A 49,827-nucleotide genomic window follows, 5' to 3' on the forward strand; every position below is an offset into this window, starting at 1 on the left:
GCCACCTTGGGATGCCGCTCGCACAGGGCCTGTTCCAGGCTCTTGAAGTGCAGGTGTCTGCCGAAGGCGGCGACCATGTCACCGGGCGGGAAAGGCAAGGGACCTACTCCTGTCGAATAGTGGCGTGGGTGGGAACGCCGTGATTTGTTGACGGAGCGTAGGTCGACCGGACGCCGTCGCTCAAAGCCTTTGACCGTCCTCAACGGCATCGGCCACCGGATTGGCGGGATACCACCGCCTCCGGTCGCTTGCCGTGCTGGTCGATCTCGGCCCAGATCGTCTTGCCGCTCGGGGGGTAGGGGTCCGTGCCCCAGCGGTCGGCGAGGGCGGTTACGAGGAGAAGGCCGCGGCCCGACTCGTCGTCCACCGACGTCTCGAAGCCCGAGCGCAGCAGCGGTAGTTGGTCGCCGCGTACGTCGGTGACCGAGACGCGTACGGTGCCGGTTGCCTCGTCCAGCGTGAGGGCGACCTGGAAGTCGCGGCCCTCGACGCGGCCGTGCAGCGCGGCGTTCGCGGCAAGTTCAGCCACGACGTGTTCGACGCGTTCCGTGACGGCGAGTGAGACCTGCCAGGCCTGGAGTCGTTCGACAGCGAGCAGCCGGGCGAGGCGGGCGCCGCGGCGGGTGGAGGACAGCCGCTGGGCGAAAGTGCGTACGGCGGCGGTGGCTTGGGGTGTGGGGGCGCTCATGGGGTCACCGTGAGGGGCGCGCGGGGGTGTGTTCCAGAGGTACGGCCCGTACGGTGCGTCAGCGTACGGGGACGTTCTGTAGACGGTACGCCGATCTTGCCGTCACTCTGGGTGAGTCGATCGCGGGGAACAGCGCACGTACGCACCTGGAGGTGGCCGCGGATGGCCGACGGCACGGAGAGCATGGACAGCGCGGACAGCGATGACCTGACGGCCTGTGAGGCGGAGCGGGAGCCCGACCCCTCGGACAGTCTGCGGACCTTCGGGGCGGTCGTCCAGGCCCTGCGCGAGAACGCCGGGTTCAGCCGGGCCGACTTCGGTGACCTCGTCCGGTTCTCCAAACACACCGTGGAGTCAGTGGAGTTGGGGCGCCGGATGCCGGACGAGTCGTTCGTGGAGCGGGCGGAGGAGGCGCTGGGGAACACGGGTGCGCTGAGGAGGTCGGCGAGATTTCTTACGCGAGGGGAGGCGGGGCTGGCGGCTTGGTTTCGGCGGTGGGCTCGGCTGGAGCGGGTTGCGGTGAGTTTGTGTACGTATGAGTGTCGGTTGGTGCCGGGGTTGTTGCAGTCGGAGGAGTATGCGCGGGCGGTGTTCGAGGGCACGATTCCAGTGGTCACGGACGGGCAGTTGGAGACGCTGCTGGCTGTGCGGTTGGAGCGGCAGAGGATGCTGCACGAGCGGCCGACGGTTCCGTTCAGCTTCATCGTCGAGGAGCATGTCTTCCGGCGTCGGTTCGGGGACGCGGAGCAGATGCGGGGCATGCTCGATCATGTGCTGGAGCACAGCGCGCCGCGCAACGTGACGCTTCAAATCATGCCGCTGGAGGGCGGGTTGCATGCGTGTCTGGATGGTCCCGTGCAGCTTCTGGAGACGCCGGAGCGTCGGCGGCTCGCGTACTCGGAAGGACAGCAGAACGGCCGTCTGATCAGCGACGCGAAAGAGGTGAGCCTCCTCTATCAGCGCTATGACACACTGCGCTCGCAGGCCCTGAACCCCAAAGAATCGCGGGGCCTGTTGGAGCGACTCCGAGGAGAGCTATGAGCACGACGGAACTCGCCTGGTTCAAGTCCAGCTACAGCGGTAGCCAGGGAGACAGCTGCGTGGAGGTCGCTGTCACCGAACAGGCCATCTGCGTACGGGACTCCAAGGACGTGACTCGCCCGCATTTCGCCGTCGGGCGTGAGGAGTGGTCGCGGTTCGTGGGGTTCGCGGCGGGGGCCTGAGCCGTGTTCGTCCCGGCGGTCGTGTGATGACGTTCACCGCCGGGGCACTGGTTCAGCGGAGGTCGGGTCCGCCCGCCCCGGCTATCTCGTCGAGCAAGCTGATCGCCTCGTCGGCGTCGTCCGGGACGTCTGGGCCGGTGTCGGGAAGCGATCCGGATGCCTCCTCGTTAGCGAGATGCGGGTACTTCTCCAGGAGGAACCGCCGCCGGTACGCCATCTCGGCGGCGTCGACGATCCCCTCCAGAGTGGCCCAGTTGAGGGTGCTTCCAACGACGATCCCGACTGCGGGTACGGCCTTGCCGAGTCCCTTCTTGGTGAGGCGAAAACTGAATGCCTTCGCGAATTGCGAGGAGACCTTGGCGACAACCGTCTCGTTGAGGACCTCCCACGTCTTGCCACGGAAGAGTGCCTGAGTGAGCCGCGAGATGTCGGCCATCGCGGCGTTCTTGGCGGTGGCCGAACTCGCCGTCCCGGCATTGACGACCGACATCACGAAGAGTTTTTCGGCAGGCCTTTCGGGGTCGTAGCCGTAGAACAGCGAGACCTGGCCGACGGCGCGGGACGCGAGTCCGAGGACGAATGCGGTATCGGCGACGAAGGCACCTGTGATCACACCTCCCGAAGGCGCCGCCGCGGCGCCGGCGGAGGCGGCGATGACGAGCTGTCCTCCGGAGATCACAAGTCCCGCACTCGCGCCCGAGAGCGCCGCGGCGGCCGGGAAGTACCAGCTCGCCGCCCGTCCGCGGACCGCGTCTACCTGTTCGAGGTCGAGGCGGTGTAGGTCGGAGAGCGATGCGACGTCGTGCCCGCGTTTCTTGTGGAGCGCCACCACCCGCTTGGAGGAGAGTCCCACTCGCGAGACCCGTCCCAACGTCCGCTGTATGGACTGAACGGCAGTGCCGCTCCAGTCCGGCAGGGCGTCGGTGGCGCCGCGAGCCCCGGTGCCGACCTTGTGAGCGCCCTTGGCAACGAATTCCTGTCCACGGGAAACGGCCGATTTGGCCCGTGGGTGCTTCTCCAGTTGCTTCGTGGCACGCTTGCCAACTTCCGCGACGCCATTGGCCACTTGTTCGCCGACGTTTCTCATCGCTCGAGACAGTGGACGGCTCTTGAACTGCTGGATGGCACGCCATTCCTTGAGCTCGTAGTCCGAGGGAAGCCGATCGGGCTGCTGCGGGTACTGCGGGTCACTCATGGTTCGTGGCGCTCCTGTCTCCGGGGCGAGCTGTCAGGCGGGGTGGCGGGGGCCCTGGCCCGGGGGTGGGGTGAGGGTGGAGGTGTAGTTCGCGCCGTCCGTCAGTGGGGTCTCTAGGTTGAGTCCGGCCTTTGCCATGCGGTCGTATTCGGTGAGGACCAGGCGCTTGGTGCGGTACTCGCCGTACTTGGCGATCTCGTTGTTCTTGAGGCCGCCGTTCTCCGTCTGGAAGGACTCCAGGATGTAGTCGGTGTCGTCGCGGGAAACGCCGTAGAGGTGGAAGAAGTAGGCGTCCAGTTCGGCTCGGAGTTGGGCGCGGCGGTCTTCGTTCCAGGTGAAGGGAGTACCGGTGTCGCCGAGGTCCTCGGCCAAGGGCTCCATCTCCCACGAGGTGCAGACGAGTTCGAGGGTGCGGGGGGTCAGGAAGGGCGTGTGAAGGGCCAGGTCATCGGGGTGGGGGACCGGGAGCTGCTTCCAGGTCCTCAGGCCAGCGTCGATGCCAGCGACCTTTTGGCGTGCCACGTAGTCGAAGACCAGAGAGCTCTGAGTAGCCACGAGGGCCGTGCTTAGCCCGGCAGACACACCGGGGAACATCAATGGGAACGTGTTGCCCACCCCTACCCGTGGCAGGAAGGCCGGGATTGCGGTGCGCTCATCCGTGACTCGCGCTACTCGGCGCCAGCCGATCAACCAGTCATGGTTCCACTCCAGGTCTTTCAGGCGCTCGGCGACGCCTGCAATTTGAGCCTCCTTGCCGTTGCGTGTGGTCGGAATGAGCCCGGCGTCCTGAATCCACTGGCGTGGCTGCGCCACGCCGTAGGGATCTTGCTTCCCTTCCACCGGGACACGTTCGTAATCGTCGTTGCCGAGGCCGTAGTAGCTGTTCCAACGGTGGTCGAAGAGGTGGGCCATCTTGGCGTCGTACAGCGGCAACATGCGCTCGCTGTCCTTAACGAAGACGTTCCCTTGGAGCTCCCAGCCCTCTGATTCCAGCTGAGATTGATCACGGAACAGGTCGGAGTCGTCCGTCAGGTTGATAAATTGCCTGAATGTGAGGCGCCACGGGTTACCTTCCGCCTCATTTTCGTTCACCAGCACGGGCACGCGACTTTGAATGGCTGTCGTGAGATCGCCGTCCCGTCGGGTGCGGAACACTGGGAGGGTGCCAGTGTTCGGATTGATGATGACAATCTCCTCGGGGGAGAGCGCGAAAACCGCCGTGCCGTCGGCGAGTTCGTCAGGGTGGCCGAGGAAGAAAGCGAAACGAGCAGCGGGTTCGGTCAGTCCGCGCCCCGTGAGGGAGACGAGTGCGAACTGGTAGCTGGCGTGTACAGCAGGGAACAGTCTCTCCCGCCTGCCGTTCTCGAAGTCGTACAAGTGTGTCACCGCGCTTCGCCGAGTCAGGTCCTGGAATAGGAACTGAGCACCTGCACCTGTGGCGATCTGAGTGGGGACGACTGTGCCGCAGCGGCCCTGCGGGGCAGTAATGGAGACGAACCGTTCCGTGAACAGTTGGTCTGTCTGGAGCGAGTTCACGCCCTTAGCCGAGAGTCCCCTACGCATCTGCGGGAAGGCCCCAGATGCTCCAAGGAAATGGAACGACGACTTCACCCTACGGCGTGCTGCATGGTAACGATCGGCCTCAGCTGGATTCTCAGACGCCCATTTAACGATCTCTGCACGGCGCTTCTGGCCCGACAGCTTAGCCAGCGACGGCTCAACAACGCTGAAGTACTCCTGATCCTTGAAATCGACCTTGTCCCACGGCGGATTCCCCAACACGCAGTCGAAGCCTCCCGCCCACCCCGTAACCGGATCAACCCCCGCCGCAGACAGATCCCCCGGCACGTTGAAGACATCCGGAAACTCCAAGTGCCAGTGGAAGAACCGGTACTCCCCACTCAGCCGCTCGACCTCCCGATGCGTCTCCTCCAGCGCGCCCACCCCCTCGGCCGACTGGAGCGACAGAAAGACCCGCTGAGTCACCGGCGGCGGCGCATCCTCCGTCTTCTCCCACATGAACGCGGCGCACCAGGCATCGGCGATCTTCAGGGCATCCGTATACGCACGGGACTTCTCCCACGCGTGATACCGCTTGGCGAGCTTCCGAACCTGCCCGAGTTTCGCAGTCGGCGACTTCTCCACAAGGTTGCGCAACTCGGAGCCGAACGTCGTGTTCGTGACGCTCACCGACTCCTCCATCTCGGCATCCAGCGTGACGATCCCCTGGCGTTCCTCCTTGTTCCGCTTGAGCCATGCATTCGTGACCGACTTGTCGTCACCCTCGACGACCTTGAACGCCGCCTCCGGGATCCCACCCCGCAGCAGCGCCGGCGTGGCGCCAATCAGCCCGTTGCCGAGCTTCACATGCGCGTCGAGGAAGCCCAGCGCCTTTCCTGGCTCCAACGCCTCCATCCACAGCGAGACCTTGGCCAGCTCCACGGCCATCGGATTGAGATCGACGCCGTACACACACCGCGCGATGACCTCGTGCAGCGCGCTCCGGACGCTCTCCGGCGTCGGCTCCGGCGTCTGGTCGCTCACAGCCGCCACCCGCTTGGCGATGCGGCGCGCGGCAGCGACGAGGAAGTGGCCGGAGCCGCAGGCGGGGTCGCAGACGGTCAGGGAGAGCAGCTCGGCGACGATGGTCTCCCGCGTGTCCGCATCCGACTGCTTGGCCTCCGCCGCCTTCTTCTCACCGCGTTCCTGCGCCGCCTGGATGACCGGGTCGAGAGTGGAGTCCAGCAATACCTCGACCAGCGAACTCGGCGTGTAGTACGAACCGGTCTTCTTGCGCTCGTTGCCCGCTCGGGGCACCAGCTCGAAGGTGCGGTCCGCGCCGGCCTGGGGGACCAAGTCCAACAATGATTCGTAGATCGCGCCCAGTTCCTCGGCGTCGAGTGTGCGGTAGTCGACCGTCCGCCAGCGCTGAGCCTCCGTGTCATGGACGACGGCTAGGTGCTTCACGGCCGCCAGTAGGTGCTGGTTGGAGAGGGAGAGACCTTCCAGCGGGGCGTCCGTCGGGGTCGGGTCGAAGAGACCGCCGAGGCCGGGCAGGCCCAGCTCCGGACGGCCCGCCTCTTTGCCCAGCGCCGCCAGCACTAGACGCAGGGCCTCCCACCGGTCCGAATGCGACGTACCCCGCCGCCGACGGGACTGCTCCCGCAGCCGCGCCGTTGCGAAGTAGTCGGCGTACCGCTTGCGCGCCTGAGGGTCAGCCTCCGGGGGGTGCAGCGCATCCCGGTCCTCGGCGACGAACAGGAACAGCATGCGGTAGGCAAGTCGAAGCAGTGCCTTGTGGTACGTGTCGCGGTCGAAGTTCTCGCGCAGGACACCGTTGGCCGGGTGCTTCAAGAAGCCGGTGCCGAGTTCTTTGATAGCCAGCCGTACGCCTACGCTTATGTCGTCGAGGAACCGCGCGCCAAGACGAATCGCCGTGTCCCGCCACACCTCCAGCCAGCATGTCCACTGGGAGCCGCCCTGCGGGCTCTCGAATCGGGACGCGTGCAGCAACCGGTAGAGGATGACGAACTCACTGAACAACTCGCCGTCGAAGATCGCCTCCAGGTCGAACTCGACGTACGACGTGGTGGCGAGGGCGTTCGAGTCGCGCAGCAGACGCAGTTGGCGGCCGTTGGTCAACAGAGCCCAAAGGTGGGCGTCGGTGCGGTTCAGTGCCTCCTGCAACAACGACTGCGGAGCCGGAGAACCCGTGCCCTGGCGCTTGTCCAGGGCGGCATTCCAAGTCGTCACGTGGACCAGCGTGTTGTCCCGCCGGTGGCTAACCGGAAACGTCTTCGTGTCATCGTCGGCCGTGATGCCCCCGTCGCCGACCGGGGCGAGGTGGCCGAAGCCGAGCGAGTCGAACAGCGGCTCCACCCAGTTGGCGCGGGCGTAGCCGGTGCTGTCGGGGCGGACCGACGACTCCGGCTCCGGGGGCAGTTTCTCGCGCAGCTCACGCCACAGCGACTTCAGGTTCTCCCACTGCCGCTCCGCCTCGTCGCGGACGGAACGGGAGCCCGGGATGCGGTAGTCCGCGGGGGCAAGGCCCTTGAGGTCCTTGGTGATCTTGCCCTCGGAGATCCGTACCAACATGTCGGCCGGCAGCAGCCCCCCGACCGTGTGGACCGCGGTGAACACCTGGTGGCGGGTGGTGGCGGACATCAGGCGGACACTCCCGGAGCAGTCGCGGCGGTGGCAGCGGTGGTGGGCAGGTAGACGTACACGCCGAGGATGTCGGCGTGCTTCTGGGCCGTGACGGACAGACCGCGGACGATCTCACCGGACGCCGCCCGAACCCGCCGGTGCGAGGCGTCGAGGTCGGCGGCCAGTTCCTCGCCGTACGCCGCCAAGTGGTCCTTCACACCGGGGAGGAGTTGATCGAGCGTGCGCGTCATCGTGCGCGTGCCGAAGTGCGGCGGCGTGCTCATGGACGCCGTTGCGTCGAGCAGTTCGGCAGCCCGCTCCGAGGTCAGCCACACGGCCTTCTTCGGGGAGCCCTCGAAAGCCACCAACCGGGCGTCCTCCGCCACGAGCTGCTTGTCGCCGCTGCGTGAGGGCAACGTGAGGTGGAAGCGGTAGCGGACCAGGAGCAGGGTCGTCATCGTGCCCACCGCGTCCGTCGTGACCACGCCGCAGCGGCGGGCAGGACGGGCGCCGGGCGCGTCCTTGTCCAGCGCGGCGTTCAGGACGTGGGACGCGAGCGCGCCGACGACCGGGTCCGTGCGGACCAGGGCCGCCTCGCCGCGCGCCACCGCCGGATCCGTACGGAACGGAATCGGGCGGTCCTTGTCGATCACCTCCGCACCTATGGCTGGCGCGAGGGCGTCCTGCAAGCCGATGGGGGTGCCACCCACCTGCGCGGTGAAGTCCTCGTCGCCGCCGCGCAGCACCGCGCCCAGAGCCTCCAGTGACTCCCGTACGAACGTCGTGATCTCGCCCGCGCCGCCCAGTGCCTCCCGGATCGAGGCGACCTCGCGGGCCACCTCCTGCGGGTGGATCGAGCGCTGCGCGAACCGCGAACGCGATGCCTTCTCGCGCTCGGCCGCCGAGTTCCAGTCGGTCTCCACCTTGCCCGCCGCCGTGTCGAGGGCCTCGGAGCCGAACAGGGTGTCCTGCTGGCCCTCGCGACCGCGCATGAGCAGCCATTCGACGATCGCGTCCGTGACGCCTGTTGACAGTTCGTCAGGGATGGAGACGGAGATGCCTAGGTCCTTCTTGATCTGGCGGTGCTTCTTGATCAGGACTTCGAGGACCTTGCCGTCGATACCGTTGTCGTCGCCGTAGACCGTGATGACGCGGACCTGGTCGCGGCGCTGCCCGTACCGGTCCACGCGGCCCTCGCGCTGGTCGTGGCGGGTCGGGTTCCATGCCAGGTCGTAGTGGACGACGGCGTCGAAATGGTGCTGGAGGTTGACGCCCTCGGACAGGCAGTCCGTGGCGATGAGGACGCGGCGCGCGGCGGCGTCCTCGCCCGCCTCGACGGCGAGCGCCTCGATCCGCTCGATGCGCTGCTGCGGGGAGATCGTGCCGGTGACCGCCTTGACGACGGTCTTGGCGCCGAGCGGGCCGCGCTTGCCGCTGTCCTTGTCGTTCTCCAGCTGCTCGGCGAGGTACTCGGCGGTCGGGATGTAGCGGCAGAACACGATCGGGTTGTGGCCGTCCGCCAGCAGGCCCTTGAGGTGCTTGATGAGCGCCTTGAGCTTGAGGTCCTTGGCCGGGCCCTCCAACTCCTCGGCTCGGTCGGCGAGTTCACCCAGACGGGAGCGAGGGTCGTCGTCCTCGTTGATCTCCGCGCCCGGAGCGACGTCCATGCCCTCCATGGAGTCACTGTCGGCCGCGTCGCTGGTGAGCGGGGCGCCCAGCTTGTCGGCCTCCTCCGCCGACGCGGCGATCGCCGCCGCCGAGCGCGTCCGCAGGGTCTTCGCGGCGGCCCGCGGCGACGACACCAGCGAGCGGAGCAGCGCGATCGCCGACCACCACGCGATCCGCGCCTCGCGCCTGCCCTGACCGCCCGCCTCCTCGACCCGCTCGCTCGCGTACGCGATCGCGTCGTCCAGCAGCGCCCGGTACTCCGGGGACAGCTTGTACGTCTCGTCCTTGAAGTAGCGGTCCGAGGGGAACGCGGTGCGCTCGGCCAGCGAGTCGTCGCTGAGGCCGTCCTCCTTGGTGAGGTACTGGCGTACGTCCGCCCGCTTGCGCGCCACGAAGTGCTGGGCCAGCAGCTTCCTTCCGGCCTCCGACTCCAGGCTCACCGAAGCCAGTTCGGGCTTGACCAGCCCCAGCAGATTGCGGAACGCGGACTCCTTGCCGCTGTGCGGGGTCGCTGTCACGAGGAGCAGATGTCGAGTGTCGTCGTCGGCGACGCGGCGCAGCAACTCGTAACGGAGCTGGTTCTGCGTACTCGTCGACGTGTCGTCGGCGACCACACACGTGTGTGCCTCGTCCACGATCACCAGGTCGGGGCAGTGGCGTACGAAGTCGTCGCGGTGGCGCGGAGACTTGATGAAGTCCGTCGACACGATCACGTGCGGATACTTGTCGAAGAGGGACTGGCCGAGGTCCAGGCGGCGTTCGAGACGCGAGACGGTCGACGACAGGACCAGTTCGGCGTCGATGCCGAACTTGCTCCGCAGCTCCTGCTGCCATTGTTCGGCGAGCGCGGGTGAACAGAGCACCGCCAGGCCCGTCGCCTCGCCCTGCGCAAGGAGTTCGCTGGCGACCAGGCCCGCCTCGATCGTCTTGCCGATGCCGACGTCGTCGGAGATCAGCATCCGGACCGTCTTCTGGCGCAGGGCCATGAGGAGAGGCACGAGCTGGTAGGCGCGCGGCTCCACCGCGATCCCGGCCAGTGAGCGGAACGGGCCCGCGCCGGAACGGAAGCCGACCCGCAGGGCCGTGCGCAGCAGGCCCGCCGCACGCTGGTTGCCGAGGTCGCCGGGCTCCGGCGGCGCGAACCTGGCCTCGTCCACCGTCTCGAACGCTGGGAACACGGCGGCGATGTCGTCGTCCGAGCCGCCCAGCGGGCGCAGCACGAGCAGATCGGGCTTGCTCTCCGGGAGCACCACCCACTCGCGGCCTCGGGTCTTCACCAGGGAACCGGTGGCGTAAGTCTGGGACATGTCGGTCGTCAAATCCTCTGGTCCTCTGGGCCTTTGATGCTCGGGGCAGGTTCTCTGGGAAGGCGGTCAGTCGGTGGCCGGGGAGCCGAAGTAGTGGACGTTGGCGGTGGCGATGGCGTCCCAGTCGGCGCCCTCCGGGAAGCGGACGACGTCCCAGCGGGCGTTGAACAGGCGTTCCTCGGCGTCCTCGTCGCGGAAGGCGTCCTGCTCCTTTGCCTGCGAGTCCACGAAGACGGCGACGTTCACGCCGGGCAGTCGGTAGACGTAGTCGGGCGTCGCGTTCGCCTCGGTGAGGAACGCTCCCGGCTCGTCCGGCAGCCGTAGTCCGCGCGCCTTCGCCCAGCCGAGGAAGTCGCCCTGCGCGGCGAGTTCGGCGGCCGACGCCTCGACGGGTGTCGGTTCGGCCGGGGAGTCGGCGAGGAGTCGCCGGTACTGCTCCGAGCGCGACTCGCCCCGGGAGGCCCGCCGCGCTGTCGCCGACGCGAGCCGCACCAGCAGACCGGCCACCGTGTGCCGGTTGATGAGCTTGTGGTTGAGCTGGTTGCCGTACGTCAGCAGACAGTCGTAGCAGCCGAGCGCGCAGGCCCGGCCGGGGCGGTGCTTCTCGCCGCCCTCGTCCTCGCCTGCCGGCCCGAAGTGGCAGATCTCCAGGGCCCGCGCGGCAGCCTTCGCCAAGGCGTCGTCCTCCGCCTGGAGGCGGCGCAGCACGCCCGCGCCGCCCTCGGCCGCCTCCGTGAACAGGATGCGGCCACGCGGTCCGTCGTCCGGCGGCAGCAGTTCGCTGGACAGCTCGGCGTCCTCCAGCTCGAACGCGGCCTCGATGCCCCGCTCCAGCGCGTACATCAGGGACAGTGCGATCGGCTCCGGCAGCGGCTCGTCGAGGGTGAGGACGAGGATGTTGCGCCGGTCCTCCACGTACGGGATGACCCGCTTCTTGCGCCGCCGCTCGGTGCCGTCCGGGTCGATCACCGGCAGCTCACTGGAGTCGCCGGACGCCTCGGAGGCGTCCTTGTCGTTCATCCAGCGGCCGTCCGCCAGGTCCAGCCAGTAGCCCGCGGGCTCGTCGTGCTTGGCGCGCACCCGGCCGGTGTTGGTGATCCGGACGGTCGCCGAGTCGCCGTACGCCACCTCGGCGAGCCGGTCACCGGAGGCGTCGTGGATCGATGCCTCCAGGCGGCCCTTGTCGGTGGCATCGCGCGTGTGGAAGCGGTACGACGTCTCCAGCCGGAAGCCGGCGCGGCGCCGCTCCTCCTCGTCGGAGGAGATCCGCTCACGGCGGGTGGTGTACACGGTGTGCAGCTGCAACAGGCCGTACGTCGCCGATCCCAGCGGCTCCTTGCAGAAGCCGCAGCGGTCCTCACGGGTCTCCGGGGGGTGATGGTAGCCGCAGTGCGCGCAGCGGCGGGCCTCGCCGGTCGTCAGCTCGCCCGAGGAATCCGGCGGCAGCTGGATGCGCGTCACCTGGTAGCGGGCGCCCTCGTGGTAGATCAGCGCACCCGGACCGAACTCGCGGATCGCGAGGAAACGGGGCCGCTGGAGGTAGTCCCCGTCACCGCGGCGGCGGCCGATCGTCGGGATGTATGCGGCGAGCGGCAGGCGCGGGAAACTGTAGCCGGGCAGGAAGCCTTCGGAGGCCAGGTAGCGGTACGGGTTGAAATCGGAGAGCACGGACTTGTTGTCGACGCTCTCGTTCATCAGCAGGTTCAGCTGCGTCCACGCCTCGCGCTGACGGGTGTTGGCCCGTCGGCGGTCCCCGTCCGCGAGGCCGTAGTCGATACGGCGCTCACTCTGGGTGTAGTAGTCCTTGAGCGCGGCGCGGAACAGGCTGCGCCAGCGTCCGAACGCACGGTTGAACCGTTCTGGCACCGATCGGACCTTGTCCTGGATCCAGTCGTCGTGCCACCAGGTCGTGTCGGCGAATTCTTTGAGCAGCAGTGGACCGAACACGCGCAGCGAGGCGTCGATGGTGCGGCGCTGTGCGCTCTCGTCGAGGGAGGCAGCCAAGACGTCGGGGAGCAGGTCCAGGGCCGGTGTCACGTGGGCTCCGCTGTCCGGCGCCGGTACGTCGAGAACGTCGGACATGGCTCGGCCCAGCTTGAGACCCGCCTCCGCGATCCAGATGCCCTGGAGGTGGGAGAGGACCAGGTCCTCGTTGGCCAGATCCAGCCGAGGTGGGGCCACCGCGCCCGCAACCATGCGCTCCGAGCGGCGGAAGTAGTACTGGTCGTGGCTGTTGCCCGTCGCGCAGTACGTGGTGACCAGCGCCGGCTGGCCACTGCGGCCCGCGCGGCCCGAACGTTGCGCGTAGTTTGCGGGTGTGGGCGGCACATTGCGCATCATCACCGCGTTCAACTGCGAGATGTCGACGCCCAGCTCCATCGTGGGGGAGCAGTACAGCAGCTTCAACTCCGCCTTGCGGAACGCCTCTTCACGCTCCTGCCGGTCCTCGGGGGAGACCTGTGCGGTGTGTTCACGGGCGAAGAGGCCGGACAGCGCACCCGCTGCCTCCCGGTAGAGATCGCGGAAGAACGTGTTCACACGCGGGCCGTCACCGCTCTGGTATGTGCGGGTCAGCGGGTCGTGTGTTCCGGTCTCGCCCTTGCCCGCGCGCCATACGAGCGACTGTGCGGCCACTCGGTAGCCCGTCGCCGTCGGACCGGTGGGCCTGCGGTAACGGCCCGCGCGCTGCGGAGCGACCTCTACTTCCTTCACCAGGCCTGCCTTGGCCAACACCTTCAGCAGCTCCTCGATGACCAGCTGGAGATCGGCCAGGTCGAAGTCGGGACCCACCTTGAACGAGGAGTCCGCGCGCCCAAGGTACTTGCCGAACTTGCCGCGCGCCGACAGGAACAGGCTTGAGCGATCCATGCCCGGGCGGGAGGGATGCGGATAGGCGGTGCCGATCCGCGGTTTGTCGGCGGCCGACAGCACCCACGGGTCCACCAGCCGCTCCTCGCTCGCCCGCTGCAAGGAGTCGAAGACGTCGTCGCGGAAGTACGACACGTCGATGGCCAGCGACCGGCGCATCTCATTGAGCAGCGCCTTCATGATCTCGGCCCGCAGTGCCGGATCCGCGTCGCGCAACGCCTGATGTGTGTTCTCCCACCGGTCCTGCCTGCCCGCCACCCATTCCAGGTCCAAGTAGTCGATCTCCAGCAGGCCCGTCTGCTCCAGGTTGGGCATCGTGATGCGCCAGCCCCGCTCCAGGTCGAGATAGAGCTGGAAGGCGATCACATCGCGGAGCGTCCGCGCCGCGTTGCGGGCGAGCGACGGCGGCAGATCGGCCTCGCCGGTGCAGTCCGCCAGGTCGATGGCGAGCGCGTTCGTCACCGTGGAGGCCAGCTCCTCGTGGTGCAGGCCGTCGTCGCCCGAGTCCACGGCCGCCCGGTACAGCGCCCCGCGCAACTGCGTGATCTGCACGAAGTCATTGAAGTGGCCCGCCTGGAGGGAGGCGTCCTGGCGGTTGTCGACGAACGTGAGGAGCTTGCGCGCCTCCTTGTGCAGCGCCTCCTCCGGCACCGACTTGAGCTGCCGCACCACGGACGCCGAGATCAGCGAGGTCGCGGAGGAACGGCCCTCCTGGTCCAGCGTCGCCAGCTTCGCGAAGTCCCGGCCACGCGTCTGCTCGTACGCCACCCCGCAGTGCAGACAGAACAGGAAGGGAGACGGGATGAACGCGGCCTTCAGCTCGCCGCGCCCCTCGTAGCCGAGCGGGTCGACAGTGACGGCACGAGGCACCCGGTCGCGATAGGACTTCTTCACGACCTCCTGGCCCTTCTCGTCCAACTCCAGCCAGGACTCAGGCAGTCGGCGGTCGTCGACCGCGTACTGGAGGCTCGACGGCCACTCCCGCTCGTGGTCGACATACAGATAACCGTCGCCCTGCCGCCCGCCTGTCGCGGAGGTGTCCCGGCGTGCCTCGTACCGGACTTCGCCGTCCTTCTCGGTCCGCCACACCGTCAGGTACTCCTGGCCGCACTCCCGGCAGAACGCCAGAGGCATCAGCAACTTGCCGCTCTTGTCCGGCTTTTCGAGCTGGTAGGAGCGGGTGAGATAGCGGGAGAGCTTGTCCTCCAAGGTGACGTACACCGTGTCGCCCTTGGAGAGGAACTGATGCAGCCGGAATGCGAACAGCGGCCGTTCGGTCACCGGGTGGAGGGCCTGCGAACCGGCCTTCAGCGTGTCTCGGATGGCTTTGTCGCACAGCTCTTCATCGACCCCGGACAGCTCGTGCAGTTCCTGCGCCGCGTCCTCGATCCGCGCCGGCTTCCGGCGTACGAGCTGCCCCGTCGTCTTGTCCGTGTCGAGGCCGAAGCGGGTCTCGATCCAGCGGGCCAGCGGATCGCGGACCAGGTCGTTATACGCGCGAGGAGCGGCAGGTGAGGTGAGACGCTCGGCGGGCACGGTGTCGGGCGTCTCGTGGGTCGCGCGGACAAGGGTCTCACCGATGACGTGCTCGGGCAGGACCGTCGTGCCGAAGAGGGTGCTCGCCACGCCGGCGACGACGTTCTTCTGGTCCTCCACCGTGCCCTCGGTGGACATGGTGGCGGACGTGCCGATGCACTGCAGCTGCTGAGCCTGGCAGGCCTCGCGGACCCGGCGGATCAGCAGGGCGACGTCGGCGCCCTGGCGGCCGCGGTAGGTGTGCAGCTCGTCGAAGACCAGGAACTCCAGACCCCGCGCCATGCTGATGAGGCTTGCCCGGTCGGCCGGGCGGGTCAGCATCAGCTCCAGCATCACGTAGTTGGTGAGCAGGATGTCCGGCGGGTTGTCGCGGATCTCCTTGCGCTTCTCGTCGTCCTCCTGGCCCGTGTAGCGGGCAAAGGTGACCGGCTCGCGCCCGGCTCCGTATCCGTCGCGCAGATACTTCTCCAGCTCTTTGAGCTGGCTGTTGGCGAGCGCGTTCATCGGATACACGATGATCGCCCGAACGCGCTTGTGGGCCTTCGGCCCTTCGGCGTCCCGCTCGTGCAGCACCTTGTTGACGATGGGGACGATGTAGGCGAGCGACTTGCCGGAGCCCGTGCCGGTCGTCAGCACGTACGACGCACCGGACGCGGCGGCGTCGAGAGCATCCCGCTGGTGCTGATGGAGCGTCAGCGGGCGCCCGTCAGGGACTGTGCCGCCCTCCGTCTTCTTCGCCTGGAAGATGCGGGCGCACTCGGGGTGGATCACCTTCTGCCCGGCCAGCTCCGCCACCGTGCCGCCGTCCTGGAAGAAGGGATTGAGCGACAACCAGGGGTTCGGCCACTGCGACTTCTTGTCGAGATCCTCCTCGACGAACCCCTCGATACGGCCGTCGCGGATAACGGTGCCGCCCTCGGTGAAGGACCGGTAGTCCTTGATGAGCTCCTTGTGGACGCCGAAGACATCCATGCCGGCGCCGGAGGCGGTGGCCGACGCGGGCTTCGGGGCGGCTGCCTGGCGTTGGGGCACCTGGGCGGCCGTGGAAGAGACCAAGGGGAGGGTGGGGTCCATGGCACCCCAATGCGGCAGCAGTGAGGCATCGCCGTCCGTCGAGTCTGCCGAGACAAGGGGCAGCAACGCCTCACGGACCGCCACTGCGTCCGCGGGGCGGTCCGCCGGGTTCTTGGCAAGCAAACGGTGCACGAGACGAGCCAACTCGACGGGGATCTCGCTACGGATCCCGGCGACGGGCGTCGGGTCCTCGCCGGTGTGCTTGCGGGCGAGTTCGTACGGAGATTCGCTGGTGAACGGCGGTACACCGACCAGCATTTCGTACAGTACGCAGCCCAGCGCGTAGAGATCTGCGGCCTGCGTCACCTGCTTGGCCTCGAACTGCTCAGGGGCCATGTAGCGGGCGGTGCCGACGCTGACACCCGTGCTGGTCAGCCGGGCTTCGTCCGGGTCGTCGACGATACGGCCCATGCCGAAGTCGAGGATCTTGACCGTGCCGCCGTGGGTGAGCATGACGTTGGCGGGCTTCAGGTCGCGGTGCACGATGCCCGCGGTGTGCGCGGCGGTAAGCCCGTCGGCGATCTGGGCACCGATCGCTGCGGCCCAGGTGAGGGGGAGCTGAGGTTCCTCCCCGATCAGGTCGCGCAGCGTCTCTCCGTCCAACAGCTCCATGGCGAGATAGGGCAGATCACCGCTGTCCGCGGCGACGCCGCCCGCGATGAGTTTGGTGACGTTCCGATGGCGCAGTCGGCGCATGATGCGCACCTCGCGGCCGAAGCGCTGCACGGCCTTGGGGTCGCCGCCGGTGTCGATCTGGACGCCGGTGCGGCGGCGCAGGATGGTCTTGACGGCGACCTTGCGCTCCGGGGATCCCTCGGCGGCCTGGAGATCCTCAGCCCGGTGGACCTCCCCCATGTTGCCCCTGCCGATGACCTGCCCCAGACGGAACCTGCCATCGACCAGCTCGTGGCTCACTGCCGCTCCTCTGTCCTCTGCCCGCGGTCCCGCATCAGAACGCGACCCCCTGACCTGCTGCCGCTCCGCCCATCGTCGCAGGGGAAGGGGACAGCAGTGTCACAGTACACGATGAGTCTTATTTTCGACACGTAGTCAGTCTGTTGACATCGTCAACGTGTAATCTTTAATGTCTTCCGTGTCATGAGGTGGGGGTGGGTGAATGAGACCTCAATCCGTCGGTGGGGCGGGTGTGCCCGGAATGAAGGCCGCTATGGCCGAGTTGCTGATCCGGCTCCGGCAAGCAGCGGTGGACGGGGCGGTTCCGGAACATGTCTTCGCGGAGGGCGCACGCGTGCTGGCGCTCGGCGACAGCGAGCGGGATCGGCTGCGGGGCGAGCTGGCCCGACTGGGGCTGCCCGTGCAGGGGAGGCGCGTGCACACAGACCCCGACGGCGGGGGTGTGGAAAAGGTTGCATGAATTCGTGAAGAAAGTGTGTTCCCTCGCGTCGAGGCGGTAAAGGCGCTGCTGTCGCGTTACGCCGATGCCGAGGGATGCGTGACGCCGCGGGTCGTGGATGGCCTGGTCCGGCTGGCCGGGTTGAATGCCCGGGAAGCAGCGTTGCGGAACCGGGTCCGGGTGCGGGAGGCCGCAGACGAGGCCGACGAACTGGCTGTCGGAGCAGTGGAGGACCCGTCGCCCGAGGGGACTGATCCGTCGAATCCGGCAGGTCCGGAGCTCCGGCCGAAATTGGCAGCGGGCGACTTTGCCGCCGCTGTGGCGGTGGCGCTGGCCGTGCTGGAGGGGGACCGCTTCCAACTCCGCCCGGAGAACCGTCTCCTGAACGCCGAGGCGGAGGTGGGACTCGGCGTTCTCGTGCGAGGCGGCGCGAACATGGTCGCGCGTGAGCCGGCGAAGGAAGAGCTGGGCGGACTGCCGCCCGGCGACATCGGAATCCGGGCGCGCAACTGCCTGGTCCTGCACAATCAGCGGCTCGTCCACTCGATGCTGTGGGGCTACCTGGAAGCTGTGCGGGACTTCGAGCGGGACGGGCGCGCCGAGGTCGTGTTCACCTGGTCCCCTGACGGCGAACGCGGAGGCAGCACGGGACCGTCACGGTGGTGGGTGCTCGAAGGCGGCAGCGACAAGGTCGCGGCCTTCACGGACGCGAAGTTCTTCGGCTGAGGCGACAGCTGTTCCGGCACCGCCTCCGTTACGCCGCCAGTTGTGGTCGGGACCCGTTGGGCCAACTCGTGCACGATGGCTGTCGTACTTCCGTCGGGTCGGGCACGGCCACCGTCCCCTGCCCCAGCCCCAGCCCCAGCAGTGGTCGTGTGGTCTGGCCGCCGCGGCAGGCGAAGACGTAGAGGCGCAGGATGATGAAGCGGGCTGTGCCGGCGAGGGCGGAGGCGCTGAGGTAGGCGATCTGTTCTGTCAGTGTGCCGGGGGAGGGTTGGGCCACATGCAGGACGTAGATGGCGGCGCTGGTCGCCAGGTAGGCGGCGGTCGCCGAGCTCGCGGACTGCCAGTGCTCGCGCCATCCGGCGCCGCGTCCCTTGGCGAAGGTGAAGCGGGCGTGGAGTTCTGTGCACAGCAGGGTGGAGGCGATGGTGATGATCGCGTTCGAGGCCGCCCAGGGCATGGTCATGGCCAACAGTGGAACCGCGAAGCTGCACAGGACTCCGATGCCGCCACCGAAGACCACGAACCGTATGAAGGAGGCGACCGTGCCGGGGTTGGCCGAAGTCGCCGCTTCGGACTTCTCTGAAAGCAGCGACTTCATGGCGGCGTCCCGTCCTTCCGATGGGTTGGGTGCTGTTGCGGGGTTGGGTGGGTTTACAGGCTGCGGGCGGTGATGTCGCCGTAGGCGGTGGTCGCGTGGATGGTCAGGTCGGCGGCGGCGCCGGCGGTGTTCTTGAGCGCGTTGTCGATCCGGCCGTACGTGGTGCCGGCGTCCAGGGAGGCGGAGACTCCGCGGGCGGCGCCGACCGAGATCTCTCCGGCCTCGGTGCGCAGCACGACCGTGCCGCGCACGGCCTCGGTGATCCGGATGTCGCCCTTTTGGGTGCTGATCTCCGCGGTGCCGCCCAGGCGGCCGACCGAGACGCCACCGGCCTGGAGGGTGAGGCGGGCGCTCGCGGTCTCGTCGAGCTTGACCGTGCCCCGCGCGCCCTCGAAGACGACGTCGCCGAGCCGTCCGACGCCCCGGAACTCGGCGTCGGCCGCCTTCGCCTCGACGCGGGAGCCGACGGGCAGTTGGACGGTTACCTCGATGGATCCGGAAGCGCCGAGGATCCGGTTCTTCGCCGCCGGGGTCTCGATCCGTAGGATGCCGTCGCCGTACTCGACCGTGGTCTGCTCCGACGCCTTCACATCGCGGCCGTTCGAGACATCCGCGGGCAGGACCTCGACCGTGGTGTCGGCCCGGTCGGCGGCGATGAACCGGATGTGTCCCGCGGGGATGTCGAGGGTGGCGGAGATCGGGGCGGGGGTGTCGAACTTCTGCTTCGTGCCCTCGTTCTTCTGCATCGTGCGCTCCTCCGGCTCGTTGTTTCTGATGCCGGAAACGCTACGTTGCGTTTATAGATGAGGCAACGAAGTAGTTGCGCATTATTGCCATTGCAGCAGGTGGGGCGAGGTAAATCGTTGCAATGGATTCAAAGGTAACGCAACGGGTTTTGCGTTGATCGTTGCAATGAGTGAAAGGTGAACGCTATTTGGTCTCGCGTTCGCCCTGCGGGGCGGGCGGCGGGGCTGTGGTTCCCCGGGGGATCAGGTGCGTGGGCAGGACGATGTGCCGGCCGCGGTCCGCCTCGGCGTCGCTGATGAGTTCCAGGGCCAGTTCGGCGGCGATGCGGCCCATGTCGGAGGGGGACTGGGCCACGGTGGACAGGTCGAGCCAGTCGGCCATCAGCTGGTCGTCGAAGCCGAGGACGGAGATCCGTTCGGGCACCTCGATCTGGACCGTGCGCAGGGTCGAGATGACGGCGGCGGCCAGCTCGTCCTGCTCGGCGAAGATCGCCGTGGGTGGTTCGCGCAGGCTCAACAGGTTGCCGACCGCCTGCGTGGTGCCGCGTTTGTCGCGGGGCGGGGTGGTGACGACCAGGTTGTCGTCCAGAGGTATGCCCGCCTCGGTCAGTGCCTGTTGGTAGCCGAGGAGCCGGTCGCGTGAACTGAAGCTGAAGCCGCGGGCGTTGACGGTGTGCGCGAAGGCGATCCGGCGGTGCCCGAGGTTGATCAGGTGGCGGGTGGCCCTGCAGGCGGCGGCGATGTCGTCGACGTAGACGCTGGGGCGGCCCTCGACGTGCTGACTGATGTAGATGACCGGCATGCTCAGCTCGTCGAGGCGGGCGGTCTCCTCCTTGCTGAGGTCGAAGCAGAACACCAGCAGCGCGTCCGCGTTTCGCCGGGCCGGCAGGCGCTCGAAGAACTCGGCCCGCTCGGCCAGATCCGGCACCACGTAGACGGTCATCTCCATGCCCGCGCCGCGCAGCAGCGGACCCAGGCTGGACAGCGCCGCTCCCATGAACCACGAGTCCAGCGTGGGCACCAGCACCGCCATGACGCCGGTCCTGCCGGTGACCAGGCTCGACGCCTGCCGCGAGATCGCGAAGTTCAGCTCACCGGCGGCCTTCTCGACCCGGGCACGGACCTGCGGTGAGACCGATGTCAGACCGCGCAGGGTGCGCGAGACGGTGGACGGGGAGACCCCCGCCCGTTCGGCTACGTCGGCCAACGTGGGGTGCCGCTGAGCTGGTGACATGAGCGGAAGCTAGCACAGATTCACCCTCTCGCGGGAGCTCTCGTGACAGCGCTGTCATAGGGTTGTGTTCGGCTGCGTCCGGCCGTACTTGTGGGCGAAAAGTTCGCTAAGTCCCCATGTGGTGAGGCTCTCGCTAGGCATTCGATCTCCTAACGCATTCGTGCTACTGCGAAGTTACGCATTGACTTCCGCTGAGTGCACTCCTACGGTGCAAGCGTTGTCTCAGCGGAGTCGAAGCCGTCACTGTGAAGCCATCCTTCATGGCTTTGACCTGCTCTTCTGATCTACAAAACGCGATGACAGCACAGTCTCGTATCAGAGCCATTCAGTTCCTCCGCACGTCCAGGAGAGACAGTGAACGCCAGAACGAATGCCAGAACGAACGCCAGAACCACCAGAGTCCTTCAGGGCTCGGCCCTGCTCGTCGCCGCCGGGCTCGTCCTCACCGCCTGCGGTTCCTCCGGCGGCAGCGGCTCGTCGGAGAAGTCCCCGTCGTTCTCGGGCCGCGGCCCCATCACGTATGCGGCCGCCAAGGACAGCTCCGGCGTCGTCCAGAAGGTGATCGACGGCTGGAACAAGCAGCACCCGAAGGAGAAGGTCACCTTCGTCCAGCTGCCGTCGGACGTGAACCAGCAGCGCCAGCAGATGATTCAGAACGCCGAGACGAAGTCCGACTCCTACACGGTGCTCTCCCTGGACGCGGTGTGGACCTCGGAGTTCGCCGCCCACCGGTGGATCGACCAGCTGCCGGCCGCGCAGTTCCCGCTGGACAAGATGCTCAAGCCCGTGGTGGAGACGACCAAGTACCGCGACAACCTGTACGCGGTCCCGCAGTCCTCCGACGGCGGCATGCTGTACTACCGCTCCGACCTGCTGAAGAAGGCCGGCGTCAGCGCCGCGCCGACCACCTGGGCGCAGCTGCGGGCCGCCTGCGCCAAGGTCCAGAAGCTGCCCGAGGCCAAGGGCATGAACTGCTACGCCGGTCAGTTCCAGAAGTACGAGGGCCTCACCGTCAACTTCTCCGAGGCCGTGAACTCCGCCGGCGGGGTCGTCACCGACGCCGACGGCAAGCCGGACGTCGACACGCCCGAGGCGAAGAAGGGCCTGGACTTCCTCGTCGACTCCTTCAAGGACGGCACCATCCCCAAGGAGGCCATCACCTACCAGGAGGAGGAAGGCCGCCAGGCGTTCCAGTCCGGCAAGCTGATCTTCCTGCGCAACTGGCCGTACGTGTACTCGCTGGCCGAGAAGAGCAAGGTCAAGGGCAAGTTCGCGGTCGCGCCACTGCCCGGCCTGGACGGGGCCGGCTCCTCCACCCTGGGCGGCCACAACGTGGCCCTGTCCTCCTTCGCCGAGAACAAGGCCACGGCGCTGGACTTCATCAAGTTCTTCACCAACCACGACAGCGCGACCACGTTCCTCAAGGAGGGCTCGGCCGCCCCGCCGTACGCGGACCTGTACGCCGACCAGGCACTGGCCGAGCAGTACCCGTACCTGCCGGTGCTGAACAAGTCGATCCTCAACGCCGTGCCGCGACCGAGGGTGGTCCAGTACGGCGACGCGTCCGCCGCGATCCAGCAGGAGGCGTACGCCGCCCTGAACGGTGACAAGTCCAGCGCGCAGGCCCTGAAGGACCTGCAGGCAGCCCTGCGGAAGCTCGCGACGCCGTGAGCGATGCCGTGAGTGACGCAGCGAGGAGGAAGGCCGTGGTGGACGCCGAGACCCCACCCGACGCGGCCGCGGTAGGGCCGTCCGACACAGCCGCGGCACGGTCGTCCGGCGCGGCGGCCCGCCGTGCCGGACGGCCCGCCGCGCCGGTGAGAGGCCGGGGCGGGCAGAAGCGGGCGACGGCGGGTTCCGGCCGGATGGCGGCCCTGCTGGTCTCCCCGACCCTGCTGGTACTGACCGTCGTCGTGCTCTACCCGACGATCATGGCGCTGCGGGAGTCGCTGTACGGGGTCAAGGGGCTGGACCCGGCGACCGGCTTCATCAGCGACACCGAGCCGTTCGTCGGGCTGCGGAACTACGCCGACATCTTCGGCGAGGCCGGCGACCGGTTCTGGAACGCCTTCTGGAACACCACCTTCTTCACCGTCGTCACCGTGGGCCTGGAGACGGTGATCGGTGTCGCCATGGCGCTGATCATGCACAAGGCGTTCAAGGGCCGCGCACTGGTGCGGGCCGGCATCCTCATCCCCTGGGCGGTCCCCACGGCCATCTCCGGCCTGCTGTGGAGGTGGATCTTCAACAGCGACGGCGTCGCCAACGCGCTCATCGGCCACCAGGTCCTGTGGACCACCGAGGGCTTCCACGCCAAGGTCGCGGTCATCATCGCCGAGGTGTGGAAGACCGCCCCGTTCATCGGGCTGCTGGTCCTGGCCGGCCTGCAGGTGATCGGCAAGGAGGTCTACGAGGCGGCCCGCATGGACGGGGCGAGCCCCGCGCGCCAGTTCTGGCACATCACCCTGCCGCTGGTGAAGCCCGCGCTGCTGGTGGCGGTCCTCTTCCGCTGCCTGGACGCGCTGCGGATGTTCGACCTGCCCTACCTCCTCGTCGGCGCCCAGAAGAACTCGGTGGAAACCCTGTCCATGCTCGCGCAGAACGAGGCGTCCAACGTCCGCTTCGGACCGGCCGCCGCCTACGCCGTACTCCTCTTCCTCTACGTCTTCCTCATCGCGCTGGGCTTCGTCCGGCTGCTGGGCGCGGACGTCGTCGGAGACGGCGGCGGCACGGCACGCAAGTCCAAGCGCAAGTCCAAGGGCGGGAGCAAGGGCAAGGGCAAGGGCGGGTTCCGGCGTGCCGCGGCGCCCGGTGGTGCGGAGGTGCCGGCATGACCACTACGGCGAACACGACCACGACGGCTGACGCGACGACCGGTACGGCAAAGTGGCGAACCTGGCTGGTGTACGCGGGAGTTGCCGCGGTGGTGGCTTACTGTCTGGCCCCCTTCTACTGGATGGTGGTCTCGAGCCTGCGCCGCACCTCGGACATCTTCGACACCACGCTGCTGCCCTCCCCGGTGTCGTTCGAGAACTACCGGGCGGTGTTCGACCCCTCCCAGGGCTTCGGCCGCGCCCTGCTCAACAGCCTGATCGTCTCCGGCATCACGACCGTCCTGGCGCTGCTGCTGGCCACGTTCACCGCCTACGCCATGGCCCGCCTTGAGTTCCGTTTCAAGCGGCTGATCCTCACGCTGATCATCGCCACCTCGATGTTCCCGGTGGTGTCGATCGTGGTCCCGCTGCTGAAGCTGTTCACCGACATCGGCTGGATCAACACCTACCAGGCGATGATCGTGCCGAGCATGTCCTTCGCCCTGCCGCTGGCGGTGTGGAACCTGACCACGTTCTTCCGGCAGATGCCCGACGAGCTGGAACAGGCCGCCATGATCGACGGCTGCACCCGCGGCCAGGCATTCCGCAAGATCATCATTCCGCTCGCGGCGCCGGGCATCTTCACCACCGCGATCATCACCTTCATCGCCGCCTGGAACGAGTTCCTCATCGCCCTGTCGATGACCAACAAGCCCGACATCCAGACCGCACCGGTCGCCATCTCCAAGTTCACCGGCGCCAGTCAGTTCGACGTCCCCTTCGGCAGCCAGATGGCGGCGGGCGTCCTGGTCACCATCCCCCTGGTGATCATGGTGCTCCTCTTCCAGCGCCGCATCGTCGCCGGACTCACCGCGGGCGCGGCCAAGTAACTCCCGGCTGCCGCACCACACATTCCCCCACTGTCGAAACTATCGAAGGACCCGTCAGCACCATGTCCTCCACGTCCTCCACCACGCCCTCGCCCTGGTGGCGCTCCGCCGTCATCTACCAGGTCTACATCCGCAGCTTCGCCGACGGGAACGGCGACGGTGTCGGCGACATCGCCGGCCTGCGCTCGCGCCTGCCCTACCTCAAGTCGCTCGGTGTGGACGCCCTGTGGATCACCCCCTGGTACAAGTCCCCGATGGCGGACGGCGGTTACGACGTGGCCGACTTCCGCGCCATCGACCCGCTGTTCGGCACGGTCGCCGACGCCGAGCAGTTCATCGCCGAAGCCCACGCGTACGGGATCCGCGTCATCCCCGACATCGTCCCGAACCACACCTCCGACCAGTACGCCTGGTTCCAGGAAGCCCTGGCCGCCGGCCCCGGCAGCCCGGAACGTGAGCGGTACGTCTTCCGGCCCGGCCGCGGCCCCGACGGCGCCGAGCCGCCCAACAACTGGGTCTCGTGCTTCGGCGGTCCGGCCTGGACCCGGCTGCCCGACGGCGAGTGGTACCTCCACCTGTACGCCCCCGAACAGCCCGACCTCAACTGGCAACACCCCGACGTGCACGCCGAGTTCGAGTCCATCCTGCGGTTCTGGTTCAGCCGGGGCGTCGACGGCTTCCGTATCGACGTGGCCCACGGGCTCGTCAAGGACCCCGAACTGCCCGACCTGCGACCCGAGTCGGTGGGCGAGAAGCCTGGGGAGGGGGAGTACGTCGTACACCCGCACTGGGACCGCGACGAGGTCCACGACATCTACCGCACCTGGCGCAAGGTCGCCGACGAGTTCGACGGCGAGCGGGCCTTCGTCGCCGAAGCCTGGTCCGACACCTGGTCCGACACCCCCGAACGCCTCGCCGCCTACGTCCGGCCCGGCGGCCTGCACACCGCGTTCAACTTCGACTTCCTCATGGCCAGTTGGGACGCCAAGGACCTCCGCGCGGTCATCGACGACTCCCTCGCCATGCTCAGGGGAGTGGGCGCACCGGCCACCTGGGTCCTGTCCAACCACGACGTCATGCGCCACACCAGCCGCTACGCCCGCCGGACCGTCGCCCGCTGGGCGCCCAACGAGCGCTACCAGCCCCAGGGCCCCGTCGACCTGGACCTCGGCATCCGCCGCGCCCGCGCCGCAGCTCTGCTGATGCTCGCCCTCCCCGGCGGCGCCTACATCTACCAGGGCGACGAACTCGGCCTGCCCGAAGTCGAGGACCTGCCCGTGGACGTCCTCCAGGACCCCATCTGGGAACGCTCCGAGCACACGGACCGAGGCCGCGACGGCTGCCGCGTCCCGATGCCCTGGTCCGGACAGACCGCCCCCTTCGGCTTCAGCCCCGACAACTCCTCCGCCGCACCCTGGCTGCCCCAGCCTGCGAACTGGCGCGAGCGCAGCGTGGAGGCACAGACCGGCGACGCGACCTCGATGCTGGAGCTGTACCGCACCGCCCTGCGCCTGCGCCGCGACCACCCCGCCCTCGGCGACGGCACCATGACCTGGCTCGACGCCCCCGCCGGAGTCCTCGCCTTCCAGCGCGAACCCGGCTTCGTCTGCGTCGTCAACCTCTCGACCGAGGCGTACCGGCTGCCCGAACACACTTCGATCCTGCTGGCCGGCGGACCGGTCGCGGACGGGCTGCTGGAACCGGACCACGCGGTCTGGCTCAAGGTGTAGCGGGCCCTGGCCCGCATGGACGACGGACAGCACCGAATCCGGGCCCCGATCTCACGCGCGCATGGTTCCTCGGACAACCGACGGTGGGCCTAGGGCGGAGGCCCGGGCCGGATGCCTGAAGCACACCAGCCAGGCTGGAGCGTGATCGGACAACCGACCCTCGGCGAACCACAACGATCAGTTGTGCACACCTAAGGTGACCCAGTGGACACCGAGGCATTGAGATCATTCGTCCGGGCGGCCGAGCTCGGACAGTTGCAGCACGCGGCCGATGAGCTGGGGGTGACGCAGCAGGCAGTCTCCAAGCGGATCGCCGCCCTGGAGCGCAAGCTGGAAGTCCGTCTGTTCACGCGTACCGCCCGCGGGGTTGAGCTGACGCTCGACGGGCAGGCGTTTCTCCCTCACGCGCGGAGCATCGTCGCGAGTGTCGAGCGCGCCGTCACCGCGGTCAGGCCGGGCTCCCGGGCCCTTCGGATCGACGTTCTCGGCCTGCGAAGCGCGCAGGCCGTCGTGCTGCACGACTATTGGCGGTCACGTCCCGAAACCAACCTCGACGTGGTGACCCTCCGGGTCAACGACCCACGCGTGGCGGTCGCCGCCGTCGAAGCAGGCGATATCGACGCCTCGTTCCGTACCGTCACCGATCCGGACACACTGCCGCCCGACGTGCGGATGATCCACGCGTTCGACTCTCCGCTGGAACTGCTCGTCGGGCCGAGGCATCCGCTCGCCTCCGCGCGCAGGCTGACCCCACCGCAGCTGCGTAAGCACCGGATCTGGGTGCCGGGTATCGCGCCCCGAAGCGAATGGGCGGAGTTCTACGATCAGCTCGCCACCGAATTCGATCTGCGCCTCGACGCGGCAGGCCCGCACTTCGGAGACGAGGTACTCCTGGACACCCTCGCGGACTCCGCGGACGTGGCCACCCTCGTCGGGTCGCGCGACCGGTACGTCTGGCCGACCAACCACGACCTGCGCCGCATCCCTGTCGTGAACCCGACCCTCGCATACCCGCTCTCTCTCATCCTCCCCAGAACGAATCCCCATCCAGGACTCCGCGGGATCATCACGCACCTCGCAAACCTGCCAAGCCTCCCTGAACCGGTCTGGCTCCCGTCCTGGGCGACGAGGCCATGAGGCCATGAGGCGAGCGGGCCTAGGGGGAGCTGGAGAAGGGGGAGAGGTGACGTCGGCCGGTGTCCGCGGGACCGGCGGGGCCGGCGGGGCCGGGTGGGAGGAGCCCCCGCTGATCCACACCCGCCGCGACTTCGGCTACTGGCCCGGCCGTTCCGCCCGTTGAGGCGTGTCGGCCGGGGCCGGCGGAGATGCCAACGCCCCGCCCGCGCACCCTGAGAGGCGACGACGCCTCCAACTCGCCTACCGGGCAGGCAGGCTGAGACGGAATCAGCTGCTCTGAGTCCGGGAGGCGGCCGCCCTCACCCGCACCGCCTCACGCGCACCGCCTCAGCCGCCCAGCCCGGCCCGCGCGGAGCCACCCCGCCGCCAGAGGCAAACGTGCCACTCGGGGCATCCGCATGCCCGCCCGACACGTGGCCGAGGCCCGTGGCCGACGCGAGCCGTCCGCAGTGGCCGGTTTCGGTCTCCACTCTGTGGGAGCGCTTCCACGACAGTCATGACCATGCCATGCGCCTGGCCCCGGCGCATGGTGTCGCTCCACCGCGCCATCCCCACAAGCCGTGACCGGAAGGGACAGACATGTCCGCCACTGGCAGCAACACCCCGAGGAAACCGTCGCGTTCGGTGCTCGCCGTGCTCTTCGGAGCCCTGGTGTCCTTGCTCGCGACGATGCTCCTCGCCGCGCCCGGGGCCTCAGCCCGTACGGAGACGACCGCGCCCGGAGTACCGGCCCGCGCGGCGGCTCCCGTCGCAGGGCCCGTGGTCCCAGCCCGCGCGGCGGCTCCCGCCGCGGCCCTCACCGAGGTCACCGACTTCGGCAGCAACCCCAGCAACCTGCAGATGTACCTCTACGTACCGGACAACGTCACCGCCGACCCCGCGGTCGTGGTGGCCGTCCACTACTGCACGGGATCCGGCCCGGCGATGCACTCCGGGACCGAGTACGCCTCACTGGCCGACCGCTACGGCTTCATCGTCGTCTACCCGTCGGTCACCCGCGCCAGCAAGTGCTTCGACGTCTCCTCGCCGCAGGCGCTGCGGCGCGGCGGCGGCAGCGACCCGGTCGGCATCAAATCGATGATCGACTGGGTCACCCGCACCTACTCAGCCGACACCGACAGAATCTTCGCCACCGGCATCTCCTCCGGCGCGATGATGACGAACGTCCTGCTGGGCGACTACCCCGACGTGTTCGCGGCGGGCGCCGCGTTCTCGGGCGTGCCGTTCGGCTGCTTCGCCACGACCGACGGCTCCGAGTGGAACAGCGCCTGCTCCGGTGGCACCGTGACCCACACCCCGCAGGAGTGGGGCAACCTGGTCCGCGCCGCCTACCCGGGCTACACCGGCCCCCGACCGCGTATGCAGCTGTGGCACGGCACCGAGGACGACGTCCTGCGCTACCCCAACTTCGGGGAGGAGATCAAACAGTGGACCAACGTGCTGGGCGTCAGCCAGACCCCGGCCGCCACCGACTCGCCCCAGTCCGGCTGGACCCGTACCCGTTACGGCGCCACCGGTGACCGGGCTCCCGTCGAGGCGATCAGCCTCCAGGGTGTCGGCCACAACCTGTACAGCTGGGGCATGGCGGCCCGAGTGATCACCTTCTTCGGCCTGGACGCATCGGGTCCCGCGCCCCAGCCCCAGCCCGGCGCCTGCAAGGTGACCGCCTCCACCAGTGCCTGGAGCACGGGCCTGACCGCCTCGGTGACGATCACCAACACCGGTACGACACCGGTCAACGGCTGGCAGCTGGGCTTCACCCTGCCCACCGGCCAGACCGTCACCAACGGCTGGGGCGCCACGTACACCCCGGCGAGCGGTGCGGTGACCGCCACCAACGCCGCGTACAACGGCACGATCGCCCCGGGCTCTGGCGTCACCATCGGCTACCAGGCCGGTCATACGGGCAACAGCGCGGCCCCGGCCGCCTTCAGCCTCAACGGCACGGTCTGCGCGGTGAGTTGACCCATGAGACTGAAACTCCTCAGGTCATCGAGCCCGTCGGGACGCGTTCCGTTCGCCCGCCTGATGGCCACCGGCGCGCTCGCCCTGGCCCTGGCCGCCACGGCGTCCGTGACGGGAGACACGGGCGGCGAGGAGACCTCCGTACGGGCCGTGAAGTCACCCGCGGCAGCCGCCGTCCAGCAGTCCCGGCACTGGGTCAACACCTGGACCGCGATGCCGCAGCTCACGGAGCCCTCCAACATGCCGCCCCCGCCGTTCACCGGAGAGCGTGCCGTCCTGGTCGACACCACCCTGCGGCAGACCGTGCGGGTGTCGACGGGCGGTGAGCGCATGCGGCTGCGCTTCTCCAACGCCTTCGGTGACACCGCGCTGCCCCTCACGGCGGTGTCCGTGGCACTCCCGCTCGACGGACGGGCCGGGGTCGGCGCGATCGAGGCCGGCACCCTGAAAGAGGTGACCTTCGGCGGACGGAAGTCCGCGACCGTCCCCGCCGGAGCCCAAGTCGTCTCCGATCCCCTGGAGTTCGACCTCCGCCCGGGTTCCAACCTGACCGTGACCACCTACCTCGCCGAGGGTCAGCCGTCCCTCGCGCTCACCTCGCACCCGGGATCACGCACCACCTCGTACCTCCAGAACGCCGACCACACCCAGGACCAGGACCTCCCGCGGGCGACCCCCGTCAACCACTGGTACCTGCTCAGCGACGTCGAGGTGCTCTCCGGCCCGTCCACGGCGGCGGTCGCCGTGCTGGGCGACTCCCTGACCGACGGCCGCGGCTCCACCACCAACGGGAACAACCGCTGGCCCGACCAGTTCCTGGACCGGCTCCGCGGCCAACCCGCCACCGACGACGTCGCCGTGCTGAACCAGGCGGCCGGCGGCAACCGCGTCCTCAACGACGGCCTCGGCCCCAACGTCCTCGCCCGCCTCGACCGCGACATCCTGTCCCGCAGCGGAGTCTCCTGGCTGGTCGTCTTCGAGGGGGTCAACGACATCGGCACCGCCGCGGCCACCCCGGCCGCCCAGCGTGCCGTCACCGCCGAACTGATCGCCGCGTACGAGCAGATCCTCGTCCGGGCGCACGCGCAGGGCATCCGTGTGTACGGCGCCACGCTGACGCCCCTCGGCGGCAACACGATGTACGACGACCCGGACGGGCACCGCGAGACGGCACGCCAGGCGGTCAACTCCTGGATCCGTACCAGCGGCCGGTTCGACGCGGTGATCGACTTCGACCGTGCCGTCCGCGACCCGGCGGACCCGCGGCGGCTGCGTCCCACCCTCCACGACGGGGACTGGCTGCACCTCAACCCCGACGGCTACCGGGCCCTGGCGGACGCGGTCCCGCTCCGGCTGTTCCGCGCGCCACTCCGCCTCGCGGAGTAGGCAGGCAGGCAACGACGGGGCCCGGGACCAGGAAGGGCATGGTCCCGGGCCCTGTCGCGGGGGCCGGACCTGGGTGCCTCCGCTTCGGCTGCTCCGTCACTCCGTCTTCTCAGGGGCGTTCCCGGGGTCTTCCTCGGGGATCGGGAAGGCCGACAGCAGGTTGTGCAACTCCCCGAACTGCTGCGAGCAGGCCGTCTGCGCGATGGCCTCGGAGACCGCGTCGGCAAGGGGGCGCGAGGACTCGCCCAGCAGGCGGCGCGCCTTGTCCGTGAGGGCCACCTCGACGCCGCGCCGGTCGCCGCACGCGGAGCTCTTGGTGATCAGCCCGGCGTGGTGCAGACAGGCGACCTGGTAGGTCAGCCGCGTCTTCGGACGGCCCAGCATCTCCGCGATCCGGGTCATCCGCAGGCTGGAACCGGGCGTGTCGGCCAGCAGGCACAGCACCAGGAACTCGTCGTGCGAGACGCCCATGGCGTCCTTGACACGGGAACGCAGCTGCTGCTCGATCGTCCCGGCGGCGGCCAGCATGCGCATCCAGGCCCGCAGTTCCGGCGGTAGCAGCTTCTCGTCGTCCGTCGGCTCGCGTTCGTGCTGGTCAGCGGGGGCGGGAGAGTCGGCCATGGTGTCACAGTCTACCGGTTGTCCATTTTTGGATAACCCGCTAGCGTGAGGTTATCCAAATTTGGATGACATGGGTGACGCCCCCCGTGCTCACTGTCTGTACCTGTCAGGAGAAACCCCATGACCGTCGCCGTAGAAACCGGACTGTGGCAGCTCGCCCCCGCCCGCTCCACCGTCGCCATCAAGCACAAGACGATGTGGGGCATGGTCACGGTGAAGGGCACCTTCAGCGGTGTCACCGGTGAGGGCGAGGTCCAGCCCGACGGCACCGCCCGCGGCACGATCACCTTCGACGCCGCTTCCCTGGACACCAAGAACGCCAAGCGGGACACGCACCTGCGCGGCGCCGACTTCTTCGACGCCGAGCGGCACCCCGCCGTCGTCTTCGCCGTCCGCAACGCCGTGCTCCGGCAGGACGACACCGTCGAGGTCACCGGCCAGCTGACCGTGCGGGGCATCAGCCGCCCGCAGTCCGCCACCGCCCGCGTCACCGAGGTGAGCGCCGACGCGGTCACGCTCACCACGGAGTTCACCGTGGACCGGGATCAGTTCGGCATGGGCTGGAACCAGCTGGGCATGATCCGCGGCCTGACCACGGTCACGTCGACGCTCAGCTTCACGCGCACCTCGGCGTAGGCGCGTCCGCGCGGAGCGGGTGCGGTCGTGTGTCGGTGCCGTCGGGGGCATCGATGTGTGAGGACCCGGTTGCCCGTCGGACGGCACGCGGAGTGGCGATGCTGTCCGACGGGCAACCGGGTCCTTTCGCGAAGCACACAGGTACACGCGAAGCACACATGTACACAGGCACACAGGCACAGCGTCGGGCTCAAGTGGCCAGTCGCTTCGCGCCCACCCCCGCGGCGGGGAGCAGGGCCGTCACCTCCCAGCCGGTGTCCGGGCGCGGGCCCGTGCGCAGTTCGCCGCCGAGGGCGGTGACACGTTCGGTGAGTCCGACGATGCCGAAACCGCCGCCGCGAGCCGCGTACGGCATCTGCGTGCCGCCGTGGCCGTCGTCGCGCACGGTCACGTGCAACGTGCCCTCCTCGTACGTCAGGCCCACCGTGACCTCGGTGGCGTCGGCCGCGTGACGTCGTACGTTCGTCAGGGCTTCCTGGACGACACGGTGGGCGGCGGACTGCACCTCGTGGGGCAGGTCCCCGGGCACCGCGGGGGTGCGGTGCAGCACGGCCTTCGGACCGACGAAGCCGCCGAAACCCTCGACCAGGTCCGCGACCGCCGACAGGTCGGCCGCCGGGTGCCGGTCGGCGAGGTCCGGTCCGGCCGCCTCCTGGGGACCCTCGCGCAGGATGCCGACCGTGCGGCGCATGGAGGCGAGGGCCTCGGTGGCGGCGTGCTCGATGTCGGCCAGGACCGGGTCGAGACGGTCCGGCTCGGTGACGGCCATCATGCGCGCCACCTGCGTCTGGACCAGGATGCCGGTGACATGGTGCGCGACGAAGTCGTGCAGGTCGGCCGCCATGGCGAGGCGTTCGAAGCGACGGGTCTCGGTGACCGCGAGAGCGCGCCGGTTGTCCAGGGTGCGGAGATAGGCGGCGAGTCCGCCGATGATGCCGACCGGTAGGACGAGTGCCAGCGTGACCGCGAACAGGAAACCCAGGTCGTTGTTCTGGAGGGTTGTCTGGAGCCCGCGGAGCGGGAGGGCGAGGACGGCTCCGCCGGTCAGTCCGGCGCACACGCCCGCCCACCTGGGCGGGCAGGTACGGACGGCCACCATCAGCAGGCACAGCAGGATCGTCGCCTCGCCGGGGCCGGGCTGTTCCATCCGGCCGGTCACGGCGGCGACGGCGGACAGTACGACGGAGACGCCCGCGGGCACGGCGGTACGCAGCTGCGGGGTGAGCCACGCGGGTCGGCGGGCGACGGGCCAGAGCACGGCGGCCAGGCCGAGCGAGAGCACCAGGAACGCCGGCCAGACGGAACCGTCGGCGGCGGAGCCCGCGAGCAGCAGGTCCCCGAGTGCCAGCAGGACCAGAACGGTGAGGGCTGCCACCCGCAGGCAGTCCTGCCTGCGGGGGCGGGGCGCGGCGGGGGGCGTCGATCTGATGCACGAGGTTCACGCGGCCCACCGTACGGAGCGGCCGCCGAAGGGTGGATCGGCCGATCGGCTGACCCGGCGGTGAGCGGGGCTCGGGACAGTGGCCGTTCGGCCGAGGTGCGGGGTGCCGTCCGGCGGCGAGAGTCGAGGCATGCCGAGACCCGGGCCTCGTCCCGTCTCGCTCGGGCCGCACTCGTACGCACTCGTCCTCACTCGAACTCGCTCGACCTCAGGAGAAACCCATGCAGCGCAAGCACCTGGTCACCATCGGCGTCACGACGGTCGTCGTTCTCGGCGCCGGCACCGGCCTGACCTACGCGGTGAGCGGCACCCAGTCCACCTCGGGCCTGGACCGCTACACCACCGTGACGGTGGACGGCCACAAGGCCCTCAGCAGCGACATCGTCGCGGGCCGCATCGGCTCCAAGTACAAGCCGTTGCCGTGGGTCGGCCGCCCCATCGGCCACGTGTCCTGCCCGACCGGTCTGAAGGCCGTGGCCGGCGCCACCATCACCTGCACGGCGAAGGCGAACGACGAGGAGGTCGAGATCCCGGTGCGGGTGGTCAAGGCCACCGACACGTCCATCACCTGGAAGTTCGAGCGCTGAGCGGCACCGAGTAGCGCTGAGCAGCGCTGACAAACACCGAGGAATACCGAGAAGTACTGAGAAGGGAACGGCACACGATCATGGGCACCGTCCTGTCCGGGCTCGGCCTGGTCAAGAAGTACGCGTCCGCCACGGCTCTCGCCGGAGTCGACGTCGCGGTCGGCGAGCGCGAGTCGCTGGCCATCATGGGCCCTTCCGGGTCCGGAAAGTCGACCCTCCTGCACACCCTGGCCGGGATCATCCGCCCCGACGACGGCCAGGTGCTGCTGCGCGGCGAACGTATCGATCACTGGGGCGAGAACCGGCTCAGCGCACTACGGCGCAAGCGCTTCGGGTTCGTCTTCCAGTTCGGGCAGCTGCTGCCCGAGCTGCCCGCCGACGAGAACATCGCCCTGCCGCTGATGCTGGAGGGCACACCCCGCAAGGCGGCGGTCGCACAGGCCCGCCGCTGGTTCGCGCCGCTGGGCCTGGACGGCCTGGAGGGGCGCCGTCCCGGGCAGCTGTCCGGCGGGCAGGCTCAGCGGGTGGCGATCGCCCGTGCGCTGGTGGCCGAACCGGATGTCGTGTTCGCCGACGAGCCGACCGGGGCGCTCGACCAGACCACCGGGGAGGAGGTCATCCGGCTGCTCACCAGCGTCACCCGCGCGCAGGGCGCCTCGCTGGTCGTGGTCACGCACGACGCCGAGGTCGCCGCCCACTGCGACCGGATCCTCCAGGTCCGCGACGGCCTGGTCCACAGCCACAGCCAGTACACGGTGGCTCCCTGAGCGGTACGTGTCCCCACTCGCCTTGCTGATCGGGCTTGTCGGCTTGGACTGGGCTTGCCCTTCGACCTGCACCCTCACCTGTTCTTCGCTTTGCGCCCGCCGCGCTGTCCGCGCTCGCTCTGAGATCTGTGGCTGCCTTTGACTCGCGCCCGCCCTTTCGAGCCGGACTCATCTTCCGAGCCATACCCCGGAGCCCTCCATGCCCTCGTCGTCCTCTTCTTCCGTCCTGCCCCTGACCTGGCATCTCGCCCGCCGCTCCGGTCGGCGCGGCCTGCAGGGCCAGCTGCTCGCCGCGGCGGCCGCCGCGGTCAGCGCCCTGGTGCTGCTGGTCCTGTTCGCCGCATGGCTCGGTGCCGACGCCCGCGCCGACCGCACGGCCTGGCTCACCCCGAAGCCCGACAAGCAGGGCACCGCCGTCCAGGCCCTGGCCACCACCTTCGTACGCGGCGACCCGGTCACCGTCGTCAACCTCGCCCACCTGCCCGACCGGGGGCCGGCCCCCGCACCACCGGGCCTCACCGCCTTCCCGAAACCCGGGCAGGTGTACCTCTCCCCGGCCCTCGCCGACCTCGTGCGCAAGCTCCCCGCGAACCAGCTCGCCGACCGCTTCCCGAAGACCGACTCGTACCGGACGATCGGCGACGCCGGACTGGCCTCGCCCGATGACCTGCTGGCCGTCGTCGGCCGCGCCGCGTCCGACCCGGCGGTCTCCGTCGCCGCGGGGCACTCTGACTTCGACTTCGGGGACGGGCTGGCGGCCCGTGCCGTCGTCTCCGGTTACTCGGGCACCACCCCGAGTCCCTTCACCGCGGACGACCAGAACCTGACGCTGATCGGCGCCGGTCTGCTCGTGGTGCCGGTGGCGGTGCTGGCCGCCGCGGCCGGGCGGCTGGGGGCGGCCCGTCGCGAACAGCGGCTCGCCGCGCTGCGGCTGGCCGGGGCGACTCCCCGGCAGATCCTCGCGATGACCGGCGCCGAGGCGGCGGTCGTCGGTGTGGCCGGCGCGGTCGTCGGTGCCCTCGCCTACTGCGCGCTGCTGCCGGCGCTGGCGCGCTTCCCGTTCGGCATCGGCACCTGGTACACCGGCGAGCTGTGGGTCGGGGTGTCCGGTCTGCTCGCGGTGGTGGTGGGGGTGGCGCTGCTCACCGCTGTCAGTGCGGTGACCACGTTGCGGCAGGTGGCCCGTTCGCCGCTGGGTGTCGCCCAGCAGGCCGATCCGCGGCGTACCCGGGTGATCCGACTGCTCCTGTTCGTCGGCGCGCTGGCCTACATCGCCGTCACCGCTCGCGGTGGCGGCCTCAAGACCTCTCACCTGGTTTTGCTGATGACGCTCTTCTACGGGGCGTACTGGGTGATGGGGCCCTGGGTGGTGGACCGGCTCGGCCGGATCCTGGGCCGCTTCGCCCGGCGCCCGGCGACGTTGCTGGCCGCCCGTAGGCTCAGCGATGATCCGCGTGGTGCGTGGCGCACTGTCAGCGGTCTGGTGATGGCGGGGTTCGTGGCCGGGTTCCTCTCCGTGTCGCACCTGGAGTTCGACGGCTTCGAATTCCCGGGCCAGGTTGGGGTGGCCGTCGCCGACGAGCATCCCGCCGCGGTACGGGAGGCCGCCGACCAGGCCCGTGAGCTGCTCAAGGACGCGGGGGTGAAGGCCACCGTGCGGGTGCGTGCCGAGGACTGGGACTCCGCGCTGATGGGGGCGACCGGGATCACGGCTCAGGTCTCCGGTGGTCCGGCCCAGGTCGATGCCGCTGTGACCGCGCTGATGCCGCTCAGTCCTTCATCGCCGCCGAATACCCAGGAGTACTTCACCGCGGTCGATGACATGGCCGGGGGCGCGCTGCGGAGTCTGAGCCTGGCGACTCTGACCATGGGCTTCGTCGCGGCGACCGCGTCTGCCGGGCTCACGGCTGCGGCGAATGTGCTCGATCGGCGGCGTGTCTACGGGCTGCTGCGGTTGGCCGGTACGCCGCTCAGGGTTCTTGACCGGGCTCGGGTTCGGGAGACTGTGGTTCCGCTGGTGGTGCTTGCCGGGGGGATGACGGGGTTCGGGATCTACGGGGCGATGGAGTTGAACAAGGCGACTGGGACGACTGTTGATACGGCTGGTGTGGTGCAGTTGGCGGTGAGTGTGCTGGTCGGGGCCGTGGCGATGTTCGCGGCGATTGGGGGCAGTCGGCCGTTGTTGCGGGCCGTAACCGACAATCCGGCACAGCAGCCGGACTGACGGGTCCGGGGGTTGGGTTGGTTGGTTGTTTGTCTGCGGGTGGGTGGGGGCTGGTCGCGCAGTTCCCCGCGCCCCTGGGGAGGTGGGTGGTGGGGTCGGTGCCGCGACGGGGTATCCGATCGCCGCTCTGGGATATTCGGTCATGGCATGTTGCCGCGGCGATCGGACACCCCGACACGACCCCTCACGCCGGAGAGCCGACAGCAGGAAGGTGAGGGCTGCGGCCATTGACCTTTTAGGGGCGCGGGGAACTGCGCACCCAGCCCCCACCGGCCCGCACTGTGCACACCGTCCCAAGGTCCCCGGTCTTTGTCTTTTCAGGGGCGCGGGGAACGGCGCGACAAGCCACAGCCGACCTGCACCCTACGAACCAACCTGAGCCACCCCAATCTTTTAGGGGCGCGGGGAACTGCGCGACCAGCCACAACGGAGCCGCACCCTGCAAACTGACCCGAGGCACCCCAGCTTTCCGGGGCGCAGGGAACGGCACCCAGCCCAGACGACCCGCACCCAATAAGCCGCCCAACCGCCGGAGGCTCAGGCAAGATGCGCCCATGACCGACCGCACTCCCATCCGCGTCCTGATCGCCGACGACCAGGACATGGTCCGTACGGGGTTCCGTTTCTTCCTCGATGCGCAACCGGACATCACCGTGGTCGCGGAGGCCCGCGACGGGGAGGAGGCCGTGACGCTGGCCCGGCGACTGCGGCCGGATGTCTGTCTGCTGGACATCCGGATGCCGAAGCTGGACGGCCTGGAGGCCACCCGGATCCTGGCTGGACCGGATGTCGCGGACCCGATGCGGGTGGTCGTGGTCACCACCTTCGACCTCGACGAGTACGTCTACGGCGCCCTGAACGGCGGCGCCTGCGGCTTCCTGCTCAAGGACTCCGGGCCGACCCTGCTCGCCGAGGCGGTCCGCGCCGCGGCGGTCGGCGACTCACTGGTGTCCCCGTCGGTCACCGTGCGCCTCCTCAAGCACGTCACCGCCGCGCAGCCGCCCGCATCGGTACCGACGCATGTCGCGTTCGAGCCCGCACTGCCCCAAGAACCGCTCACCGAGCGCGAGTTGGACGTCGTACGTCTCGTCGCCCTCGGTCACACCAACGCCGAGATCGCCGCGTCCCTGTTCGTCTCCCTCTCGACCGTCAAGACGCACCTCACCAGCGTCCAGCACAAGCTCTCCGCCCGGAACCGTGTGGAGATCGCCGCCTGGGCCTGGCGGACCGGCCACGCCGACGGCCCTTCGTAGTCCTTCCGGGTGGCTGTCGCAGCTCTGTGGAAATGGGACCCATTTTCATATAGCGTGTGGGTCGACCGCCCGGACCAGGAGAGCAGAGATGGCCACACACGCCCTACCCGAGACGCCGTCGACCAGTGGCGACCGTCGGCTGCCGGTGACCGTGCTCTCCGGCTTCCTCGGTGCCGGCAAGACCACCCTGCTGAATCATGTCCTCGGTAACCGTGAGGGGTTGCGCGTCGCGGTCATCGTCAATGACATGAGCGAGATCAACATCGACGCCGCACTGGTGCGGGGCGGCGAGGCCGCCCTGTCGCGCACCGAGGAGCGGCTGGTCGAGATGACCAACGGCTGTATTTGCTGCACCCTGCGTGACGACCTGCTGGAGGAGATCGACCGGCTGGCCCGGGAGGGTCGCTTCGATCATCTGCTGATCGAGTCGAGTGGTATCTCCGAGCCGATGCCTGTCGCCGCCACCTTCGCCTTCCCGCGCGACGACGGGGCCACGCTCGGCGACCTGGCCCTCCTCGACACCATGGTCACCGTGGTCGACGCCCTGAACTTCCTGCCCGAGCTGGCGGGCGGGGACGAACTCGCGGAGCGCGGGCTCGCCCCGTTCGAGGACGACGAGCGCACCGTGAGTGATCTGCTCGTGGACCAGGTCGAGTTCGCCGACGTCATCGTCCTCAACAAGCTCGACCTCGTCGACGCGGAGACGGCCGACCGGCTGCGGGCCACGCTGACCCGGCTCAACCCGGTCGCCCGCGTAGTCCCGGCCACTCTCGGCCGCGTGGACCTCCGAGAAGTGCTCGGCACGGGGCTGTTCGACCTGGAGCGGGCCCAGCAGGCCCCGGGCTGGGTCATGGAGCTCAACGGCGAGCATGTGCCGGAGACCGAGGAGTACGGGATCTCCAGCACGGTCTTCCGTTCCGAACTGCCCTTCCATCCGGACCGGTTGTGGGCCTTCGTCACCCAGGACCTCGACAGCGGGGCCTTCGGCCGGGTGCTGCGCTCGAAGGGCTTCTTCTGGCTGGCCAGCCGCCCGAACGTGACCGGCGTGTGGTCGCAGGCCGGCTCCGTCGCCCGCTTCGAACCCTCCGGTGCCCGCGACCCGGACGCCGCCCAGGGCCAGGAACTGGTCTTCATCGGCACCGACCTGCACACCGAGGCCCTGCGAACCGCCCTGACCGGCTGTCTCATGACCGACGGTGAACTCCTCCCGCCCGTCGACCCGTTCCCCGCCTGGGACACCACGGGCATCGACGACACATGCGAACACGAAGACGGACACGTACACCACCCCGCGCTCGTGACGCAGTCCTGAAGCTCCGGGGCGGGCGGTGGTCGCAGCCACGGCACCGCCCGTCCCGGCCGAACCACCCCGACATCCCGTACGGCTCTCGACGACGACGGAGGCGGCCATGACCGACCGCGGCGTACAACTCGGCACGGTCCAGGAAACCCTGCTCATCCCGCTGTACGGGCGGGCGGTGGAGAACCGGAAGCCGGAACCGGCGCTGCGCGATCCACGTGCCGAGGAGATGGTCGAGGCGATCACCGAAGCGATCGACTACGACTTCGCCCGCTTCGACGGTCTGCCCAGCCTGTTCGGTTCCGTGCTGCGCACCTCCCTCTTCGACCGCTGGATACGCGACTTCCTGGTCGCCCACCCGGACGGCACGGTCGTGGAGATCGGCACCGGCCTCAACACCCGCTACGAGCGCACCGACAACGGCCGCGCCCGCTGGTTCGAGCTTGACCTGCCCGACGTCATCGAGCTGCGACGGACCTTCTTCACCGACACCGCGCGGCGACAGATGATCGCGGCGTCGGTGACCGCGGAGGAATGGGCCGCTGATGTGGCGGGTGGCGCCGACGGTCCGTACTTCTTCAGTGCCGAGGCTGTGCTTCCGTACCTCGACGAGCCGGAGGTCCGGCATGTCGTCGACCTGATCGCCGAGCGCTTTCCCGGCTCGCTGCTCGCCCTGGACACCGCCGGTCCCGGCGTCGTCGACACGCAGGACACGCACGACGCGCTGAGCAAGGTCGAGGCGCGCATCCAGTGGTCCTGCCCCGACCCCGCCGCGCTTGAGCGGTGGCGGCCAGGGACGCGACTCCTCGCCTCCCACACGCTCACCACGCTGCCGCCGGAGCTGTACGACTCCCTGCCCGGGGCGTATCAGGAGATGCTCACGTCACTGGCCGCTCAGCGGCTGTCGAAGGTCGAGGACTACCGGCTCAGTCTTCTCAGGCTCACCAGTCGGATTAGCCAACCGTAATGATCCTGTGGCAGAGTGTGACGCGCACGCCCGGCGCCCAGGCGACGTCGGGCACCCTCCCCGGTCAGGACCTGTGTGCCTGATCGGTCAGCGTCCGGAGGGACGTGCCACGCGGGCTGGCGGACTCGTCCATCGGCACCAGGGCACGAAGGCGATTGGCTTACATCTCTGAGCAACACTGGGGATCACTAAGCCATTCAGAGACGCTTCCGTAGCCCCGGCCGCCTGTCGTGGGAGTCGGTCCGGTCCGAGTGAGCGCTCCGTGACACGGGCCAGGCGCGCCGTGAAGACCTCGCGGGCGTCGGGCGTTAGTGATCATCGAGATAGTCGTGAGGGGCCGGAGCCCTGGTTCCCTCGTCGTGATCGTCGCTCATGGTGGTGAGCCTGCCATGAGGCCGGGTCGCTGCCGGGGTCTTGCCTTCGCGCGCACTCCAACTCCTAGCGTCCACAGGCATGGAGAACAGTGGGAACAGCGGGAATGCAGGGAACAATGGGAACACCGGGAGTGTCGAGCGCAGGACTCTGGGGCGCAGCGGGATCGAGGTGAGTGGCCTCGGGTTCGGCTGCTGGGCCATCGGTGGTGAGTGGGCGCGGCCGGACGGAATGCCTCTGGGGTGGGGCAAGGTCGACGACGAGGAGTCCGTGCGGGCGATCCGCCGCGCTCTCGACCTCGGGGTGACGTTCTTCGACACGGCGGACGCGTACGGCACCGGGCACAGTGAGCGTGTCCTCGCGCGGGGGCTCGGCAAGCGGCGGGCCGACGTGGTCGTCGCGACCAAGTGGGGCAATGTGATCGACGAGGAGCGTCGTCTCGCCGTGGGGAGCGACGACTCGCCGGCGTACGCCCGTCAAGCGCTGACCGCCTCGCTGCGACGCCTGGACACCGACTACATCGACCTGTACCAGCTCCACATCTCCGACGCCGCACCGGACCGGGCCGCCCAACTCCGTGACACCTGCGAGGAGTTCGTGCGCGAGGGGCTCATCCGTGCGTACGCCTGGAGTACCGACGACCCGGAGCGGGCGGCCGTCTTCGCACAGGGCCCGCACTGCGCGGCCGTGCAGCACCGCCTCAACGTCCTCCAGGACGCGCCGGAGATGCTCGCGTTCTGCGAGGAGTCGGAGCTCGCGAGCATCAACCGCAGCCCGCTGGCGATGGGGCTCCTGACGGGCAGGCGCGCCGCCGGACAGCCTCTCGAAGCCGGTGACATCCGCAGTGCCCCGCCCGCCTGGCTGCCGGGCTTCTCGCAGGGCGAAGGCGCCGACCCGGAGTGGCTGCGTACGGTCGAGTCTCTCCGGTCCGTCCTCACCAGCAACGGCCGTACGCTCGCCCAGGGCGCCCTGGCCTGGCTGTGGGCGCGCAGCCCGCGCACCGTACCGATCCCGGGCTTCCGGTCGGTCGCGCAGGCCGAGGAGAACGCGGGAGCACTTGCCCAAGGGCCGCTCAGCGCAGGGCAGTTGATCGAGATCGACGGCATCCTGGGGCGGTGAGCTGCTGCTGAACCACCGTGTTGGGGCAGCCGTTCCGTGGCTCGGGCCCGGACCCGCGGTCCCACGCGGGATCCCCCCGCCCGTGAACCCGGAACGGCTGCCGCCTCCCCCCTAGGATGTGGCGCGGTGGGGCTCGGAAGCCCTGTGCTCCAAGTGTGAAGTTCTGGTGGAGGTGAGTCGAGCATAGGCGCTCCACCGGCCGAAATGCTGCGGACTGGCGCCTTCCGCTTGTGCAGGTTGAATCGTGGGCCGGTCCACGGAGATCCATCAGGAGGGCCCTAAGCGGCTTTGGTGAAGTCCGGTGCGGTACAGCGCCCCGTAAGGGGCGCGGGGCTGTGTCGAATATGCGGCTACCGCCGCGATGGGGGTCCCCCCGGTCGAGCGAAGCCGAGAGTGGGGGAGCGACCAGCCCCCACCGGGCCGTGCCCGCGGCGGAGCCGCACGTAGATACAGCAGCACCGTCCTTCCAGCGGAGCGCTCAGCCCCGGCCCACGAACGGCATCGTTGTCGCGAGGACCGTCGCGAACTGCACGTTTGCCTCCAGCGGCAGCTCCGCCATGTGCCGCACCGTGCGGGCCACGTCGGCGGCGTCCATCACGGGCTCCGGCGCGACCTCCCCGTTCGCCTGCAGCGCGCCCGTCTGCATGCGCTCGGTCATGTCGGTCGCCGCGTTGCCGATGTCGATCTGGCCGCAGGCGATCCGGTACGGACGCCCGTCCAGGGAGAGCGACTTGGTGAGGCCGGTCAGCGCGTGCTTGGTCGCCGTGTACGCGGCCGAGCGCGGGCGCGGGGTATGCGCCGAAATCGAGCCGTTGTTGATGATCCGGCCGCCCTGCGGGTCCTGCTCCTTCATCTGCCGGTACGCCGCCTGCGCGCACAGGAACGCCCCGTCGAGGTTGGTGCCGACCACATGCCGCCAGGCCTCGTACGGCAGGTCCTCGAACGGCACGCCGCCGGGGCCGAACGTGCCCGCGTTGTTGAAGAGCAGGTCGAGCCGCCCGAAGCGGTCCTGTGTGGCGGCGAAGAGTGCGGTCACGTCGTCGGGTTGCGACACGTCGGCGCGTACGCAAACAGAGCCGGTAGGGGCGGCCTTGTTCGGGTTTGGCCCCTCCGGAAGTGTCGCTTCCGCGAGTGTCGCCGTCTCCTCCAGCCGCTCCGCGCGGCGGCCTGCGAGCGCCACCGACCAGCCGGTGCGCAGGAGTTCCAGTGCCACGGCACGGCCGATTCCGGAGCCCGCGCCGGTCACGATCGCGATCTTCGTTCGCATTGCGTCCATGGCCTCGCAGCGTACGTGAGCGCCCCCGAGGGTCCGCCATGCGGAACTCATCTGTCCGACATCTGACTGTTGTGTACGTGACAGTCGGGCGTTGACCCTGGCCACTCCAATGCCTTGTACAACAACCGTCAGGGGAGGGCCAGATGACACTCACAGGCCACCAGCAGCATCAGTCGCAGCATGCCCCCGAACTCCGTGCGGCCGCCCGTCACCTCGGTCGGCGCCGCTTCCTCACCGTCACCGGCGCGGCCGCCGCGCTCGCCTTCGCCACCAACCTGCCGACCGCGGGCGTGGCGGGTGCCGCCGAACTCGACGCGGCGAAGATCACCGAGAACCCGTTCACCCTCGGCGTCGCCTCCGGTGACCCGCTGCCCACCTCCGTGCTGCTGTGGACGCGCCTGGCGCCCACCCCGTACCAGGCCGACTCCGGGCTGCCCCAGGAACGCGTCACCGTGTACTGGGAGTTGGCCAGTGACGAGAGATTCCGACGCATCGTCAGACGCGGGACAGCCGCCGCCCACCCCGAGTTCCAGCACTCCGTGCACGTCGAGGTCGGCTACCTCGACCCCGGTCGCGTCTTCTACTACCGCTTCCGGGTGGGCAGTTGGGTCAGCGAGACCGGCCGCACGCGCACCGCGCCCTCGTCCCGGTCCCGCGTCGACGACCTGACGCTGGCCGCGGTCTCCTGCCAGGCGTACCACGACGGGTACTTCACCGCGTACGGCCATCTCGCCGAGGAGGACGTCGACCTGGTCTTCCACGTCGGCGACTACCTGTACGAGTACGCGGTCAACTCCGTCGGCGGCGCCCGCAACTACACCGACCGCGTGCTGCCCGACGTCTTCAACCGGGAGACGATCACGCTGGAGGACTACCGCCTGCGGTACGCCCTCTACAAGACCGACCCCGACCTGCGGGCCGTCCACGCCGCGCACCCCTTCGTGGTCACCTGGGACGACCACGAGACCGAGAACAACTACGCGGACGACATCCCCGAGAACGACGTACCGCCGGAGGAGTTCCTGCTGCGCCGCGCCGCCGCGTACCGCGCGTACTGGGAGAACCTGCCGCTGCGCCGCCCGCAGCGGCCCGAGGGCCCCGACATGCGGCTCTACCGCCGCCTCCTCTGGGGCCGGCTCGCGCAGTTCGACATCCTCGACACCCGGCAGTACCGCACCGACCAGGCGAACGGCGACGGCTGGAAGACGCCCACGCCCGAGTCGGAGGCCGAGTCGCAGACCCTGCCGGGGCTCGCCCAGGAGCGGTGGCTGACCGACGGCTGGAAGCAGTCGAACGCGCTGTGGAACGTCGTCCCGCAGCAGGTTGTCTTCGCCCGCCGCAACCACGCCACCGCCGGCAACACCACCCTCAGCATGGACTCCTGGGACGGCTACCCCGCCTCCCGCGAGCGGCTCCTCGCGGGTGCCGAGGCGGCCGGTGTGGAGAACCTGATGGTGCTCACCGGCGATGTCCACGTGTCGTACGGCTTCGACATCAAGCGGGACTTCGCGGACCAGGGTTCTCGCACGATGGGTACCGAGATCGTCACCACGTCGATCACCAGCGGGCGGGACGGCGCCGCGCGGCCGGCCAACTGGGCGGGGTATCTGGCCGCCAACCCGCACATGAAGCACTACAACGGGCACCGGGGGTATGTGACGGTCGGCCTCGGTCGTGATTCGGCGCGGGTCGATTTCAGGACCGTGCCCGCCGTGACGACGCCGGGGGCTGCGATCACGACCGCCGCGTCCTTTGTTACCGAGGTGGGGGAGCAGGGGTTGAAGCCGGTGTAGTGCTCACGTCGGGAGAGAGAGGGGTGGGGGACTGCGGTGGTTCGTTGGCCGCGGGTTGTCCGTGGCTGGTCGCGCAGTTCCCCGCGCCCCTGAAGGGGCGCGCCCTGGCGGGGCGCGTCCCTCAGGTGGCCGTCTCTCCTGGGTAGGTGACGCCGATTCGGTCACGTACCGCGTCCAGTGTTCGCATTACCGCCAGGGTGCCGTCGAGGGGGACGAGTGGGGACTCGGTCTCGCCGGCGCGGAGGCAGCGCATGACCTCGATGGCCTCGTGTTTGAGGCTGGCACGGGTCGCGTCGGCCGCGGTGAACTCCTCCGGGTCGCGGCCGTCCCGGTGCAGGACGAAGCGGTCGGCGTGGAAGAAGCCGTACGGGATGTCGATGCGGCCCTGGGAGCCGGTGACAGAGGCGGAGGTGGAGGTGCCGCCGACGAGAGAGCAGTGCAACGAAGCGAGAGCGCCGCTCTCCCAGGAGAGCAGCATGCCCGTCTGGAGATCGACGCTCTCGTCGGAGAGCACCGCTCTCGCCATGACCTCCGAGGGCTCCCCGAGCAGCAGCTGTGCGAACGACACCGGATACACGCCCAGGTCGAGCAGCGCCCCGCCGCCCTGCGCCGGATCGCGCAGCCGGTGGCTGGGCGGGAAGGGACCGGAGAGCCCGAAGTCGGCCTGCACCGTACGGACCTCACCGATCGCGCCATCATCGACGAGTGCCTTGAGGCGCCGGATCAGCGGGTTGCAGTACATCCACATGGCCTCCATCAGGAAGCTGCCGCGCTCCTTCGCGAGGTCGACCAGCTCCCGCGCCTCGCGCGCGTTCAGCGTGAACGCCTTCTCGCACAGCACGTTGCGCCCCGCCTCCAGGCACAGCCCGGCCGCCGCCCGGTGCGCCGAGTGCGGTGTCGCGACGTACACGACATCCACGTCCTCGTCCTGGGCGAGGGCGTCCCCCTCCCCGTACGCCCGGGGTATCCCGAACCGCTCCGCGAACGTCTTCGCCGACTCCTCGGTCCGGGACGCCACCGCCACCACCTCGGCGTCCGGCAGATCGACCAGATCCGCCGTGAACGCCGCGGCGATCCCGCCGGTCGCCAGCACACCCCACCGCACGCGTTCGCGTTCGCGTTCCTCAGCCATGCCCGACCTCTCGCTGGTCTCGACCACCTGTCCGAGCTGAGAGCATAGGTGCCGGATTCGACATGCAGGGAAACAGGACAGGGATACAGGAGGGGTACATGTCCGAGCGTCGCCGCACCACGCGGGACCAGGACGACCAGGGCAGCCAGGACGACAAGGAGGGGCACATACCGAGCGCGAGACCTGTCCCGGACGCGGCACCCGCACCCGCACCCGCACCCGCGGCCGCGGCCGCGACCGCGGCCCGGGCGGCAGCGCCATCGGGCGCCCGCCGCTCCGTAGGGCTCCTCGTCACCCTCATCCTCGGCGGTCTCACCGCCGTACCGCCGCTGTCCATGGACATGTACCTCCCGGCGCTTCCGGCGGTCACCGACTCGCTGCACGCGTCCGCCGCCACCGTGCAGCTGACGCTCACCGCGTGCCTCGCGGGCATGGCGCTCGGGCAGCTCGTCGTCGGACCGATGAGCGACAAGTGGGGGCGCAGGCGGCCCCTGCTGGCGGGGCTGCTCGTCTACATCGTCGCCACCGCCGTCTGCGCGTTCGCGCCGACCATCGAACTGCTCGTCGTCTTCCGGCTGCTCCAGGGACTCGCGGGCGCGGCCGCGATCGTGATCGCCCGGGCCGTCGCACGCGACCTGTTCGACGGCGTGGCCATGGCGCGGTTCTTCTCCACGCTCATGCTGATCTCCGGTGTCGCGCCGATCATCGCGCCGCTCATCGGCGGGCAGGTGCTGCGGATCACCGACTGGCGGGGCGTCTTCTACATCCTGACCGCCGTCGGCATCGTGCTCACCGTCATCGTCTGGCGGCTGCTGCCCGAGACGCTCCCGCCGGAGCGGCGGAACAACGGCGGCACCGTCGAAGCCCTGCGCACCATGCGCGGCCTGCTCGCCGACCGCGTCTTCACCGGCTACATGCTCGCGGGCGGCTTCGCCTTCGCCGCCCTCTTCGCGTACGTCGCGGCCTCGCCGTTCGTGATCCAGGAAATCTACGGCGCCTCCCCGCAGACCTACAGCATCCTCTTCGGCGTCAACTCGATCGGCCTGGTGGCCGTCGGCCAGCTCAACGGCAAGATCCTCGTCGGCCGGGTCAGCATGGACAAGGTGCTCATGACCGGCCTCGCGATCATCACCGCCGCGTCGGCCGCGCTGCTGCTGATGGCCACCGGTGTCTTCGGCGAGGTGGGTCTCGTGCCGATCGCCGTCGGCCTGTTCGTCCTCATGTCCGCGATGAGCCTGTGCCTGCCCAACACCAACGCGCTCGCCCTCATGCGCACCCGGCACGCGGCGGGCTCCGCGTCCGCCCTGCTCGGCACCTCCTCCTTCCTCGTCGGCGCGATCGCCTCACCCCTGGTGGGCGTCGCAGGCGAGCACACGGCCGTCCCGATGGCCGTGGTCCAACTGGTCTGTGCACTGGTGGCCATCGGCTGCTTCATGGGACTGTGCCGTCCCTGGCGTAGACAGGCGGACCTGAAGGGAGCGGACAGCTGAGCGCACCGAGACTGCGCCCCGGCACACCGGAACGTGCCGGGCTGGACCCCGATGAACTGGATTGCCTCGTACGGGAGTTGCGCGAACTCACCGGCGGGGACCGGCCCTGGGCCGCGGGCGCCGTGCTGGTCGCCGGACGCGGGCCCGTGATCGCCGTCGAGGAGGCGGTGGGATGGGCGGTGCGGTACTCCGCGTACGACCAGACGGCCGACGCCGGTGTGGAACTGCCGCGCGAGGCCCGGACGCCGATGACCCTGTGCACGCCCTTCGACCTGGCGTCCCTCACGAAGCTCTTCACGAGCGTGGCCGCGGTGCAGCAACTGGAGCGCGGCACGCTCGGCATCGACGCGCGGGTGGGGGCGTACCTGCCGGACTTCACCGCGGCCGCCGAGTACGGCATCACCGTGCGGCACCTGCTCACCCACACCTCCGGGCTGCGACCCGAACTCCCGCTGTACGACTGCCCCGGCGACACGGCGCGGCTCGCCCTGCTGCGGGCCGAGGAGCCGGTGACGGCGCCGGGCCGCGCGTACGGCTACTCGGACCTCAACCTGCTGCTCCTCCAGCACGTCCTGGAACGAATCACCCGGCGACCGCTGGACGTCCTGATTCGGGACGGGATCACCCGCCCGCTCGGGATGACGGCCACCGCGTTCGGGCCGTGCCCGGGCGCGGCCGCCACCGAGGACCAGCGGCGGCCGTGGGCCAAGGCGGACCGGGGGATGCTGCGGGGCGAGGTCCACGACGAGAACGCGTGGGCGCTCGGCGGCGTCGCCGGCCACGCCGGTCTCTTCTCGACCGCGCACGACCTCGCGGTCTTCTGCCGCACCCTGCTGGCGGGCGGCTCGTACGGCACCGCCCGCATCCTCGGCCCCGACTACGTCGAACTCCTCTTCACCCCGCCCGGCCTGGGCTTCGCCCTCGACCAGCCGTGGTTCATGGGCGACCTGGCCGGGCGCGGCGCCGCGGGCCATACGGGCTTCACGGGTACGTCGCTGGTACTGGACCCGGCGACGGACACCTTCCTGGTGCTGCTCGCCAACACGGTGCACCCGCGCCGCCGGCCGCCGGACAACGGGCCCCGGGCGGCGGCGGGGACCCGGCTGGCCCGGGCGGTACGGGGCCCTGACGGGCGCCAGCGCTCGCTGCCGGCTCCATAGAACTGCACGGGCTGCACGGATTGCGCGGGCTGCACGGGCTCCACGGGCTGCACGGGACTGCACGGGCTGCACGGGACTGCATGGGACTGTGCGGGATTTCTCAGGGCTCCGCCGTGACAGAATTTCCTCGTGACCGTCCCCGTTTCCCCAGCTGAGACCTTGCGTGAGGCCCTGTCCGGGCTGCTCGACGGGCTGCCGCCGAAGACGGCCGCGCAGGCCGTCGAGCGGCTGATCGCGAACTACCGGGGGACCACCCCGACCGACGCCCCGATCCTGCGCGACCGCGCGGACGTGGCCGCGTACGCCGCGTACCGGATGCCCGCGACCTTCGAGGCGGTACGGGCCGCGCTGGACGCCTTCGCGGACGCCGTGCCGGACTGGACGCCCGGCAGCCATGTGGACGTGGGCGGGGGGACGGGAGCTGCGACCTGGGCCGTGAGCGCGACCTGGCCCGAGGAGCGGCCGGTGACCGTGCTCGACTGGGCCGAGCCCGCGCTCGCGCTCGGCCGTGAACTCGCCTCGCGGAACCCGCTGTTGAAGTCCACCGAGTGGCGGCGCTCTCGGATCGGAGCGGCGCTCACTATCGAGAGCAGTGATCTCGTCACGGTGTCGTATGTGCTCGGTGAGCTGACCGAGGCTGCCCGTGCGGTTGTCGTGGACGCCGCCGCGACCGCCGCGGCCCCCGACTCCGGGGCTGTTGTGATCATCGAGCCCGGGACGCCGGACGGCTATGCCCGCGTCCTTGCCGCCCGGGACCGGCTGATCGGCGCCGGCTTCCACATCGCGGCTCCCTGTCCGCACAGTGCCGCCTGTCCCATCGTGCCCGGCGAGGACTGGTGCCACTTCTCGGCGCGGGTCAGCCGTTCCTCGCTGCACCGGCAGGTGAAGGGGGGCTCGCTGGCGTACGAGGACGAGAAGTTCAGCTATGTCGCCGCCACCCGTCTTCCGGTGGCTCCGGCCGTGTCCCGGGTCGTACGGCGGCCGCAGATCCGTAAGGGGCAGGTGCTGCTGGATCTGTGTGAGGCGGAGGAGGCCCTGCGGCGCGTGACCGTGACGAAGCGGCACGGTCTTCTCTACAAGGCGGCCCGGGACGCGGACTGGGGCGACGCGTGGCCGCCCCACGGCGTGTAGTCGCCCCCGCCGCCCCTGCCCGTCTCATCCCTGGGGGCTCCGCCCCAGGCCCCGTGTCGTGTGGTGTCGGGTGCGGGTGGGTGGGGGCCGGTCGCGCAGTTCCCCGCGCCCCTGGAGGGCGGGCTGCGCCCTGCCCTCCAGCCCAGCCCGCGACCCCAGCCCGCCCGCGCACCTCCCCAGCCCGGTCCCGGCCCACTCAGCCCGTCCGGCGTTTGAGGACGAGGCCGTTCAGGCCGATGCGGGGGTCTGGGCGTGGACTCGGTGAGAGCCAGCT

Annotated in this window: 36 protein-coding genes (1 of these 36 running past the window's edge); 23 read left to right on the forward strand and 13 right to left on the reverse strand. The window is 69.4% G+C overall.

All coding sequences use genetic code 11. From position 1 onward, the window contains the following. Positions 1–98, reverse strand: the start of a protein-coding gene (locus AB0I18_RS01760; protein WP_363103335.1) for a hypothetical protein. 460 nt of this gene lie to the left of the window's left edge; 98 of the gene's 558 nt are visible here — the first part of the coding sequence; the start codon lies at positions 96–98; the stop codon falls past the left edge of the window. Positions 99–199: 101 nt separating this feature from the next. Next, positions 200–688, reverse strand: coding sequence for an ATP-binding protein (locus tag AB0I18_RS01765; protein ID WP_363103336.1), 489 nt, complete (start codon positions 686–688; stop codon positions 200–202). A 183-nt stretch (positions 689–871) separates the two neighbouring features. On the opposite strand from AB0I18_RS01765, the gene AB0I18_RS01770 reads away from it, so the two are divergent. Beyond that, on the forward strand, positions 872–1,729 hold the full coding sequence (locus AB0I18_RS01770; protein WP_363103385.1) for a helix-turn-helix transcriptional regulator: 858 nt from the start codon (positions 872–874) through the stop codon (positions 1,727–1,729). Further along, positions 1,726–1,911 carry a DUF397 domain-containing protein gene (locus AB0I18_RS01775; protein ID WP_363103337.1) on the forward strand — a complete coding sequence of 62 codons (186 nt, stop codon included), beginning with the start codon at positions 1,726–1,728 and terminating at the stop codon, positions 1,909–1,911. Before AB0I18_RS01770 ends, AB0I18_RS01775 begins: the two co-directional genes overlap by 4 nt. Positions 1,912–1,963: 52 nt before the next feature. On the opposite strand, the gene AB0I18_RS01780 is transcribed toward AB0I18_RS01775, so the two are convergent. The 4 genes from AB0I18_RS01780 to AB0I18_RS01795 form a co-directional block, all read right to left on the reverse strand. Further along, a complete protein-coding gene (locus tag AB0I18_RS01780; RefSeq protein ID WP_363103338.1) occupies positions 1,964–3,106 on the reverse strand; it encodes an EcsC family protein in 1,143 nt (380 codons plus the stop codon). A gap of 33 nt (positions 3,107–3,139) precedes the next feature. Then, a complete protein-coding gene (locus AB0I18_RS01785; RefSeq protein WP_363103339.1) occupies positions 3,140–7,270 on the reverse strand; it encodes a DNA methyltransferase in 4,131 nt (1,376 codons plus the stop codon). After that, positions 7,270–10,227 (reverse strand): helicase-related protein, encoded by a 2,958-nt coding sequence (locus AB0I18_RS01790; protein ID WP_363103340.1) that lies wholly within the window; start codon positions 10,225–10,227, stop codon positions 7,270–7,272. The genes AB0I18_RS01785 and AB0I18_RS01790 overlap by 1 nt, the downstream gene beginning before the upstream one ends. A 66-nt stretch (positions 10,228–10,293) precedes the next feature. After that, the gene (locus AB0I18_RS01795) at positions 10,294–16,620 is read right to left on the reverse strand and encodes a protein kinase (RefSeq protein WP_363103341.1); all 6,327 of its coding nucleotides are present in this window, start codon (positions 16,618–16,620) and stop codon (positions 10,294–10,296) included. A 202-nt stretch (positions 16,621–16,822) separates the two neighbouring features. Here AB0I18_RS01795 and AB0I18_RS01800 point away from each other — a divergent pair, with 202 nt between their 5' ends. Together AB0I18_RS01800 and AB0I18_RS01805 are read left to right on the forward strand one after the other, a co-directional pair. After that, positions 16,823–17,080 (forward strand): hypothetical protein, encoded by a 258-nt coding sequence (locus AB0I18_RS01800; protein ID WP_363103342.1) that lies wholly within the window; start codon positions 16,823–16,825, stop codon positions 17,078–17,080. Positions 17,081–17,095: 15 nt separating this feature from the next. After that, positions 17,096–17,785 carry a hypothetical protein gene (locus tag AB0I18_RS01805; protein WP_363103343.1) on the forward strand — a complete coding sequence of 230 codons (690 nt, stop codon included), beginning with the start codon at positions 17,096–17,098 and terminating at the stop codon, positions 17,783–17,785. 28 nt (positions 17,786–17,813) lie between these two features. Here the strand turns inward: AB0I18_RS01805 and AB0I18_RS01810 are convergent, their stop codons facing one another. The 3 genes from AB0I18_RS01810 to AB0I18_RS01820 form a co-directional block, all read right to left on the reverse strand. Then, positions 17,814–18,383: a GtrA family protein gene (locus tag AB0I18_RS01810; protein WP_363103344.1), complete on the reverse strand. Its 570-nt coding sequence runs from the start codon at positions 18,381–18,383 to the stop codon at positions 17,814–17,816. Between the two features lie 53 nt (positions 18,384–18,436). After that, a complete protein-coding gene (locus tag AB0I18_RS01815; RefSeq protein WP_363103345.1) occupies positions 18,437–19,129 on the reverse strand; it encodes a DUF4097 family beta strand repeat-containing protein in 693 nt (230 codons plus the stop codon). Positions 19,130–19,313: 184 nt separating this feature from the next. Beyond that, complete coding sequence (locus AB0I18_RS01820) at positions 19,314–20,363, reverse strand: LacI family DNA-binding transcriptional regulator (protein WP_363103346.1); 1,050 nt, start codon at positions 20,361–20,363, stop codon at positions 19,314–19,316. A gap of 354 nt (positions 20,364–20,717) precedes the next feature. Between AB0I18_RS01820 and AB0I18_RS01825 the strand changes: the two genes are divergently transcribed. The 7 genes from AB0I18_RS01825 to AB0I18_RS01855 all read left to right on the forward strand — a co-directional run bounded on the left by AB0I18_RS01825 (position 20,718) and on the right by AB0I18_RS01855 (position 30,284). Continuing rightward, the gene (locus tag AB0I18_RS01825) at positions 20,718–22,034 is read left to right on the forward strand and encodes an ABC transporter substrate-binding protein (RefSeq protein WP_363103347.1); all 1,317 of its coding nucleotides are present in this window, start codon (positions 20,718–20,720) and stop codon (positions 22,032–22,034) included. 35 nt (positions 22,035–22,069) lie between these two features. Next, the gene (locus AB0I18_RS01830) at positions 22,070–23,197 is read left to right on the forward strand and encodes a sugar ABC transporter permease (protein WP_363103348.1); all 1,128 of its coding nucleotides are present in this window, start codon (positions 22,070–22,072) and stop codon (positions 23,195–23,197) included. Then, entirely contained in the window at positions 23,194–24,066 is an 873-nt protein-coding gene (locus AB0I18_RS01835; protein WP_363103349.1) for a carbohydrate ABC transporter permease, read from the forward strand. Before AB0I18_RS01830 ends, AB0I18_RS01835 begins: the two co-directional genes overlap by 4 nt. Positions 24,067–24,128: 62 nt before the next feature. Continuing rightward, on the forward strand, positions 24,129–25,796 hold the full coding sequence (locus AB0I18_RS01840) for a glycoside hydrolase family 13 protein (RefSeq protein ID WP_363103350.1): 1,668 nt from the start codon (positions 24,129–24,131) through the stop codon (positions 25,794–25,796). 204 nt (positions 25,797–26,000) lie between these two features. Then, positions 26,001–26,933 carry a LysR family transcriptional regulator gene (locus AB0I18_RS01845; protein WP_363103351.1) on the forward strand — a complete coding sequence of 311 codons (933 nt, stop codon included), beginning with the start codon at positions 26,001–26,003 and terminating at the stop codon, positions 26,931–26,933. Between the two features lie 579 nt (positions 26,934–27,512). Then, complete coding sequence (locus tag AB0I18_RS01850; protein ID WP_363103352.1) at positions 27,513–28,898, forward strand: PHB depolymerase family esterase; 1,386 nt, start codon at positions 27,513–27,515, stop codon at positions 28,896–28,898. Positions 28,899–28,901: 3 nt separating this feature from the next. Continuing rightward, the gene (locus tag AB0I18_RS01855) at positions 28,902–30,284 is read left to right on the forward strand and encodes an SGNH/GDSL hydrolase family protein (protein WP_363103353.1); all 1,383 of its coding nucleotides are present in this window, start codon (positions 28,902–28,904) and stop codon (positions 30,282–30,284) included. Between the two features lie 96 nt (positions 30,285–30,380). Here AB0I18_RS01855 and AB0I18_RS01860 read toward each other — a convergent pair whose 3' ends face one another. Continuing rightward, positions 30,381–30,905, reverse strand: a complete 525-nt coding sequence (locus AB0I18_RS01860) for a MarR family transcriptional regulator (protein ID WP_363103354.1) — start codon at positions 30,903–30,905, stop codon at positions 30,381–30,383. 120 nt (positions 30,906–31,025) lie between these two features. On the opposite strand from AB0I18_RS01860, the gene AB0I18_RS01865 reads away from it, so the two are divergent. Further along, positions 31,026–31,541, forward strand: coding sequence for a YceI family protein (locus AB0I18_RS01865; RefSeq protein ID WP_363103355.1), 516 nt, complete (start codon positions 31,026–31,028; stop codon positions 31,539–31,541). 190 nt (positions 31,542–31,731) lie between these two features. On the opposite strand, the gene AB0I18_RS01870 is transcribed toward AB0I18_RS01865, so the two are convergent. Then, the gene (locus AB0I18_RS01870; RefSeq protein WP_363103356.1) at positions 31,732–32,916 is read right to left on the reverse strand and encodes a histidine kinase; all 1,185 of its coding nucleotides are present in this window, start codon (positions 32,914–32,916) and stop codon (positions 31,732–31,734) included. Positions 32,917–33,203: 287 nt separating this feature from the next. Here AB0I18_RS01870 and AB0I18_RS01875 point away from each other — a divergent pair, with 287 nt between their 5' ends. The 7 genes from AB0I18_RS01875 to AB0I18_RS01905 all read left to right on the forward strand — a co-directional run bounded on the left by AB0I18_RS01875 (position 33,204) and on the right by AB0I18_RS01905 (position 41,571). Then, positions 33,204–33,569, forward strand: coding sequence for a DUF4333 domain-containing protein (locus AB0I18_RS01875; RefSeq protein WP_363103357.1), 366 nt, complete (start codon positions 33,204–33,206; stop codon positions 33,567–33,569). 80 nt (positions 33,570–33,649) lie between these two features. Beyond that, positions 33,650–34,336 (forward strand): ABC transporter ATP-binding protein, encoded by a 687-nt coding sequence (locus AB0I18_RS01880; RefSeq protein ID WP_363103358.1) that lies wholly within the window; start codon positions 33,650–33,652, stop codon positions 34,334–34,336. 199 nt (positions 34,337–34,535) lie between these two features. Beyond that, positions 34,536–36,560 (forward strand): FtsX-like permease family protein, encoded by a 2,025-nt coding sequence (locus AB0I18_RS01885; RefSeq protein WP_363103359.1) that lies wholly within the window; start codon positions 34,536–34,538, stop codon positions 36,558–36,560. A 554-nt stretch (positions 36,561–37,114) separates the two neighbouring features. Continuing rightward, entirely contained in the window at positions 37,115–37,813 is a 699-nt protein-coding gene (locus AB0I18_RS01890; RefSeq protein WP_363103360.1) for a response regulator transcription factor, read from the forward strand. Positions 37,814–37,901: 88 nt separating this feature from the next. Next, positions 37,902–39,125 carry a GTP-binding protein gene (locus AB0I18_RS01895; protein ID WP_363103361.1) on the forward strand — a complete coding sequence of 408 codons (1,224 nt, stop codon included), beginning with the start codon at positions 37,902–37,904 and terminating at the stop codon, positions 39,123–39,125. 97 nt (positions 39,126–39,222) lie between these two features. Next, the gene (locus tag AB0I18_RS01900; protein WP_363103362.1) at positions 39,223–40,080 is read left to right on the forward strand and encodes a class I SAM-dependent methyltransferase; all 858 of its coding nucleotides are present in this window, start codon (positions 39,223–39,225) and stop codon (positions 40,078–40,080) included. A gap of 453 nt (positions 40,081–40,533) precedes the next feature. After that, a complete protein-coding gene (locus tag AB0I18_RS01905) occupies positions 40,534–41,571 on the forward strand; it encodes an aldo/keto reductase (RefSeq protein WP_363103363.1) in 1,038 nt (345 codons plus the stop codon). 478 nt (positions 41,572–42,049) lie between these two features. Here AB0I18_RS01905 and AB0I18_RS01910 read toward each other — a convergent pair whose 3' ends face one another. Further along, positions 42,050–42,847 carry an SDR family oxidoreductase gene (locus AB0I18_RS01910; protein WP_363103364.1) on the reverse strand — a complete coding sequence of 266 codons (798 nt, stop codon included), beginning with the start codon at positions 42,845–42,847 and terminating at the stop codon, positions 42,050–42,052. A gap of 143 nt (positions 42,848–42,990) precedes the next feature. Between AB0I18_RS01910 and AB0I18_RS01915 the strand changes: the two genes are divergently transcribed. Further along, complete coding sequence (locus AB0I18_RS01915; protein WP_363103365.1) at positions 42,991–44,640, forward strand: alkaline phosphatase D family protein; 1,650 nt, start codon at positions 42,991–42,993, stop codon at positions 44,638–44,640. Positions 44,641–44,761: 121 nt separating this feature from the next. On the opposite strand, the gene AB0I18_RS01920 is transcribed toward AB0I18_RS01915, so the two are convergent. Further along, positions 44,762–45,772, reverse strand: coding sequence for a Gfo/Idh/MocA family oxidoreductase (locus AB0I18_RS01920; RefSeq protein ID WP_363103366.1), 1,011 nt, complete (start codon positions 45,770–45,772; stop codon positions 44,762–44,764). A 98-nt stretch (positions 45,773–45,870) separates the two neighbouring features. Here AB0I18_RS01920 and AB0I18_RS01925 point away from each other — a divergent pair, with 98 nt between their 5' ends. The 3 genes from AB0I18_RS01925 to AB0I18_RS01935 all read left to right on the forward strand — a co-directional run bounded on the left by AB0I18_RS01925 (position 45,871) and on the right by AB0I18_RS01935 (position 49,553). Next, entirely contained in the window at positions 45,871–47,262 is a 1,392-nt protein-coding gene (locus AB0I18_RS01925) for a multidrug effflux MFS transporter (protein ID WP_363103367.1), read from the forward strand. After that, a complete protein-coding gene (locus AB0I18_RS01930) occupies positions 47,259–48,422 on the forward strand; it encodes a serine hydrolase domain-containing protein (RefSeq protein WP_363103386.1) in 1,164 nt (387 codons plus the stop codon). The genes AB0I18_RS01925 and AB0I18_RS01930 overlap by 4 nt, the downstream gene beginning before the upstream one ends. Positions 48,423–48,551: 129 nt before the next feature. Continuing rightward, on the forward strand, positions 48,552–49,553 hold the full coding sequence (locus tag AB0I18_RS01935) for a small ribosomal subunit Rsm22 family protein (RefSeq protein ID WP_363103368.1): 1,002 nt from the start codon (positions 48,552–48,554) through the stop codon (positions 49,551–49,553). Positions 49,554–49,827 lie beyond the last annotated feature (274 nt).

Origin of the sequence: Streptomyces sp. NPDC050704, assembly GCF_040654355.1 — a bacterium.
GTDB lineage: Bacteria > Actinomycetota > Actinomycetes > Streptomycetales > Streptomycetaceae > Streptomyces.

Excerpts from the sequence above, each read along its gene's own strand:
- AB0I18_RS01765 (WP_363103336.1), bottom strand. The coding sequence starts at position 688 with ATGAGCGCCCCCACACCCCAAGCCACCGCCGCCGTACGCACTTTCGCC.
- AB0I18_RS01770 (WP_363103385.1), top strand. The coding sequence starts at position 872 with ATGGACAGCGCGGACAGCGATGACCTGACGGCCTGTGAGGCGGAGCGG.
- AB0I18_RS01865 (WP_363103355.1), top strand. The coding sequence starts at position 31,026 with ATGACCGTCGCCGTAGAAACCGGACTGTGGCAGCTCGCCCCCGCCCGC.
- AB0I18_RS01875 (WP_363103357.1), top strand. The coding sequence starts at position 33,204 with ATGCAGCGCAAGCACCTGGTCACCATCGGCGTCACGACGGTCGTCGTT.
- AB0I18_RS01920 (WP_363103366.1), bottom strand. The coding sequence starts at position 45,772 with ATGGCTGAGGAACGCGAACGCGAACGCGTGCGGTGGGGTGTGCTGGCG.
- AB0I18_RS01775 (WP_363103337.1), top strand. The coding sequence starts at position 1,726 with ATGAGCACGACGGAACTCGCCTGGTTCAAGTCCAGCTACAGCGGTAGC.
- AB0I18_RS01840 (WP_363103350.1), top strand. The coding sequence starts at position 24,129 with ATGTCCTCCACGTCCTCCACCACGCCCTCGCCCTGGTGGCGCTCCGCC.
- AB0I18_RS01780 (WP_363103338.1), bottom strand. The coding sequence starts at position 3,106 with ATGAGTGACCCGCAGTACCCGCAGCAGCCCGATCGGCTTCCCTCGGAC.
- AB0I18_RS01810 (WP_363103344.1), bottom strand. The coding sequence starts at position 18,383 with ATGAAGTCGCTGCTTTCAGAGAAGTCCGAAGCGGCGACTTCGGCCAAC.
- AB0I18_RS01885 (WP_363103359.1), top strand. The coding sequence starts at position 34,536 with ATGCCCTCGTCGTCCTCTTCTTCCGTCCTGCCCCTGACCTGGCATCTC.
- AB0I18_RS01800 (WP_363103342.1), top strand. The coding sequence starts at position 16,823 with ATGAGACCTCAATCCGTCGGTGGGGCGGGTGTGCCCGGAATGAAGGCC.
- AB0I18_RS01785 (WP_363103339.1), bottom strand. The coding sequence starts at position 7,270 with ATGTCCGCCACCACCCGCCACCAGGTGTTCACCGCGGTCCACACGGTC.
- AB0I18_RS01855 (WP_363103353.1), top strand. The coding sequence starts at position 28,902 with ATGAGACTGAAACTCCTCAGGTCATCGAGCCCGTCGGGACGCGTTCCG.
- AB0I18_RS01895 (WP_363103361.1), top strand. The coding sequence starts at position 37,902 with ATGGCCACACACGCCCTACCCGAGACGCCGTCGACCAGTGGCGACCGT.
- AB0I18_RS01820 (WP_363103346.1), bottom strand. The coding sequence starts at position 20,363 with ATGTCACCAGCTCAGCGGCACCCCACGTTGGCCGACGTAGCCGAACGG.
- AB0I18_RS01850 (WP_363103352.1), top strand. The coding sequence starts at position 27,513 with ATGTCCGCCACTGGCAGCAACACCCCGAGGAAACCGTCGCGTTCGGTG.
- AB0I18_RS01790 (WP_363103340.1), bottom strand. The coding sequence starts at position 10,227 with ATGTCCCAGACTTACGCCACCGGTTCCCTGGTGAAGACCCGAGGCCGC.
- AB0I18_RS01815 (WP_363103345.1), bottom strand. The coding sequence starts at position 19,129 with ATGCAGAAGAACGAGGGCACGAAGCAGAAGTTCGACACCCCCGCCCCG.
- AB0I18_RS01915 (WP_363103365.1), top strand. The coding sequence starts at position 42,991 with ATGACACTCACAGGCCACCAGCAGCATCAGTCGCAGCATGCCCCCGAA.
- AB0I18_RS01900 (WP_363103362.1), top strand. The coding sequence starts at position 39,223 with ATGACCGACCGCGGCGTACAACTCGGCACGGTCCAGGAAACCCTGCTC.
- AB0I18_RS01860 (WP_363103354.1), bottom strand. The coding sequence starts at position 30,905 with ATGGCCGACTCTCCCGCCCCCGCTGACCAGCACGAACGCGAGCCGACG.
- AB0I18_RS01835 (WP_363103349.1), top strand. The coding sequence starts at position 23,194 with ATGACCACTACGGCGAACACGACCACGACGGCTGACGCGACGACCGGT.
- AB0I18_RS01910 (WP_363103364.1), bottom strand. The coding sequence starts at position 42,847 with ATGGACGCAATGCGAACGAAGATCGCGATCGTGACCGGCGCGGGCTCC.
- AB0I18_RS01890 (WP_363103360.1), top strand. The coding sequence starts at position 37,115 with ATGACCGACCGCACTCCCATCCGCGTCCTGATCGCCGACGACCAGGAC.
- AB0I18_RS01880 (WP_363103358.1), top strand. The coding sequence starts at position 33,650 with ATGGGCACCGTCCTGTCCGGGCTCGGCCTGGTCAAGAAGTACGCGTCC.
- AB0I18_RS01905 (WP_363103363.1), top strand. The coding sequence starts at position 40,534 with ATGGAGAACAGTGGGAACAGCGGGAATGCAGGGAACAATGGGAACACC.
- AB0I18_RS01925 (WP_363103367.1), top strand. The coding sequence starts at position 45,871 with ATGTCCGAGCGTCGCCGCACCACGCGGGACCAGGACGACCAGGGCAGC.